General features: G+C 35.6%; 38 protein-coding genes (1 of these 38 running past the window's edge). 10 read left to right on the plus strand and 28 right to left on the minus strand.

Features of this window, described 5'->3' with window-relative positions; genetic code table 11:
* Nucleotides 1–119: 119 nt before the first annotated feature.
* The 7 genes from M2373_RS21295 to M2373_RS21325 all read right to left on the minus strand — a co-directional run bounded on the left by M2373_RS21295 (nt 120) and on the right by M2373_RS21325 (nt 11,291).
* Nucleotides 120–674 (minus strand): suppressor of fused domain protein, encoded by a 555-nt coding sequence (locus M2373_RS21295; protein ID WP_259113335.1) that lies wholly within the window; start codon nt 672–674, stop codon nt 120–122.
* A gap of 222 nt (nt 675–896) precedes the next feature.
* A complete protein-coding gene (locus M2373_RS21300) occupies nt 897–1,520 on the minus strand; it encodes a hypothetical protein (RefSeq protein WP_259113337.1) in 624 nt (207 codons plus the stop codon).
* A 9-nt stretch (nt 1,521–1,529) separates the two neighbouring features.
* Entirely contained in the window at nt 1,530–1,853 is a 324-nt protein-coding gene (locus M2373_RS21305; RefSeq protein ID WP_259113338.1) for a hypothetical protein, read from the minus strand.
* Nucleotides 1,854–1,860: 7 nt separating this feature from the next.
* Nucleotides 1,861–5,418, minus strand: coding sequence for an RHS repeat-associated core domain-containing protein (locus M2373_RS21310; protein ID WP_259113340.1), 3,558 nt, complete (start codon nt 5,416–5,418; stop codon nt 1,861–1,863).
* Nucleotides 5,419–5,424: 6 nt separating this feature from the next.
* A complete protein-coding gene (locus M2373_RS21315) occupies nt 5,425–8,697 on the minus strand; it encodes a hypothetical protein (RefSeq protein WP_259113341.1) in 3,273 nt (1,090 codons plus the stop codon).
* 13 nt (nt 8,698–8,710) lie between these two features.
* Nucleotides 8,711–10,264, minus strand: coding sequence for a T9SS type A sorting domain-containing protein (locus tag M2373_RS21320; RefSeq protein ID WP_259113343.1), 1,554 nt, complete (start codon nt 10,262–10,264; stop codon nt 8,711–8,713).
* Nucleotides 10,265–10,595: 331 nt separating this feature from the next.
* Entirely contained in the window at nt 10,596–11,291 is a 696-nt protein-coding gene (locus M2373_RS21325) for a transposase (RefSeq protein WP_310468833.1), read from the minus strand.
* 585 nt (nt 11,292–11,876) lie between these two features.
* On the opposite strand from M2373_RS21325, the gene M2373_RS21330 reads away from it, so the two are divergent.
* Together M2373_RS21330 and M2373_RS21335 are read left to right on the plus strand one after the other, a co-directional pair.
* Nucleotides 11,877–12,932, plus strand: coding sequence for a hypothetical protein (locus M2373_RS21330; RefSeq protein ID WP_259113346.1), 1,056 nt, complete (start codon nt 11,877–11,879; stop codon nt 12,930–12,932).
* On the plus strand, nt 12,929–13,402 hold the full coding sequence (locus tag M2373_RS21335; RefSeq protein ID WP_259113348.1) for a hypothetical protein: 474 nt from the start codon (nt 12,929–12,931) through the stop codon (nt 13,400–13,402). Before M2373_RS21330 ends, M2373_RS21335 begins: the two co-directional genes overlap by 4 nt.
* Before the next feature lie 226 nt (nt 13,403–13,628).
* Here the strand turns inward: M2373_RS21335 and M2373_RS21340 are convergent, their stop codons facing one another.
* The 6 genes from M2373_RS21340 to M2373_RS21365 all read right to left on the minus strand — a co-directional run bounded on the left by M2373_RS21340 (nt 13,629) and on the right by M2373_RS21365 (nt 26,476).
* On the minus strand, nt 13,629–16,970 hold the full coding sequence (locus M2373_RS21340) for a DEAD/DEAH box helicase (protein ID WP_259113349.1): 3,342 nt from the start codon (nt 16,968–16,970) through the stop codon (nt 13,629–13,631).
* A 226-nt stretch (nt 16,971–17,196) separates the two neighbouring features.
* Nucleotides 17,197–22,008, minus strand: a complete 4,812-nt coding sequence (locus M2373_RS21345; RefSeq protein WP_259113351.1) for a DNA repair ATPase — start codon at nt 22,006–22,008, stop codon at nt 17,197–17,199.
* Nucleotides 22,009–22,340: 332 nt separating this feature from the next.
* Nucleotides 22,341–24,350, minus strand: a complete 2,010-nt coding sequence (locus M2373_RS21350) for a flotillin family protein (protein WP_259113352.1) — start codon at nt 24,348–24,350, stop codon at nt 22,341–22,343.
* A 351-nt stretch (nt 24,351–24,701) separates the two neighbouring features.
* Nucleotides 24,702–25,355 (minus strand): hypothetical protein, encoded by a 654-nt coding sequence (locus tag M2373_RS21355; RefSeq protein ID WP_259113354.1) that lies wholly within the window; start codon nt 25,353–25,355, stop codon nt 24,702–24,704.
* A gap of 3 nt (nt 25,356–25,358) precedes the next feature.
* Nucleotides 25,359–26,060, minus strand: a complete 702-nt coding sequence (locus tag M2373_RS21360; RefSeq protein ID WP_259113355.1) for a PspA/IM30 family protein — start codon at nt 26,058–26,060, stop codon at nt 25,359–25,361.
* Nucleotides 26,061–26,080: 20 nt separating this feature from the next.
* A complete protein-coding gene (locus tag M2373_RS21365; protein ID WP_259113358.1) occupies nt 26,081–26,476 on the minus strand; it encodes a YbjN domain-containing protein in 396 nt (131 codons plus the stop codon).
* Nucleotides 26,477–26,600: 124 nt separating this feature from the next.
* Here M2373_RS21365 and M2373_RS21370 point away from each other — a divergent pair, with 124 nt between their 5' ends.
* Nucleotides 26,601–27,197 carry a helix-turn-helix domain-containing protein gene (locus tag M2373_RS21370; RefSeq protein ID WP_259113360.1) on the plus strand — a complete coding sequence of 199 codons (597 nt, stop codon included), beginning with the start codon at nt 26,601–26,603 and terminating at the stop codon, nt 27,195–27,197.
* 3 nt (nt 27,198–27,200) lie between these two features.
* On the opposite strand, the gene M2373_RS21375 is transcribed toward M2373_RS21370, so the two are convergent.
* The 11 genes from M2373_RS21375 to M2373_RS21425 all read right to left on the minus strand — a co-directional run bounded on the left by M2373_RS21375 (nt 27,201) and on the right by M2373_RS21425 (nt 47,425).
* Nucleotides 27,201–27,674, minus strand: coding sequence for a TLP20 family protein (locus M2373_RS21375; protein ID WP_259113361.1), 474 nt, complete (start codon nt 27,672–27,674; stop codon nt 27,201–27,203).
* 71 nt (nt 27,675–27,745) lie between these two features.
* Nucleotides 27,746–28,993: a phthiocerol/phthiodiolone dimycocerosyl transferase family protein gene (locus M2373_RS21380; protein WP_259113363.1), complete on the minus strand. Its 1,248-nt coding sequence runs from the start codon at nt 28,991–28,993 to the stop codon at nt 27,746–27,748.
* The gene (locus M2373_RS21385) at nt 28,990–30,255 is read right to left on the minus strand and encodes a condensation domain-containing protein (protein WP_259113364.1); all 1,266 of its coding nucleotides are present in this window, start codon (nt 30,253–30,255) and stop codon (nt 28,990–28,992) included. The genes M2373_RS21380 and M2373_RS21385 overlap by 4 nt, the downstream gene beginning before the upstream one ends.
* Before the next feature lie 4 nt (nt 30,256–30,259).
* Complete coding sequence (locus M2373_RS21390) at nt 30,260–32,656, minus strand: glycosyltransferase (RefSeq protein ID WP_259113366.1); 2,397 nt, start codon at nt 32,654–32,656, stop codon at nt 30,260–30,262.
* The gene (locus M2373_RS21395; RefSeq protein WP_259113367.1) at nt 32,649–33,440 is read right to left on the minus strand and encodes an alpha/beta fold hydrolase; all 792 of its coding nucleotides are present in this window, start codon (nt 33,438–33,440) and stop codon (nt 32,649–32,651) included. Before M2373_RS21395 ends, M2373_RS21390 begins: the two co-directional genes overlap by 8 nt.
* The gene (locus M2373_RS21400) at nt 33,431–33,730 is read right to left on the minus strand and encodes an acyl carrier protein (RefSeq protein ID WP_259113369.1); all 300 of its coding nucleotides are present in this window, start codon (nt 33,728–33,730) and stop codon (nt 33,431–33,433) included. The genes M2373_RS21395 and M2373_RS21400 overlap by 10 nt, the downstream gene beginning before the upstream one ends.
* Nucleotides 33,718–37,953: a type I polyketide synthase gene (locus tag M2373_RS21405; RefSeq protein WP_259113370.1), complete on the minus strand. Its 4,236-nt coding sequence runs from the start codon at nt 37,951–37,953 to the stop codon at nt 33,718–33,720. The genes M2373_RS21400 and M2373_RS21405 overlap by 13 nt, the downstream gene beginning before the upstream one ends.
* 21 nt (nt 37,954–37,974) lie before the next feature.
* Nucleotides 37,975–44,973: a type I polyketide synthase gene (locus M2373_RS21410; protein ID WP_259113372.1), complete on the minus strand. Its 6,999-nt coding sequence runs from the start codon at nt 44,971–44,973 to the stop codon at nt 37,975–37,977.
* A gap of 876 nt (nt 44,974–45,849) precedes the next feature.
* Complete coding sequence (locus M2373_RS21415; RefSeq protein ID WP_259113374.1) at nt 45,850–46,197, minus strand: 4Fe-4S dicluster domain-containing protein; 348 nt, start codon at nt 46,195–46,197, stop codon at nt 45,850–45,852.
* Between the two features lie 82 nt (nt 46,198–46,279).
* Nucleotides 46,280–46,777: a DUF2480 family protein gene (locus M2373_RS21420; RefSeq protein ID WP_259113375.1), complete on the minus strand. Its 498-nt coding sequence runs from the start codon at nt 46,775–46,777 to the stop codon at nt 46,280–46,282.
* A gap of 21 nt (nt 46,778–46,798) precedes the next feature.
* Nucleotides 46,799–47,425 (minus strand): superoxide dismutase, encoded by a 627-nt coding sequence (locus M2373_RS21425; protein WP_259113377.1) that lies wholly within the window; start codon nt 47,423–47,425, stop codon nt 46,799–46,801.
* A gap of 190 nt (nt 47,426–47,615) precedes the next feature.
* On the opposite strand from M2373_RS21425, the gene M2373_RS21430 reads away from it, so the two are divergent.
* The 4 genes from M2373_RS21430 (at nt 47,616) to M2373_RS21445 (ending at nt 51,954) form a co-directional block, all read left to right on the plus strand.
* Nucleotides 47,616–48,239, plus strand: a complete 624-nt coding sequence (locus M2373_RS21430; RefSeq protein WP_259113379.1) for a metalloregulator ArsR/SmtB family transcription factor — start codon at nt 47,616–47,618, stop codon at nt 48,237–48,239.
* Nucleotides 48,240–48,405: 166 nt separating this feature from the next.
* Nucleotides 48,406–49,356 carry an alpha/beta fold hydrolase gene (locus M2373_RS21435; protein WP_259113380.1) on the plus strand — a complete coding sequence of 317 codons (951 nt, stop codon included), beginning with the start codon at nt 48,406–48,408 and terminating at the stop codon, nt 49,354–49,356.
* 358 nt (nt 49,357–49,714) lie between these two features.
* Entirely contained in the window at nt 49,715–50,926 is a 1,212-nt protein-coding gene (locus tag M2373_RS21440; RefSeq protein WP_259113382.1) for a hypothetical protein, read from the plus strand.
* Nucleotides 50,927–50,994: 68 nt separating this feature from the next.
* Nucleotides 50,995–51,954 (plus strand): hypothetical protein, encoded by a 960-nt coding sequence (locus M2373_RS21445; RefSeq protein ID WP_259113384.1) that lies wholly within the window; start codon nt 50,995–50,997, stop codon nt 51,952–51,954.
* Between the two features lie 37 nt (nt 51,955–51,991).
* Here M2373_RS21445 and M2373_RS21450 read toward each other — a convergent pair whose 3' ends face one another.
* Nucleotides 51,992–52,420, minus strand: a complete 429-nt coding sequence (locus M2373_RS21450; RefSeq protein WP_259113385.1) for a hypothetical protein — start codon at nt 52,418–52,420, stop codon at nt 51,992–51,994.
* A gap of 109 nt (nt 52,421–52,529) precedes the next feature.
* On the opposite strand from M2373_RS21450, the gene M2373_RS21455 reads away from it, so the two are divergent.
* Both M2373_RS21455 and M2373_RS21460 read left to right on the plus strand, forming a co-directional pair.
* Nucleotides 52,530–52,817, plus strand: coding sequence for a hypothetical protein (locus tag M2373_RS21455; RefSeq protein ID WP_259113387.1), 288 nt, complete (start codon nt 52,530–52,532; stop codon nt 52,815–52,817).
* Between the two features lie 6 nt (nt 52,818–52,823).
* Nucleotides 52,824–53,831 (plus strand): hypothetical protein, encoded by a 1,008-nt coding sequence (locus M2373_RS21460; protein ID WP_259113388.1) that lies wholly within the window; start codon nt 52,824–52,826, stop codon nt 53,829–53,831.
* Between the two features lie 12 nt (nt 53,832–53,843).
* Here the strand turns inward: M2373_RS21460 and M2373_RS21465 are convergent, their stop codons facing one another.
* On the minus strand, nt 53,844–54,845 hold the full coding sequence (locus tag M2373_RS21465; protein WP_259113390.1) for a hypothetical protein: 1,002 nt from the start codon (nt 54,843–54,845) through the stop codon (nt 53,844–53,846).
* 222 nt (nt 54,846–55,067) lie between these two features.
* On the opposite strand from M2373_RS21465, the gene M2373_RS21470 reads away from it, so the two are divergent.
* Nucleotides 55,068–56,069: an SDR family oxidoreductase gene (locus M2373_RS21470; RefSeq protein WP_259113391.1), complete on the plus strand. Its 1,002-nt coding sequence runs from the start codon at nt 55,068–55,070 to the stop codon at nt 56,067–56,069.
* Between the two features lie 61 nt (nt 56,070–56,130).
* Here the strand turns inward: M2373_RS21470 and M2373_RS21475 are convergent, their stop codons facing one another.
* Complete coding sequence (locus tag M2373_RS21475) at nt 56,131–56,676, minus strand: cysteine hydrolase family protein (RefSeq protein ID WP_259113393.1); 546 nt, start codon at nt 56,674–56,676, stop codon at nt 56,131–56,133.
* A gap of 12 nt (nt 56,677–56,688) precedes the next feature.
* On the minus strand, nt 56,689–57,671 hold the 3' portion of the coding sequence (locus M2373_RS21480) for an MFS transporter (RefSeq protein WP_259113394.1). The gene runs 298 nt beyond the window's last position; the window shows 983 of its 1,281 coding nt (coding positions 299–1,281); the start codon falls outside the window, past its right edge — the gene reads right to left on this strand; it ends in the stop codon at nt 56,689–56,691.

Here is a 57,671-nt window from a genome sequence, read left to right on the forward strand (position 1 = left end):
AACCCCGGAAACAATGCATAAAAAATCCGGAAAATTAACATCTTCCGGATTAATATTGTAATTGATAACTTGTAAACCTATTTTAGGACTAGTCACTATAAACTCAAAGTAGTATTTGTTTACCAAGAATATTTATCTCTCTCTAGATCCCACAAATCATTTATTTCATTTTCTTCTAAAAAATTCTCAAAAGAACTCCATCCTTTTTCTCTTATTAGTTCTGCTTCTTCTTGATAAACAGGTATTATTAATGGAAAAATTACTGTTTTATCTTCTAATCGCAATTGTGATAAGTTATCATCAAAATAAAAAGGTAGAGTAAAATATAATGAATTCATTTTTGTTTCAGAAGTCATCGTGAAACTAAATGATATGACATCACCATGAAGTACTCTTTTTTTATTGTCAATCAAATATTCTGCAAAACTTGTTAGAAATGAAGCTATTTCATCTTTATCATATTTTGCCATAGAGACAAAAATAAATTCATAATAGTAATCAATAAAATAGCGATTCATTCCAAGTGTAGAATATGTTCTAATATCTTCAAAAGGAATATTATCATATATTGAAATTGTTATATTATACTTTTTATCAACAATATCTGCTCCTCTAGATATTATACCGATGTGTTTTTCTAAATGTTCTACTAAAAGAGATTCCATATTTTTCATTATAGAGATTTGATATTAAATACCATCCTGTCATATTTTAGTGTACGTCATATTCGACTTCGCTTACCTCACTACTTTTACTAACTCTATTCCATGCGAAACTCACTCTTATATTTTCTAGTTTTTTACCATAAACCACCGCAAAAATGGCGGTGGTTTCAAAGTCATAGACTTTGTGGAATCAAGGAAATGCAACTTTAAAAGTTTTTTTTGGTTCCTGTATCATTTACTCTTCTCAATTTTTGCCTCTTTTGGAAGATCAAAGAATGAATTTGAAAGTTCTTTAGTTTCTATTTTAGTAGCAATACTTGTCATTTCAAACTGTTTGTTTTCTATAACCATTTTTAATGGGAAAGCTTTGGCTTTGGAAATATAATCAAACCAATTTCCAAGTTTATGATTTTTAAAAAAATTAGGATTAACAAAAAGTTTAGAGTTGAAATAATATTTCTGAATTCCACTTGTACATGTTAAGATTATTTCATCACACTGCATATTTAATACTGTTGCAACATTTTTATTTATTTCAACTTTTAAAACATTGTCTCCTTGAATACTACAATCATTCCAATAAATTGTTTCTGAATTAGACATTTTATTATAGAGTTTATTTTCTTTATTTAAGTAAAGTTGCCACGGAACCAATTTTCCATTTGTTGTTGATTTATAATTTCCGTTTTGGGTAAAATAATTTTGAGTTGTTCCTAGCATTAGGCTTAATTGCTCATTACTTAGTTGATTATTCTTACTTTTATATGTATTAGAATAAGTTATTTCTCCTTTGAAATCTTTTGAATACAAGATTGTTGAAAAGAAAATAAGTGAAATTTTAAATATATTTTTCATTATATTGTTTTAAAAATGTTCATTAAATTGTGTTATCATTAATTTAGGCTTACTTGTTGAATACTTTACTTTCACGCTATCTCCAACATTAAATCTTTGGGACTCACTAAAACCATCCGATTCAATATATTCTTTTTTATCAACAATATATTTTACCCATAAATGATTTCCTTTTTGTACAGATTTTCTTGTTACAACCCCATTTATAATTTTGAAATCTTTATTTATAAATTCAACATTTTTTAATTCATTTTTACGTAAAGTCGTTGCTAAGTAATATATACCAAGCATTAGTAAAGCTAAAATGCTAAAAATTTTTATTTTATCTTTCATTAATTGATTAATTAATTCCAAAAAATGATTTTATTTTATCTGAAATCGAATTCTGAGCAGCTTTATTAACTACTTCTCCATTTTTAACAGCTGTTTTAACAAGTTTTGCAGCAGCAGTATTTTTTCTGGCAAATTTAACTCCGCTTTGTGCGATTCCCATTCTTTTTTGTGCTACTAGTGCTCTAGACCCATAGATATTAGTTCCATTGTTAGTAACCCTATTAAATGTATTTGTAGTTCGCGCTAAAACTGTTGCAGCTTTTGTTTCTGCTGTTGTTGCTTTTGTTAAAGCTTTACTAGCCGCACGATTTAAACCTTTAGCGGCGACTTTTCCGGCCTGGCCTGCTGCGACATCCATTATTCCATCTGCAGCCGCTTTTCCTAAACTCTTTTTGCCATTTAGTATATTTTGATTACCATCTTTAGCGGAATAATCAATAGATGCTTTAGTTACAACCGAGCCTGTTTCTATTGCCAGAGCAGCACCAGCACCAACACCAGAACCAATCAAACCTCCTTTAAGTGTTTCTACCCCAACATCGGCCCAATCTACTTCATTCAAAGATTTTCCTGATAAAAGCTGTCCTCCCAATTCTAAACCTCCACCAATTAAAGCACCTCCTATTGCTGTTAAACAATTCGGACATCTACCATCTGGATCATCAAATTTAATAGGATTATTATATCCATAAGCATAAGGATTCAAATTATTAGTATTAAAAATGCCTCCTCCATTAGAAAGAATTATACCTGCTGATATATTTGAAGCTTCACCGTCATCTTCATCAATTTCATTTGGATTAAATGTGAAATCATGATCATTTATTAATGGATCGGTTTGTATCCAGCGAGCGATATCTGGCATATATTCTCTCCAGCCATAACTGTACATTCCGGTTTCCTGAAGTTCTTTCCCGTTGTACTTGTATTGGTATGCATTGTTATTAGTTGCAGTATAATTATGTAACATTCCAAAAGGATAATAATTATTGATTTCCACAATTTCTCCTGGACTCCAAATTGTGGTACAGCCTTTTTTTCCTCCACATTGAAGATAAGAGTAGTCCCTCGGCTGGATAACTCCGTCTTTATTAGCATCTGAATAACTCAACCTTATATTTCCTAAATGATCCGTAAAATTATAAATGTACTTTCCAAGAAGTGCATCATAATATCCTTCCGAAGTAGGAATAATTCGCAGTTTTATCACAGGAACTTCATTTGGATCAGGAATATAAGTTCCAATGCCATTCCATGATTCTTGTGAAAACGTAGATTTATACTGAAACCCACCCAAATAATCTGTTTCTATATCTCCAAAGAGCTTCTTTACTTTCACTCCGTCTGCTCTGTAAGTAGTATTTGTTACTTTAGAGTTCTGGGTAATCTGTTTTGGTAAATTTAAATAATTATATTGAATAGAAGAGATACCTTTATCATTGTGAGTTGTCATATTACCATTATCATCGTAGGAGATATCATTTCCTCCCAAAGGATAACCTGACGGATTGAGCTGTTCATCAGTTACTTTTGTCAGTCTATTTCCAATATAATCATATTTAAGATTATCAACAACCATTGCGATGTTGGTTCCCTGTAAAGCACCTTCAGATCTTTTTAATCTCGAGATATTTCCATTCAAATCATAATCTAGTTTTTCAAAATATTCTCCTGCCGACTCATTTCCTTCTTTTTGATAAAAACCTGCTGAAAGTCTGTTTAAAACATCATACGAATATCCATATCTTTTTAAAGGATCATTTTCTTGAGTTAAAGTTCTCCAAGATACTTCTGCAATATTACCATTGTATTTTGGTTTTACTTTTAGATCTGGAAAATCTGAATTTGGAATTTCCAAACCTTGAACTGTATTGTAATTGATTTTATATCCAAACAAATCAGTTCCTAAGTTTGCAGGATTATTAATCTGAGTCATCCACCCTCTGATATTGTAGGCATAATCAATGGTTTGAAGTGGCGTTGCAACATTAATCCCACCAACTTTTTTAGATTCTAATTGAGAAAGCTCATTGTATTTATTCTGAGCTAAGATTTCTTCTGTATTGTTATCTACTTTATGTTTATGAACGAGTAATCTGTTTTGATGATCATAAGTAAACGTTTCAGTGATTATTCTTTCAGTATCCGTATTTAATCTTTTGTGACGGGTAATGCTTTGCTTAGGCATACCCGCAAAATCAAACTCAAATTTTGTTTCGGTAAACCCTCCCAAATGATTAATAGAATATGTTCCGACAGCTCTTCCTCGGGTATCATAATATGAATAATTCTTTGTCCAGCTATCATCTTCAATGTTTTTAACCAGACTCATTACAGGAAGTCCTTTAGTGCTTTTACCTGTAGCTGTAGGATTATCCGTTAAAGTAGATCCGAAAATATCGGTTGGAAAAGTTGGATTAAAACTGTAATTTGGGTAAGTATCATAATAGTTAACGCTCAGTATCGTGGGTATTTCACCTGCAAAGGCATTATCTGTATAATAAATGGTTGTTGCGCTTCTGTTAAAGCCTGTTGTATTTCTACTTTCGGTAATAATCAGATCTTTGATCTCGTTTTGTCTTGCAGCTCTTTCTCCACCGGTCAAAAATCCTGTATATGCGGGTCTTCCCAATTGATCATATTTAGTGATCAGCCATTTGTTTTGAGCTTTTAGGTTGGCATCCTGAGTAAGGATCAGCCTGTCTGCTTTGTCATACACCATATATTCCCAGCCTTTGCCCGGCAATTTCTTTTCTACCAATCTTCCTCTTCCGTCATATCGGTATTCGTAAGCAAGAGCCTGTTGATCACTCAAATTCCATGTCTGTTTTTTAGATAATAAAGGGGGAATAACCCATGCCAGCTGATTATACTCATTGTATACATAATAAGTATCAACATTTTCTGTGCCTTTGATTTTTCTGACTAATACAACCTGTCCCTGACCGTTTTTAAACTCAATAGTTTTATTTCCGTCTTCATCGGTTACGGTGTTTTTGTATAGTTGGTTGGCTCCGTAATTCCCTCCATAATTAATGGTAGATTTAGTTGCATTGTTTTCCCATGTTGTCGTAGTGGTATACTTAATAACCTCACCCGTAATATTGGCATCATAATCAAATTTTACGGGTTTATTAGCCCAATCCGTTCCCAGCTGAATTTGCTGCTGAACTCTGTCTAACGGGGAGTTTTCCAGTACTTTTTCTGCATAGATTTTTTCTGATCCATACGATGCAGAAGCATTTGCCAATGGAGTTGGAACAATAGCTCCGTTTAAGGTCTGAGATTGTGGAACAGGAAGATAATCTTTAACCTGTCTTCCAAAACCATCATATTCGATATGAGTTACCACATCTCTTCCTAACGGTGATGCTTTTACATTCACTACCTGTTTTGGTCGTCCTAAGCCGTCAAAATACTGAACGGTTTCTGAGGCTTTAGGATTTGGAAGTGTAGGGTCTGATAAATATTTTTTTGAATATACATAGTTCTCCGTGGGCGAGAGCTGAGCATGGGCTAAACTCGTGACAAGCAAAGCGCCAATCGGGATTAATATTTTTTTCATTGTGTGTTAGTTTTTGTAGTTGTATTTAAATTCTTTCAACAATTTTCCTGTTGCATCATTTTCTCTGATTTCCTTTAACCTGTTGGCAGTATCATAGATATATACCTCTCTGATTCCTGATGGTGGAGTAATGCTTCTTACCCCAATTAGTGGATCGTAAGTATAAGTACTCACCTGATAATTTGGTAAATTATTTTTAAAAATATTTAATACAGATAAAAATGAGGTCTCGTCATTATTTGAAGCTGCTAAAGCATCGGTATTGGATGCATTAACAATACTGTCAATGAATGACTGTTGAATATCAGATAGTTTTGCTCCCTCTATTTTTGCAATAGGTTGGGTATTGTTATAACCCCAAATGATTGTTGTAGAAACACCATCTTTGGTGGTGTACTGCTGTAAATTACCATTGGAATCGTATTTATCATAGGTTATTTCTGTAGATGCAGTTGTTCCATTTTGGAGGTCATATGATAATGCAGATAATGGCAATATTAAATTTCCAGATTGCGCTGTTGGCAATGATGTCGGATAAACTGTATCTGTTTTTGATAATATTTTCCCAGCATCATTAGAATTTTGTTTTTGTAAGACGATGGTTTCTAGCGGAATGCCTGTCATGTTTTTATCAATCATCAGCTGATTGCCTTTTTCATGAGCGTAGCTATAAGAGGTTTTATTTACTGTACCATCAGAAGACTCTACATCGAGAGATATAGGATTAAGATGTTTATGCTCTGAATTATAAAAGTAATTGGTTGTTTCAACTATATTTTGATTATTAAAATAGTTTGTTTTTTTTTGCATCTTCAGCTTCATCCAACTTGAAGTAATCTCATAACGGGTAAACTCAAATGTTGGAACGTGAATAAAACAATTAGGAATAAGAAAGCATGGTTCTTTAACTATTTTTGTAATTTTCATTTGGTAAGGACGTATTGTAACATCAGGGAACATACTTAAATAGTCACTGGATTTTTGATTAAAATAATTATCGGGAGAATATTCATTCTCTGTTTTTTTTATCAAATTATTATTTGAATCGAAAATTTCTTTTGTAAGTAAAAGCCCTCTCGCAAATTGATTATTTACAAAAGTCTGAAAAGGAGTTTCACTATTGTACGCATTTGTGGAAGGTGCATTATAATAGGTATCAACTGTTTTCCATTTTGTATTAAGATTATTTACATCTACTCTTTCGGTTATCACTTTATTATAAACAGTTGGCTTTCCATTAATTGTGGAAAGGTTAAAGTTTCCTGAGTTACTAATAATTAGCCTTCTACATGTTTCGCCCCAATAACCATGAGGAGATGAGGCAAAATAATAGTAATTGATAGGATCTCCCATATATACGCCAGTAGAAAGTCCATTTTCATCTTTATATGAAAATCTCTCCTCTATAACATTATTTACATTTTCTTGTTTAACAATTTTCTTTACTCTTATACCACCTACAGATTTGTTGATATTTGTATTAGGAACTACTGTTTTTTCAAAAAACTTAACAGTAAAAGAAGCATATTTATCTGCTGAAGGATTTTTATGTTTCCTTATTCTCAATTTATAAGAAGGCTTTTTATCCAATAAGAATTCATAATCTCCATTAAAAATAATGGTTTTTAATACTATATTTGAATTATCTAATATTTCAGCTATAAAATAAGGCTGGTTAATATCAGGAAGAGTATTAGAGCCATCATTGAGAGGATTGGCATTACTGGTGAAATTGACCTTAAAAGATACTCTGTTGGCACTTGTGTTTACATTGATAATACTTTCTGTATAGTTTGAGTCAATCATATGTTCCTGCTGTACTATATTGGTTTCAGTAGGAAAATAGCTTGAATCAAAATCATCCAATTCATATTCAATTCCCATTTTTCCTCCTGTAGGATATATAAGTTCTTTTAAACTGCCAGAAACGGCAAAATTAATATCTGGATTCTTATCATCACCCCAACCATAAATATCATCATCAAGAGCTACATATGGTATTCCTAAATTATTAGATTTGCCATTAGAATACCCCACGAAATCTGTAGCATCAGAAAGTCTGTTGGGAAGAAGATTACCTTCATAATAGGTCAATTTATACGAAGAGTTATCGAACGTATTTTTTACTTCATTTAGTTTTAACCTTTTTGTAAGTGCATCAGTATGATTTGTATAACCTCCAATATTTTTAGTATCATCTGTTGTGAAATAACTCTTATTAAGTTGTTGATTGGCTATCAATTTATTACTATTGTCATATACCGAAATATTCTCTAATGCAAGACCTCCAAGAATGTCCTGTCTATTATTACTGTATGTGAAAAGAGTATAACCATCAGGATAAATAATTTTATCCAGGTATTTCTCTCGTAAGACTTCCGTTAAAGAGGCATATTCATTGTAGTCAGTATTTGCCACAACTCCGTCAGTTGATGTTTGACATTGTAAAGGATAGCTAAATCCTTTATAATAACTACTTAGATACTTATATGAAGGAGTCGACAAATATTCAAACTTAATTTCTTTTCCATTAGGAAGGACAATTTTATCTATCTTAAAATCTGTACTAACAATATTTTCAATTGTTGGTAATGCGCCTCCAACTGTTCTCATTTCATTAGCTATAGAAAAATAGTATATATTCCCTGAATCATCCGTTAAAATAAATGGATAAGGCTTGCTGATTTTAACGCTTGTTTCTCCAATTTTTATGGGTGATCCTGTACTGTCAAGATAAAAATCTCCTGAGCTTCCAGGTATTGAGTACGAAAAAATATCCGGTTGAGTATCTCTTTTCTGTCCTAAATGATTATACGTATTTGATGGATCTGAGGCATCAAAACCCATAATTTGAGATGCAAAACTAAAATCTGAAGAAGTTCTATCATTTGGCTGAAAAGCCCCGTCTGCTTGGTTGATAGCAGGAATATAACCTTTATCTTCATTAGCTATTATCTGCTTAGACATAGAAATCCCCCCTATTGATAGCGACCAGCCAAGACCTACTTTTGAAGCAATTTCTTTCACTTTCACACCGGATGCATGGTATTTTAATGAAATCGGCAGGCTATAATTATCAATCTTAATATTATAAATAGGAATATCTATTCCTACTGTTCCCGTGTGGGTTGTAGTCGGGATATCAATATGCTTTGATAATTGACTGGCATCAGGAGATTTTATGGTCAGATTATATTTATTATTCTGCATTTCGGTTGCCTGTTGCGCAGAATACATTTGTGTAGCAATTATAAAAATTGCTGCAATTGTTTTTTTCATGAATATTTATGTTTTATTTCTTAATCAATTTGGCATTAGCCGTTTTATTCGTGTTAGTTTTTATAGTCACCAAATAAGCTCCCTGAATCAAACTCTGAGTATTGACTTTGGTTATCTTGTTTTTAGTTTTCAAATTTTGCAATTGTCGTCCGCTCATGTCGTAAAGGTTGATCTCTGCCTCAAACGCTCCCTCTCTCAAACCCTCAAACCCTATCTCCACATAAGCATAATCTGAAACCGGATTAGGATAGATCTTAATGTCTTGCTTTACAATTAGCTGATCTATTTGCCTGTCTCCAAGCTTAATGATTTTCCAATTCTCCTTTCCAAGCTCCTCAGCACTTGTTCCTGCTAAAATGATCGATCCGTCACGGTTTAATTTTATATCAGATAATCTTTCTTCTTTCTTACTGGATTCTCCTTTTACATGCTTTCTCCATTGTTCATTGCCATTTTCATCTAAATACAACATCCAGAATTTCTCGTCATCACTTTCAATTCTTTCTTCTGCCTGAGTATAGCCTCCCAATAGAATTTCTTTTGAAGTTTTATCATCAGAACCGTGTAGAATACTCATTCCCATTAAAACATCTCTGTTTTTAAAATTGTAGGATTTCTGCCAGATTTCATCGCCTCTTTCATTCAAAGAAATCAACCAAAGATCAGTTCCTTCTTTAATTCCAACAGTTTTATTTCCTGAACGTTCAGAACGACTTTCACCACCAATTAAAAATCCTGTCGAAGTTAAAGCTAATGTTCTCAAATGATCATCAGCTTTTCCACCGAAATTCTTTTCCCATTCAACTTTTCCGTCTTTGGAAAGTTTAATAATCCAATAATCTCCTTCGCCGAAGTTTTCAGTTTTCTTTGAACCTCTGGCACTGCTTCTGGAATAGATCCCTAACAAAGCACCACCATCTTTCGTAGGAATCATTTTTTCAACCTCATCTAATCCTTTTCCTCCTAAAATTAATTGGGATAATTCTTTTCCATTCTTGTCTAATTTGATAATTAAAATATCCTTAGAACCATAACCTTTAGCTGAATTCTGAACATTTCCGGCTACAAAAAATCCTAGATCAGTAGTTTGTATCACAGCTCGTGTTTCTTCATCAGAAGAACTTCCCAACGTTTTCTGCCAAAGCTCATCTCCAAATTCATTCAAACGAATCAACCAGATGTCACTTCCTCCTTTTGAATCCTCTTTTTTATCCAGACCTTTTCCGCTGTAAGAAGTTGCTGCTGCTAAAAATCCACCATCCTGTGTTGCTACGGTTGCAGATAGAAAATCATGATTTTGACCTGAAAAATATTTTTCCCATACCTCTTCGCCTTGTTGATTGAGTTTAACCAAATGGAGGTCGTAGCCCATGTTTTGCTTATTTTCTGTAGAAAGCTTTTTGGATTGGATCGAACTACCTGTGATAAGATACTGCTGATCAATTGTTGTAGTAACCTGACTTAGAAAATTCTGTGTTGAGGATTTAATATCCTTCTGCCAGACTACTTCCTGAGCGTAGCCCAAGATCGTGCATATTGTAAATGCACTCATGTAGAGTTTTTTCATATTTGTATTATTCTTTTGTATTTTTATAAATGAAATTTTTCAAAAAACAGTAAGCTCCAACTTTCTGTTGATGAAAGTAAGATGATTATTTTTAAATTTCTATTTTTTGAAAAATTGCTGAAGAGTCATCTTCAGATAGTACATTAGATTATGCACTTATTTGATAGTGTATTTTTTTTTCATCTTTCTGTGTTTTTGTGTTATTCTGTTTACAAACATAAGCAATTTTGTTTTTCCCTGCAAAAATATTTTTGAAATTTATTTTCATAATGTGCTGGTTTTTATTGCCTTTACGAGTATGATTCTAGGCAACGACAGAATCTATTGTATTTTATTTAATGATGTAATTTTTTGTATTTAGGTTGGAAAACATTTGCTTTTCTATTTTGAACCTTCTTTTATACAGTATATTATCAAAATACCTTTCGTGTTTTGTATCCCCATTTCGAGGATTCTCTTTAATATTCCCTATTATTTCTTTCTGCACCAGAATATTTCTGAATTTTTTACTGTCGAAACCAGAATCTGCATTGAGAAACAATCCTTTACAATCTATATCAGCATCATGAAGAACACCGAGAATATCATCCAAAGTTTCTTCAATATTATACAGATCATGATGTTCTCCGCCTATTGGTTTTCCCATTGAAAGCATCTGTCCTTGGTTGTCACAAAGGGAAATACAATTGGTTGTCCCGGATGATTTTCTTCCCTGATATCCTACCGATTCGCCTCCCGTTCTGCTACGGGTATGGCTTCCATCCATTTGCACACCGGAAAGGTCCAATTCCCTTTTATTATGACCAAGAAGAGAAATCCAAATTCGTCTGAAAGAACCATCCTTACACCATTTATTGAAGTAATAATAAATTAATTGCCAACTTATTGTTTCGTTTGAAAAGTATTCTTTCAGGCTTAACTCACGCCATTGACAGTCTGTTTTCAATCGTTTGATAATAAGTTTAAAGATTTTTTCTAAATCAAATCTCGTAGAAAAGCCTCGTTTTCCTTTGCTTATGAGTTCCAGATTTTAGTTCTTTTTTTGCAACTCTAAATTGCTAATTTTTTTTGCAACTCAGTTTAAACAGGTTCATCGTTAAAAAAGGACTATCTGTAAAAAAATAGCAGAAAACGAATATAAAGTTCTTTACAAGGGACAGATTTTAAAAACTGGGAATGATTATGAAGTTGGTGCTTTTCTAAGAAAGTATTTTGGAAGAGTATAAACCAAGTTGCTAGAGAAGCTGTAAAAGATATTTCGAAAATACTTTACTCACAGTTGGGAAAACTAAGAATATCAGCAAGAGAAATTTTAAAGAACTACATGTAAAAGCTGGTTTCAGTTTTTAAATTGGGTCTTCACATTCTAGTTAAAATTCTTGAAATGTGTAAAAAGTAGAGTTGGTAGAAATAATGTAAAATAATTGTTTTAAAAACAGAAAATATGTTTGTTATTTTATTTGGCCCTACATCAGACTGTGATTATGGGTCATATACAGATTATGGTCCTGATTCTCACGGGCAATGTGGAGGAAAATAATTTCTAAACAAATTAATATTCTCGGTTATGAATAGACCTCTATTCAAACCGAGTTTTTTATAAATTTATTTCATGAAAAAAACAACTCTTCTAATATGTTTGTTAATATCATTGATTGTTAAATGCCAATCAAATAATTTTGAGCTTCCTGAGAGCTTGAAGTCCTACTATCGATATATTAATTTAGCAGAGCAAAGCCTTATACAGGATAAAAATAAAGAAGCTTCTGAATATTATGAAAAAGCATTTAGAAGCTTTGATAAACCGTTTTCATCAGATATTTATAATAGTTTTCTAATAAACCAAAAATTAAATAACAATAAAAGTATAGACGATTATAAAAAACTAAAATGCCTAGGAGCTAATTTTGAAAATTTAAAATCATCAGATTCCTTTAATACATTTTTGAAGAAAAATAAAAAATTAATAGGCAAAAATCAATGCAGTAACACTATTGATTTAGCTTTAAAAGCCAAATTAGATAGCCTTTTTATAGAAGACCAAAAATACAGACCAGTATCAGAGTTTAATAAAAATAAAGTCAGAAAGAATGATAGTCTAAATGCCCAAATGTTAAATGACATAATTTCCAAAAATGGATTTATCGGAGAATATGAAATTGGAGCTGAAGACCCATCTAAAGCAAACTTATTTCTGAAATACTTAATTATAATTCTTCACCAACAGCAAGCCAAAGAGAATAGAGTTGTTGATTTTGAACCAATTTTATATCAAGCATTAAAAGAAGGAAAGATTAAAAATAAAAATTTTGTTCATATAATTGATGGTTTACATACGAAAAAAAGCAATTATGACTATTTTCCTCTTTTTGAGATTGGTCAAGAGTGTTGTTTTATTAGTAAAAGTATTTATAAAATAAATAGAAATGATGAGGAGAAAAGAAATATTGAAGAAATAGAAATTAATAGAAAACAGATAGGCTTAAGCTCGTTGAATGATGAAGTGTTGGTTAGATTATTTTCACTTGATAACCATGAATATAATTTAGAGTCCTCTTTTGTAAATCGTTTTGGTGACGGTAATTCTAATTTTATCTCATTTTTAAAAGCTCAAACTGTTAAAATTAATTTTAAAGATTTTTTACAGCTCTTAAGTAATAAAAAATGAAGATAATTATTATTACAAAAGACAATGACACTTCAAGTGATGAAATCATAGAGTATTTAATCTCTAAAAAAGCAGATTTTGAAAGGGTAAACAATAATGAATTTAAAAAGATATCTCTTCGTGTAAGTAATTCAGAAAATTTAAATTTTTCAGAGGAACTAGTCATTTATCATCGTAGAAGCTGTCAATTATTTTTGCCTACAGAATTGAAAGACACAAAAATCAGTTATTATTTTTTAAGTGAAAATGATATTATTAATAAATCTTATGAAAAAATTTGTAAAAAACATATAAAATATTTCGGAGGTTATTTGGAGGAAAACCAACATGATAAGTTGTTTGATTTAAATCTGGCTAAACAGTGCGGATTCAGAGTTCCTGAAACTCTTATTACAAACTGCAAGTCAGATTTGTTGGATTACAAGCTGGATAGGATTCAATTATTTAGTTTTTATTGTGATTGCCATTAGAAAGTTTCAAAAATAAAGTCGAGATGAGTTCATTGTATATAATTCTATTTTGTTTTGCCTTGTCAAAATAAGATAACAGTTATTACAATAAGTTGATTGGATGAAGCTGTGTTTTCAAGCTTCGCGAAGCAAATTTATTTGCCTTTGCTTTCTAAAAATAATGTACAAAGTTGAATTGAAACATTGCGTTTAGAAATAATAGAGGCATAGAAAATTTAAACATTTTCTATTCTAAAATTTCCAGCAAATCACTTTTTGTAAAGCCTTGCCAACTAGAAGTATCGGTTTTTATCAGATTTTCGACAAGCTTGCTTTTTTTCTTTTGAAGATTCATGATTTTTTCTTCAATGGTGTCAGAACATATTAAACGGACTGCAATTACGTTTTTGGTTTGCCCGATTCTGTAACTTCGGTCAATCGCTTGGTTTTCGGAGGCAGGATTCCACCACGGATCAACAAGAAAAACATAATCTGCTTCGGTAAGATTAAGTCCTGTACCACCAGCTTTTAAGCTTATAAGAAAGACACGGATATTTTCATCAGTCTGGAAATTATTCACTATTGTACCGCGGTCTTTGGTCTGTCCCGTAAGATATTCAAAAGGAATATTTTTCTTGATCAGTTCATCTTTAATAAGATCGAGCATCCCCACAAATTGCGAAAACACCAGAATCTTATGCTCTTTCGATTTATTTTCAATCTGTTCCGTGAGAATTTCTATTTTCACGGCATGTTCATTCGAATGACCTTCTTTTAATAGCACCGGAGAATTACAAATCTGTCGGAGTTTCGTTAAGCCGGCCAATACATGAATTTTGTTTTTAAGCATCTCATCGTCCGTAGTTCCTGAGATATAATCGCGCAATTCTTTCTCGTAAGTGTCGTAGATGGCGCGCTGTTCCGAATTCATTTCGCAGTAAATAACCATCTCCGTTTTTTCGGGAAGTTCTTTTGCCACCTGCTTTTTGGTTCTTCTGAGAATGAAAGGCTTTATTTTTTGCTGAAGCTCAACGGCACGTTTTGTATATTCAAATTTATCAATAGGAATGGCGTAAGTGTCTTTAAAAAACTGCTTGCTTCCCAATAATCCGGGGCAAGCAAAGGAAAGTTGTCCGTAAAGATCAAAAGTATTGTTCTCAACGGGCGTTCCGGTCAGAACGATTCTATTTCTCGATGGTAATAATCTCGCGGCTTTATATTTTTCAGAATTTGGATTTTTAATGGTCTGAGATTCATCAAGAAAAATATAATTAAAATTAAACTTTTTTAAGAACTGAATATCCGAAAGCAGCATTCCATAGCTTATCAACACGACTTCATATTGATGCATTTTATCGATGCTTTTCTTTCGATCAGCGCCGTAATGAAGCAATACTTTGATGGAAGGAGCAAATTTTTCAATTTCCTGCTGCCAGTTGAATAATAAGGAAGTCGGAACAATAATCAGATTAGTTGTGTGACCGTATTTTTCCCTTTGGTACAGGATAAAAGCAATAATTTGAACTGTTTTTCCCAATCCCATATCATCGGCAAGACATCCACCGAAATTAAATGTATCGAGAAACGCCAACCAATTCAATCCTTCCTTTTGATAATCCCGAAGTTGAGCTTTTAATTCTACAGGAACAGGAATTTCAGGAATATTTTTAACATCTGAAAACTGTTGGGCGTAATTGTTGAGTTCATGATGAATTTCATCGCTTAAAATTTCCTTTTCAAAAAGATTTGAGACTTCCGTAAAATTAATTTTTGGAATTTTTAATAATTCTTCATCAATATCTCCAACCTGAAAATATCGGGTGATTTTTTCGATCCATTCATCAGGTAAAATACCTTGAGATCCGTCGTCCAATTGTACGAATTTTGCCTTATTTCGGATGGCTCTGTGAAGTTGTTTTAAAGGTGCTTCTTTTTTTCCGAAACGTACGCTCAATTTTGCATTAAACCAATCTACACCGCTTGTTACCACGATGTTAATTTTTGCCCGGTGAGGATTCAGTTTCGTATTTTTTAATTCATTAAATCCAAGAATTGTAATGCCTTCATTTCGCCACATTTCAAAGGCTTCCAGAAACCAATTATTATCCAGGAATTTATCTTTGTGAAGATAGAAATACTGGTATCCTCCGAGTTGTTCTTTAAAATCATCATGTTGCTGCATCACAACGGCTGTCAATTGATTTTCAGCTTCAATATTTCGTTCTACTTTAAACTCATTTCCATTTTGGTCGGTGTCAAACAATTGTTTTCGGGAATAAACGGCAACTTCTATCGCTCCATATTTCATCACCGGAGTCAAAGAAATGTAATTTCCCTTTTGCTGAAGATAAATAATCCGCTCTGTATGAAAGCTTTTCTCCGCCGATTCTACCGGAGTTGCCTTTCGGATATAGCTGTAATTGATATGAACATATTGCTCCAATGAAGATAAAACGGTGTTTAAAAATTCATCATATTTCGATTTATGAACAATGAGAATTTCATTATTTGATTTAAAAAAACGGATCACACGAAGCAAATCGGGATTATCGATAAGATGAAGCGTGTTTTGATGATAAACAAACTGTTCGTTTCTTATCACCACATTTTTAAATGGAATTGAAGCATCATTAAACTGCAATTCTCCCGTAATTTCGTAAAAAGGATCTTTCTTGAAAACGGTGAGTTGTATTTCAGCTTTTAAAATATTGAGTTGTACAGAAACCAAAGATTTTGATGAAATTGTTTCTGAAATATTATGATCATGATAATAAACCGCCAGTTCCAAAGGATTCTGCGCGATCAGTTGTAAAGCCTGTATTTCTGCAGGACTTTTTTCTTCACTGAATTTGGTCTGAAAAGTAACAATCGCTGTATAAAATTTGATTCCCGAAGGTTGCTCTGTATTCCAGATCAGTTGCATGGGATCGACAGTTGTAATCGGGTTTTTTATTTTTCCGGTTTGGGTAACATCTGCTTCCATCAACGAAAAATTGAGTTGATTGTAAAAACGATGTCTTCCGATCACCAAGATTTTCTTTCTGTCTGTGTCTTTTGTTGCCAATTCTTCCAATATCGATGGTCGTTGCGGAAGAAGTTCTTGCCTGAAAAGCTGTTCATCAATTTTTACAAGCTCTTTGATTTTAGGCTGAATATCCAGTTTTCCGTCTTTGTATTCCAATTGGAAATAAGCATCAAGATGAGGTTCATTTTCCAGTCCGAAACCTTTTGCCGTAGAAATTAATGTTCGTTGTCTCAAATGATAATCAAAAAAGATCCGGAAATTTTTCTGCTCAATAATGGCATGAATAATTTCAGCCTGATGTTCACAAAGTTTTTGACTTTCGTTGTCACAGGAACAAGCCGTAATCAATGAAGAACCAACCTGACTCACGGAAACATTCGGATAATCAATTGTGGAAATAGACTTGGTGAAAACGCCTGCATTGCACTCCAAAGCAAGAGGGTAGATGTCCCGAAAATCTTTGTTCTCGATAAATCCTGCATTCTGAGTATGTTTTAAAAGATCGTATATCGAAAGGGTAGTGATATGGGTATCCGGTAAAATATATTCTTTGGGCAGCTTCATGAGTTCGGCAGGAAAATGATTAATTAATCTGCCAATTTACGTAAAAATGAGAAAGTGTATGGTTAAAAAAAATAATAAGGTTTCGACAAGCTCAACCTGACATCGCAACAAATAAAATGTGTGATAAATACAGTTAGTATTAGATTTGTCAGTCTGAGCCTGTCGAAGACTCCAATTAATAATTATTGAAATCAATAGAATAAAAAATCATATTCAATTGAAGAACTTATGAATTTTTCAAAACTTCCTTAATGCCTTCCAACCCTTCACTGAACTGCGAAAGAAGCGCAATTACCTGTGCCATTCTATCACTTTCACCAAGACCTTTGAGCATCTTGTTTTTCACAAAAGTCTTTTTGATTTCTTCCCAACGTACCTCTTCTTCGGAATTCATAATATTCATTAATTCTTTTAGCTTTAGCATGTTAGATTCTGCGCCGGTCGTCAACGTTTGAGATTCATTCTGATAATGATTCAAAACAATTTGAATAACTTCTTCACCTTTTAAAATAGGCTGAATCTGGGTAATCAGTTTATTCATATTTCGGTAAGAGCCCTGAAGTTTGAATGGCGGTTCGTTTCGGTATTCATCTGACATTGCGGCAGAAGCGATATACTGACTGTTTACTTTCAGTACAATATCACGAACCTTCATAGTATTTTCTAACACCTTTTTGAAATCTGCAATTTCGTTTGAACTGAAATTACCAAGCAAATCAATATTCGGATTGTCCGTTAAAACTGCATCATATAATCGGTACAGGTTTTCCATTCCGGGCTGGGTCAGTCGGGTCAGATAATCATTTGAAGTCAACGCATTTTCAATTAAACTTAAATCAAATAATTCTGTTTTATTTCCCGAAATTTCACCCAAATTATAGGTATCAGAACGGTTGGCCAACATATCCGGAATTTTGAATTTCTCGCCATTTTCGGTGTAAGGATTTCCTGCCATCACGAGACAAAAACGTTTAGACCTCAAATCATACGTTTTGCTTTCACCATTGTAAATTCCTTCAATTTTTCTCTGCCCGTCGGCAAGAGAAATGAATTTTTGCAAAAACTCAGGATTACAGTGTTGAATATCATCAAGATAAAGCATCACGTTGTCGCCCATTTCCAAAGCAAGATTCAGTTTTTCGAGTTCCTGTCTTGCGCCTGCGTTTTTTGCTTCACTCGGGTCGGTCGAAACAATATCATGCCCAATCGAAGGTCCGTTGATTTTCATGAAAACCAAGCCCATTCTGTCCGCCATATATTCCATCAAGGTCGTTTTACCATAACCTGGCGGCGAAATCAGAAGCAGCATTCCCATTCTGTCGGTTCTTTTGTCATTTCCTACAGTTCCCAATTGTTTGGCAAGATTGGCCCCGATAAGAGGGAAATAAACATCACTAATCAACTTATTTCTTACAAATGAGCTCAAAACCTGAGATTTGAAGGTGTCTATTTTTAAAGATTTCTTCTTATCAGTAATCCATGTGGATTTTAATTCTTGCAATTGTTTGTATTTCAAAACAGTGACGTCGTTGAAATAACCAAGGCGAGAAGCAAATTCATAATAATTAAGTGTGTATTCTGTGTCTTTTTCTAATGATTTTAATCCTTTTAAAACCGCTTCATAAGCAATCTGCTGAATATTTTTTTCGTTAAAATTCTGAGTGACCAAAAAAACAGCAACTTCCTGTCTGATGTTTTCTTCAATATTTAAATTTTTACTAAAAATAAATGCCTGAAGCGCACTTTCAGCAATAGAGTAACATGCGGAAGGGTATTGATATAACGCTTCCAACTGATCTATAAACTCTAAATCTTTCCCTTTTTGCTTAAGATCCTCAAGGAAAGCTTGATATAAATTTCCTGCCTTTTCAGAAATAATAAAATTTTCTCTGTTTTCTCTTTTCAGGTAAATAGCAGCGTTTTCATAATTGATTTCAGTGAAAAAATTACCAATTTCAGCAAAAGCTTTAATTTCCGAAGATAATTCTTGAGTTAAATATTTAAAACCTTTTTCTGTCGTAAAAGATTGTGAAATTAAAGCAGCAACTTCAAACTGTTTTGTATAATATTCTTTTCTCTCATTATTTAAAAAACTCCAGAAAAGATGGGCAACAGAGCGCTCTTGTGGAGTAAACTGCATCAATCCCAATTCATTATGCATCTGCTGAAGCTTAGTGATAATAATTAAAGCATCCTCATCGTGAATACCTTTTACCAGGCCTTCTCCAAAATGCTCAGTCAAAAATTGCTGAATAATAGTTCTATTTTGTTCTTCTGTAAGAATATTTTGATGGGTCGAAAAAATATTCCAAGCTAGATATTCAAAACGTTTTACCTTTTGATTTTCAGAGATATATTCCTGATTCCAAACGTCTTTATAATCGGAAAGAGTTTCAAAATTTAAAGGTTCGTAAAAACTTGTTCCTGTTAAATGATAATAATACTGTGCGTTTTTCAGAACCATCGTAAGGTCGAGTTTCTGTTGATTCACTGCAAATTTATAATCACCTAAAGCAATCACCTTGTCGCCGTCTACATAAATTTCCTTTTTATCTTTCAGCTTTCTTACAGATTCCTGTTGAGATGTTTTCAGTAAGGTCTGGATTTCTTCCGCTTTTGCAGAATCTTCCATTTCCATGAGCTGTCGGGCCATGTCTCTCACTTTTTCCACCATCAAATCGGTCGCGAAATAACCATTAATTTCATTTTCGCTGTCGAAAGTTTCGGCTTTTGTCTGAACAGATTTTAAAATTCTTCGTGCAGAATCGGATAAATTTTGAGTACGCTTATTTCTGGATTCAGTAAGTTGAACTCTTTTATTTTGAAAATGACCGTAAACTTCCTCTCTTTTTTCTTCTATTTTCTGAATAAATTCTTCAAAATCAACGAATTTTGTTTCCATATCTTCCAACTGAATAGAAAGTTTGGTAAGATATTCATCACATTTTTCCGGAGTCTGAGAAAGTTCTAAGAAATTGATAACCGATTGGTCAAACAACGTCATCTGAGCCTGAAAATCTGCAGACAATTCTTTCCCTGAAATTTCTCTTTTTCGTTTTGAAAGTTCAAGTCTTTCCTGATTCAATCTGGCAAAAATCAACGAAATATTTTCAATAATCTGTGTTGATTGAGACGTGTCTTCAATTTTAAGATTATTAACAATATCAACCAAAAGTTCCAACTGACCGGATAAATTGTTGATTTCTTCTTCAATCGTTTTAGAATCAATTGCTTTTTGAAGATTGACAATTTGGTCCGTAATATTTTCGGCTCTTTCCTGATAAGGCTGTAACGAATTTTCCTGAAGCAAAAAGCTTACACAAGCATTTGAAAGCTCTTCTGAACGTATTGCCAAAGATTTTTCTAAAGAATCTAATATGGTTAAATCTGCATATTTCAGTTCTCTCGCGCTTGTAATTTCGCCTCGTAAAGCACGAATTTGGGAGAGCATATCGATATATTCTGTCAGTTCAGAATAATGGATCCTCTTTGTATCATCAAGAATTTTCTTGCAAGATTCTTTGATTTTTTCAATGGCTTCTGCGGTATTCTTTTTCTGCTCAACAACCTTTTCATATTCATTGATAGCAGAATGGGCAATTTTCCTGATTTCTTTTAAAGGTTGATCGAGATGCTGTACTTCCTCTTCTCCCAAAAAGTAATACGCATCCATAATCGTTGTTGAAAGTTTTACAATATCATCGTAAAGTCCGCTGTATGAGTCTTTTTTGTTTAATAAAGTAATCAGTTCCTGACTTTCCGCCATTACTCTTACAATATCCTTGTTGCCGATTTTGTAGATTAAATTATCAGACTTTTCAGGATTTGCTTTCAGCTCTTTTGAATAAGGCGACTGCCAAATCTGGGCAAGATGATGTTTGGTCGTTTCTGTGCTTTCTCGGAGATAAATTAATCTTCCGTCATTTAAAATCGTAAAACCACTGCATCGAATCGGTGTTTCGATGGTTTGAGTGATGATATTATAAGAAATTAGCTGATAATTATTGGTTTTATCATCGTAGAAAATATACAGGAAATTTTCACCATTGGGCTCGGTTACAGTTTTTAGGTAATGAAGACGGTTCTGGTCTTGTGAAATTACCTTTAAACCTCCCGTTTGTAATGCGTAACCATTTGAAAATAAAACGCCTTGACTTTCTGGAAGTAAAACGCCAGCATGTTTCAAAGCATCAACTCTGGAAACCGTTTTTTCTTTATGATTGTAAATGAAATAGCGCTCCGTTTCCTGATATGGTCGGATTTTAAATAAAACCAAATTTCCCAAATCACAGAAGTGAATTTCTGCATCATCGAGATTTTGGTCTTTATGTGTAACGTCCTCAGAATAAATACCTTTTCCTGTATCGGTGTTGTCTTCGATTTTAATGGTAATATCTCCTCCGATGGATTCAACGAAAACTTTATCGGCCAAAGAAACGTGCGGATATTTTCCGTTTCGTTGCATATCTCTGGTTGCTTTCGTCCATGTAAAGCCATGTTGAGGAGGGTAGGAGACTTCGGAAGCACTTCTGGAATCTACATATACCAACTGATTTTCCTTAATCAGCCATTTAAATGCTTTGATATCCGAGGTACTTTCAGAAAGCTGGAAAACCATATACAAATAGTTTTCTGTGAAATAAAAACGGGCAAAAAAGGTATTTCTGTAATATTTATAAAGATTTTTGAACTCATCAACGAAAATTTCATCATTGATTAAGGAGTAATCCTGTGGTTCAAAACGGTTATTATTAATTTTATGAATGGAAAATACATCGGTGATATTCACTTCACTCTGCATTCCCAAATGAGCATTGGAGCCGAAAATCAGAAGGTCATTGAACGAAAAAATATCTTTTGCTACACAATTGTGGTCGGTAGAAATTCTTTCATTGGCAATCAGAGAAAAATCGATACCGCCGAAAATACTTTTACGGCTGTCATTAAGCTTGTAAAGTTTTTCGACAAGGATATTTTTCTGCTCATTCAGACGGTTCTGAATAATTTCGTATATACCGGAATTAAGTTTTTCTGACATAATTTTGGTTTAAATAGTTTATAAACCTGTTTTTTTAGGTTGGTAATCGCAAAGGCGCAAAGTTTTTTAATAATATTTCAATCATTAAGACACAAGGATTTTATCTTCGATAAAATTAATATCGTCTTACTTCGAAAATCTTTGATTTTCTTGTGGCTTAAAAACGTTTTTAAGGTTTAAAAATCTTTGAGCCTTTGCGTTTTTTCAACAAAAATTTAGTTTAAGCAAGTTCATATTTTGTTAAAAAAACTCCCAAAGTTTTCACGAAAAGTCGCTAAAACAATGAGAGTTTTACTGATGTTTATGTTGAGTTCAATGGTTCAGAAAACTGATTATTTCAACGGTTTGTTTTCAACTCCTAAATGTTTTGCCATATCGAGTGCTTTACCCAGAATTCCTTTTTCGTTCTGGTCTGCAACACCGTTTAATTTAAATATCAATGAAGCGATGCTCATGTTTTTGATATCTTCGGATGAAATGTTGTATTTATTCACCATTCCCATCACTTTGCTGATGATATTTTCGTCACCGCTCAGTAAATTTTCCTTTAGCAACTGTGCATTTTCACTGTGGCTGATGAATTTATCCAGTCCTTTTCCTGCAGAAACCTGACGAACTACATTGTCGAAGAACGTGTTGTCTCCACCAACGATATCGATATTTGCAGATTTGAATGCTTCCGCTAAAACTAACGATTGTGCTTCTGCAATATCTTTCTGAATAGAAATTTGAGCCAGTTCCACTTCTTTTTCTTTCGCCAATGTCAAACGGAATTCTTCGTGATCTTTTCCTGCTTCGTTCAATTTCTTCATTGCTTCAGCTTTTTCGGTGATACCTGCTGCTTCAGCCAATGCCTTTTCTTTAATCACTTCCGCCTGAGCAATTCCTTCTTTTCTGATGGCCTCTGCTTTTTTCTCGATAACGATCGCTTCTACAATACCTTGTCTTTCTGCAACATCAGCTTTTGCCTGCATTACCTGAGCTTCAGATAAGCCAACTGTTGCTTCTTCTTTAGCTTTGGCATCGGCGATGATTTTACGAGCTTCTGCTTCTTTCTCTGCAGCATCTCTCTTAGCTTGAGCTTCAATTACGTATTTCTGAGCATCTTTTTCTGCTGCCAGTTTACGCGATTCTGCAGCTTTTGTTTCTTCGATTAATTTTTTCTCGGCTTCCTGAGTCGCCATTGTGATTTCTACCTGCTTGTTTCTTTCTGCGGTTTTGAATGCTTCTAAATCCTTGATTCCCTGCTGTTCTTCCACAACGGTTTTTTCCATTGTCAATCTTTCGCGGATCGCATCCTGAATGGTTTTCTTTTCTAATTCAATGGCTTTTTCTTTTTCAATTTGTGCCAATGAGACGATTCTTTCTCTTTCTGTTGCTTCCAATGCTTTGTCTTTCAAAACTCTTTCAGTTTCAACAAGATCTGCACGCTCTTTATTTTTTGCAGCAATAACGACCTGACGAAGTTTATTTTCTTCTGCAATCTGTAATTTTTCTTCTGTGGCGATTCTTACCGTTTCATATTTTAAACGCTCTTCTTCTTCAACTTTTAGAATTTCAGCATTTTCACGGGCTTTGATATTGGCAACTTCTCTTTTTTGGGATTCTTCTTTTTCGGCTAATTGTTTTTCCAGTTCAAGAATCGCTTCACGGGCTTCAACATTCTGTTTAGTGATGGTTTTTTCCTCATCTCTGCGAACCTGATTTGCTTTAATATTTTGATTAGCCGTTAATTCTGTGATTTTTTTAATACCCTCTGAATCTAAGATATTGTCTTTGTCTAATTTATCGATGGAAGTCTGTTCAAGGTAATCGATCGCACAGTCGTCCAGAACGTAGCCGTTTAAGTCAGTTCCGATGATATCTAAAATTTCCTGACGAAACTCGCTTCTTGCTTCATATAATTCTGTGAAATCGAATTTTTTACCGACTGTTTTTAAGGCTTCTGAAAATTTAGCTTCAAAAAGTTCTCTTAAAGTATTGGTATCTGAAGCTCTTTGGCATCCGATGGTTTGTCCAACATTAATAATATCATCCACCGATTTATTGACTCTGATGAAAAAAGCCACCTGAATGTCGGCTCTCATATTGTCTTTACAGATCAATCCTGCTTTTCCTTCTCTTGATATTTCCAATTTTTTTACAGAAATATCCATAGATTCCATACGATGGATGATCGGGATTACAATTCCTGCATTGAAAAATACTTTCGTTCCTCCGTAACCTGTCCTGAGAATCACAATTCCCTGAACCGTCTTTTTGTACATTGACAACACCCAAAAGATGAGTCCGACAGTAGCGATTACGATTACAATAATTCCAACAATTAAAGGTATATTCATAAGTTTAATAGTTTATATGTTAAAAATGTGTTTTTTTAAGAGCTTGTTTAAATTAAAATTTTATAATTCTGTTAATTTTTTTAATGCAAAGTTTTACTTCAACTTTACCCATTATTTTTAGAAAGCAAAAGCAAATAAAATTGGCTTTGCGAAGCTTGAAAATACAGCTTCATCAAATTAACTTGTTGATTCTTCTTTGCTCACTTAAATAAGTAAGTCTTTAAATAAAATCTCTGCGTCAAAAAATGAATAATGTTTTTAATAATTAATCAAGTCTAAACAGTCTCTAAGTGAAAAATGATAAAATATGGTCGAGGATAATGATAAAGAGAGTGAACATGGTTTTTAGTTTTAAAAATTAAAACCAGTATCTACGACGTAAAATTTTCTGTTCGGTTCTTCATCTACAATCATCACTCGCATTCCGTGTTCCAGTTTTTTTCCATCCTTGCTTTTTACCATCAGTGTCATGGGATCGCTCCCGATGAAAACTTCCATCATCCCGATTTTATTTCCTTCGATGCTTGATTTCAATCTGCCTTCTCTCCCCAAAAAATCGTGAGATCTTTCTCCTTTATGATTAATTTCTTTAAAGAAAGGATTTAATGGTTTTAAAATAATTTTAGTTAAAATTAAACTGCCAATCAGCAACGGAACTACCATCAATGCTTCTGCCCAATTCGGCAACGGAAGAAAAACATTGAGATAAATAGAACCCAGCCACGTCAGCAAAAGAACAAGCGTAAGGAAATACGTCATCGGAACAATATCCAGATTCAGAAATTTCAGAAAATGTGCCCAAGCTGAAGGATCGTTTGAGATATGAACATGTCCGTCCGGAGCGTCTATGTCCAAATCCGCATCTACATCAGAATCTATTCCGACATCGATATCCAATCCTGTAAGCATTGTAAATACCCAGTAAATTACCGATAGCGCTAAAAGCACACTCAAAACCGTATTTACCGGAGAAAAAGCAATATTTAAAAATTCCTGAAAGGTCATTTTTTACCCTTTTTTTAATGATTCTTTTAATTTCTGTAAAGCATCTCCTGCTTCTGTATCTTCATTTTTCAATAAAGCATCAATTTCTTCATCGACAGATTTTCCTGTTTTTGAAATCTCGAGATAAGCCTCTGCCTCGGCTTCCTGCTGAATAACTCTTTCTTTCAGCTTTTCCAGCATACTTACCGTTCCGTCTGTGTCAATCTGTGTCATTTTCTGATTGATGTCTCTCGTTGCTTCACTCACCTGAACTCTGGCTTTTAAAGTTTTCAGTTCGGTTTCCCATTTAGAAATGCTGGATTTCAGATAATCGATATTTCCCTGCATTTTGTCGCATTCTCCGTGAATTTTTTCGGATTCGGCTTTTAGAACATTTACATTTTCCTCTGCCGCAGCTTGTTTTTTTAAAGCTTCTTTAGCTAGTCTGTCCGCTTCTGCGGTATCAACTTCTCCTTTTTCTGCTTTCTGAACCAAAAGGACTGCCTTTTTGTAGTATTCTTTTGCTGTTAATTCTTCAGTTTCTGCTTCATTTTTCTTGCGAATCGACAATGCTTTTAATTGAGCCAATGCTTCGATTTTTTCGGCAAGCTGTTCTTTCATTTCTCTGATTCCCTGTTCTGTCAGTTTGATAGGGTCTTCAAAATCTTCGATTGCAGAGTGAAGTTCTGCCTTTCCTATATGTAATAATCGTTTGAAAATGTTCATTTTAAATGTTTTTTGTGAAATTATTTACTCATTTCAATCATTTCATGGGTAAATTCTCCTACAAGAATCCCTAAAGAATTGATAGAAGCCATTAATTCGTTCTGCGCCATATTATCCGTGGGAAGCGTGTCTCTGAAAATTACACGTTTTCCTGTATTGTCAAGGGCAAAAGCACCGTGTACAATGTCTCTGTTTTTCTGGAGAAGGGTTTTGTAAATTTTCTCGCTCGGATTTTTAACTTCAAAAAGAAATTGTTCCATAATAAGGATAGAATCCGAAACGATAAGAATCATGTTTTTTATTCCGTGGGTTTCTTTTTCTATAATGAGAATTCTGCGGGCCTCATCATCCAGTGTGATATTAAACCCACTATCCAACAGCCATTCTTTAACAGTTCTAAATATTTGGTTTTTCATAAGCAATCACGTAGTGTTTTCTAATTTTAGTTTCACAAATATAGAATAAATATTTGCAAAATGCAAATATTTTTAGCAATTAATCTGATGGAATTAGCTTATATTTGCAAAAAAGATTAGACTAATGAGCTTTTTCGGGACTAATATAAAGAAGATACGTCAGGTGAGAGGATTGAGCCAAAAGGCCTTTGCAGACTTATTTGAGCTAAATAGAGGAGTGATAAGTTCTTATGAGGAAGGACGTGCAGAACCAAAAATTGAGACATTATTAAAAGTTGCAGATTATTTTAATTTGGATTTACATGATTTATTAACCGAAACGTTGCAGGTTAATCAATTAGCGAGTGGATCTGATATCGATCATTTAATATTTTCGACAGATCATCATGTTTCAACTGTTTCTAGCATGGATCCGAACGCTGTGGTATTGCAAAAAATATTAGCTAATATAGATTTGGTTTATGAATTTACGAAAAGCAATAGTCTTTTATCTAAATATAATTATGGTGATATTTTATTTTTAAATAAAGCCGACATCAAAAATGATCCGTTTTCTACACTTCTCGCAAACATAGACGGAAACTTGAAATATTATTCTGAAATAAACGAAGAAGAGAAAAATAATTCAGAGTTATATAAAATTGTAGGTTATATTTCATCTGAACAAAAAAATATCCTTTCTGATATTTTAGAAAGGATAGATATATTAGAGCGAAAATAATTTTTAATTATTTGTTTCTGCTGAAATTTGCGGTTGCCTGTACAAATGCCTTTTCAGTTTCATGATCGGAAGGTAAGTGAATAAAACCGAAAGCAAGCCAGCCAAAACTCCGACCAATACGGCCATTGCAGCTGCATCGAGTTTGTAAAATTCAGATAAAATATATTGGGCGAACAATAAGCTTATTAAAACCAATGAGCCTGTAATTAAACCATGTAAAATGCTTAGTTTGGTCATTAATTTTTTTAAATTAAGCTGATCATCCACTGTAAATTCAATTGCATTCTGACTGGCGGCATCGGTTACTCTTTTAATGATGTCAATGGTAAGAACAACCGGTAAAAATATCGCCATGGGCAGTGTTAATCTCGCAAGACATTGTGTTCCTTCGAAGAAATGGGTATATCCCAATTCATTAAAACTCGCATAGGCAATAATGAAATTAAAAAATACATTTGGAAGGACATAAATGATCATCCGCTTTCTTAAAAAGCGATTCAGCGTAGTTTTTTTGATTGGTTTCGGTTGAGCCTTTTTTATTTTAAATTTCATGAAGTCAACAGCTCAATAGCTTTATCTTTTATTTTTTTCGCTTCTTCTTTTGGAAGAAAATTTTCATTAGACATAAACGTAAAATCCATTTGCTGGTTGTAAGTTGTCGTCACCAACGTATTTGAATTTAACCAAGGAAATGCAACTGTCGGACTGAAAATGGTTTCCAGCGTGAAATTTTTATACTCACTCGGAATATCAATTTTACCCATATTTGACAGCGTAATATCATGTCCGCCTTTGCTTGATTTCAACAAGGAAATCATACGGTCAACAATAGGATGCATATTTTCACCCATCCACAACAGTTCTCTGGCTTCGGTTTTTTCTATTTTTTCAAGGAGATCTTTTTTAATGTGTTTTGCATTTTCAAATAAATCCTGAGTTCCTTTTTTTAATGATAATTCAACCGTCGGTGCAAATGCAAATATATGATCCTGTTTAATTTCCGGAATAAAATGACGAACATCTACCGGACTGATCACTTTTCCTTTCGCATTTTTACCCTGAAATTCTTTGAAAGCCTGCATAAAAGCTGAACACAATAAAGCGTGAACAGAAATTCCGTTGGCTTTACATTTTTCAACTATTTTTTTGGAAACAGCAGCATCCAATTTTCGGTGAAGGGCATAATTTTTTCCTTGATTTCTGTTTTTGCTTTTAGATTGCATTAGAAAAAACAGTTTCGCCATCATTACATAAAAACGGGCTTTTCGTTTCTTCTTTTTTAAATTAAAATCTGCTGGTAGAAAATCATTAACGGAACCAAATCCTTCGTATGAATTAAATTCAATGTTAGGATCATCCAGTAACGCTAAAAGTTCACGTATCAAAGTAATGCCTGTTGTTCCGTCACACAAACAATGAGGCATTACCCAAAGAATTTCTGAAGCCGTTGGACTCTTCACCCAAACGAGCTGAGCCATTGGGTTTTTCTTATCCTCAAAAATCCTGTACCATTCATTTTCAGATTCCAAAAGCCAATCCTGATCGGTTTTTCTTTCAACAATGCGAAGCGGAATCGGTGAAATCTCTTTTTCTTCAACAAAAAAAGGATATGTTGCACTCTTATGATCAATAGAAACCCTCAACAAAGGATGTTTCTGCTGAATTTTATCTAAAGCAATTTTAATATTCTCTTCTGAAATTTCACCGTTGATTCTTGCGGTGTATACAACATTTAAAGGTGTTTCAGAATCAACATACATGATTCTTTCCACCATCATTAATTTTCTTTTGATCATGATACGGCTAAAGATTCTAGTTGTTTTACTGTTTTAATCACCTCATCTCGAATGGCGAGTGCTTCATTCTGTGGCAAATACCCTTCACTTCCCATGAAAGCAAAATCCATCTCGCCACGGAAAGTAGAAGTTACCATCGTTGTCGTATTTCCCAAAGGCCCGATCACAGACGGACTGAAAATATTTTCCAGGGTAAATTCTTTGTATTCATGGGCAATCGGAATACGTCCTAAATTTGAAAACATACAGTCGTTGGAAGATTTTCCGTTCTTCAATAATTTAGTGAAATTCGTCAGCGCATCGTGGGCAGATTCCATCACCATCATCGTGATGTATGGATTGAGCTTTGATGTTTTTTTCTCTACGGATTCCTGCATCAGTTTTAAATTTTCTTCAAAACCGAATTTCTTGTTTAAAGAAACCACAATCATCAATCCAAAAGCGAAAATATGATCAGCTTTAATCTGATTGGCAAAACGTCTGATATCAACAGGACACGAAACTTTATTAAATGCTTTTTCTTTCCTGATTTTCTGAAATGCCTTTAAAACCGTTGCGCACAGAAAAGTATTGACTGTCACTTTCTGAGATTTACAGTAAGAAATCAATTCCTGGCTCGTCTCTTTATCGAATCTCCAGTTGAGTAAATAATCGCTTTGTCGGTCAGTTGTTTTTTTATTGACTGGAATGACTTTGATGGCTGTTGCCGCCAGTCTTCCGATCATTTTTGCTTTAAATTTTTGTCCGCTACTGTTCAGAATTTCGCTTGGAACAACATCATGAATTCCCAAAATTGGATGTTCAACACCAATATCGTAATTCGGATTGTCCAGTAATTTTAAAAATTCGTCCAGAACAGCCATTGCAGAGCCACCATCACATAAACAATGGTGGAACACAAACATCATATCTGAGGTTTCTTCACCTTTGATCCAGACAAATCGCATAAGCGGTTGTTCTTTGTAATTGAATAGTTTATACCACTCTTTTTTTGATTCTTCCAGCCAGTCATTTTCTTCTTTTTTAGCTAAAATTCGAATTGGAATTTTTACTTTTTCTGAAACCTCAAACCACGGAATATTTTTTTCATCATGTTGAATGACAGCTTTTAACCAAGGGTGTTTTTCCTGAATTTTTTCTAAAGCATATTGAATGTCTTTCAGATTAAATGTTCCCTTTAATCTAAAAGGAATTACCGTGTTGAAAGGTTCTGTTCCGTCGCCAAGCAACATTCGTTCGCCAAATAATAATCTTCGTTTCATAGGCTTACACAGGAACTAAAGTGGATTGTTCAACAAAATTTTCCAGCAATTCTACCGCGCGATCGTTTCCTCCAGCATTAATTAAACTAGATTGAACTTCCTTCGCTGCATTTCTGTACGCAGGATTTTCCAATAATTCAAAAACTGTTTGGCGAAGTTCATCAACACGCAGTCTTTTATATCGTATACTAATTCCACAACCTGCTTTTACAATCAGTTTTGCAATATGAAAATGATCGTAAGCAATTGGTGTGATTAGCATTGGTAATCCGTTGGTAAACGTATCATTCACGGTATTGAAACCGCCATGACAAATCACGGCATCCATGTGAGGCATCAAAGCAGATTGAGGTACAAAACTGCTCACAATAAAGTTAGATGGCCATTCCTCGAAAATTTCCGGTGGAGTAGCAGCGATTACCGTTACAGGCTGATCTGCAAATGCGGCAATGACTTTTTCGAAAAATGCTTTTCGGATGTCTACCAATAATGTTCCTAACGAAACAAATATTTTCGGAGTTGTCGAAGCATTTAATTTATCCCAGTCAAAAGGAGCTGGATTTGGACGCCCTTTTACAGGGCCTACAAATTTCATATGGGTTGGAACTTCTTCAAAATCCGCAAATTTTTGTGAGGTGAATATTAAATTTAAATGATGAGAATGAATGAAAATTCCTTCATCATCAATTCCGACTTCCTTTTGAAGAGTTTTAATTAAATTCTGCTGCCATTCAAAGATTTTCGGGGCACTGTTTTCTGTGTCACCCATTACATCGGGTGGAACAGGCGTTGTTGTCACACACGGAATATTATTTTTATGAGCAAAAAGCGCTCCTCCGAAAGTGATACAATCGTTCACAATAACATCAGGTTGCCATTCTTTGGCCAATGTTTCCAAACCGGGCATCATCATTTTAGCGAAAGGAACATAGGTTTCTTCCAAAGCCAGTTTCATCACTTCAGGACCTGAACAGGCAGGGCCATCATCCTGTCTTTTTAAAATTCTGGCGATTTCATCCTGATACGGAATCAAATCTTGTTCAGGATAAAAATAACTTCCGCCTTCCGGAATATGTTTGTTGTCTAAAGGCGTAATTCCGAACCATTTTACTTCGTGACCACGGGCAATTAAACTCGCTCCAACGCTCAAGGTAGGACTGATATGCCCAAAAAATGGGGGAACAACAAATAAAAATTTAGACTTCGGTTTTTCCATAGTTGAGTTTGAAATGGCATTTTCCAGTAAATTGGCTGCTGTTGCGCTTCCTCCAGCTTCGATGAAAGATTCGCGAACGGTTTCGGCTGCTTTTTTATATTCAGGATTGGTTAAAATATTTTGTACGGCTTCGTTTAAATGATGCGCTTTAAAACGGTTAAAATTAAGTCGTTCGCCTGCTCCTGTACGCACAACACGACCCGCAACATGCGACTGGTCATACGCAATCGGAATCACCACCAACGGCAAACCGTTTGATAAGGTTTCGGAAACTGTATTGTGACCGCCGTGAGAAACAACGCCGTCCAAATGAGGCAGCAAATCCAATTGAGGAACTTGCTGATAGACCATAAAGTTCTCCGGCCATTCTTCAAAAAGCTGAGGGTCTGAAACTACAACAACCGTTAAGTTTTCATCTTTAAAAGCATCAACCACCTTTTGGAAAAATGCTTTTTTATGCTCGTGGTCGAAAGTTGTTCCGATGCTTACTAAAATCTTTTTTCTTGGAGTGCTGTTGAATTTCTCCCAGTCAAATTCAGAAGAAACACGACGTTCCGTAAGAACCGGACCTGTAAATTGGAAATTCGATTCCAAATCCATTTCGCCAAAGAAATATTGTGATGTTAAAACTAACGTCAATAAATCCGAACAATCTAATGCGCGGTTTTCTTCAACACCCAATTCCTGCTGTAAAGCGATGATTTGTTTTTCTTCCCACTCATGAACTTTCGGAAGCTCGCTCATTATTTTAATAGCAGCTGGAGCGGTAACTGTCGTAGCATAAGGCAAACCTAATTTTTTCGCAGCAATGGAAGCCGCAAACAACTGATGGTCGCCAATCACCAAATCAGGTTGATAAACTTTTAACAAAGGAATAATCCCGTTATAGCAATGTCTGTTTAAAGGAATCAGCACATCTTCGTACAGAAATTTGATGCTGTCGATTCCGTAAACGACTTTTTTAGAAATAATATCGAGATAGTTTTCGCTTTCTCTTTTTTCTTCGTCCGTCTGGTCGTATTGAATCAATAATAATTCTCCGCCTTCCGGAAGTTTATGTTGTAATTGTTGGTCGAGACTTATCCATGCAACCTGATGTCCTCTTTCCAGAAGAGTGGCACCGATGCTTAAGGTAGGATTCACATGACCTGTCAGTGGTGGGACTATAAATACAAATTTAGCCATGGTTTTGTGATAAGGTTTTTAATGATTTTGATAAAAAATGGGCGATGGTTTCTGCAATCAAAACAGGTTCCTGAATCGGGATGTTGTGATCTCCCTGAATTAATTTTAATTCTGATCTTCCGATTTGATCATTCAGCCATTCTCCCGTTGGTCTGCAGTTGGAATCTTCACCGTACATCAACATTGTCGAAGGTTTTAATTCAGAAAAATTAACTTCACTAAGGAAATGTTTTTCCTTAATCATATCCGCTTTGATGCTGGTCTGATTAAACAGAAATTCATACATACGATGATTTTTTTCCATTTGTCTTTTACCCATCTGTACTTTGGTGGTGTCGCTAAAATTGGCTACATAATGCTCCAGAAACTCTTTGCTGTATTCATCAATAATATTTCTGGCTTTTTCGTCCTGAGGGTCTGGAGCTTCAATAACAACCAGCTGCTCAATGCGATTCGGTGCTTTTAAAGCGGTTTTTAAAGAAATTAATCCTCCAAAACTATAACCGACAAGATGCGCTTTTTCAATATGTAAAGCATCCATCAACGCCAAGACATCGGAAGACATATTTTCCAGATCGTAACCGTCTGTAAAACGTTCGCTCATGCCGTGACTTTTCAAATCAAACATCACAACATGGAAGTGTTTCGCCAGAATCGGAGCAATATTAAAATAATAAATAGACAGGTTGCTGAACATCCCGTGGATCATTACCACAGTGTGTTCAGCCCCTTTGTTGAGTTCCTGAATATGAACCTTTTTATCGTTAACAGAGATTATTGGCATTCGTAGATGTAATTGATAATCATACTTAAATCTAGGTTAATCAACTCGTCCAAATCCATTGAAGACAGCCATCCTGTAAAGTCGATCTGGTCTCCAAAATGCTCTTTGATTTTTTCTGAAAATGAAACGATTTCGATGCTGTCCATTTCCAGATCTTTCGTAAAAGAACTTTCAGGCGTAATGTCCATTTCCTCTACAAATTCTTCACCGATAACTTCTGTGATGAAACCTTTTAAAAGAGTGAATAATTCTTCGTGATTTAATTTTACTGTCGTGTTTATAGTGTCCATCCTATGATATAATTTTTATGTTTAATTATTTTGATTTCTGTTTGATTGATCCATAAAGAATCTTCTGTAATTTTCTCGACTTCGAAGTTTTTCGGGTTTCCTTTCAGTCCTGTTCCGACGAATTTTCCGTAAGCTTCTTTGGCTACCCAGAATTTGGTGGTCCATTCTGACTGATCTCTGTCTTTTAATAAGGCTAATTCGTTATCAGTAAAGACCAAATCGTAGAATCCCGAGCTTCGTTCTTCTATGATTTCCATATCGATTCCGACCGGTTTTCCGCTTTTTGCAATTCCGACCGCATCTTTTCCTTTATGTGCCAAAGAAATGTGAATGTCTTGCGTGGAATCTCCTATTAAGAATGGTTTTCCAACCTCATCTTTCCCCACTTCAAAAGTGATAGGGAAGCAAGGGTGATTTTTTTCCTTTTTAAGAAGATTTCTCACCGCATCTTTCACGGCAACACGGCTTACCATATAGCTTTTCCTCTTGTTTGGAAGCAATGTTTGATGATGCTGTTTTTCGGTTTGATTGAAATATCTTTTCAGAATAAAATCCCAAGAAGCAACCCTTGAATATGCTTGATGAAAGAAAAATACTTCAGGAGCGATTTCCTCCGAAAGACGGTTGTGCAAAGGCGACATCGAAACATTCCAAAGTGCGGCATCGATTTCCAGACGGCGGTTTTGCCATCCTGAAATTTTGCACCAGACTTTTCCGTTTCTAGTTAAAAGAATGTCTCCGATGGCAAATTCGTCATTCATTTCAGTCAGACTGCAGGTACATTCGAAAATACCGTCCTGATCGTGTAAATCTCCGAAAAATTCAATGTCTTTGATTTTTACAGGGAAAGCAATTCTGTCTTTTGTTAAAGTTAATTGCAACCAAAGCCCGAATAACTGTCCTGCATTATCCAACAACGAACCTTTTCCGCCATTTCCTTTTATTTTTCCGATAATTCCTTTCGTTCCGACCTTTGAAACTTCAGTAATTCCCTGATATTTTTCACCGTGGAACATATGCATTTCATAGATTTCTTCGGGAGTTCTTTCAATGGGTAATATTTCGCCGATGGAAAGATTGAAGGTAGGATTAGGTCTTGCGGTTGAGGTTAATACAACTTCAGCATTTGCAAAATTTTCAATATCCAAATACGCATGATTGGCAGATTTCCATTCTCCTTTTACGGTTTTTTCGAAAGGTTGGGCAACGTTCATCCATTGAAAAACGCTTACATTCATTATTTTATGAACTTGCGATCCTTGTATTTCGGCTTGTGCAATTTCTGCTAACTGTTCGAAAATCATCGTCATCGGAATCACGGGTTCCATATCGGCCACTTCATGCCAGCCTTTTGGCTGTCTCAATAAGCTATGGTCGATGAGGTAAGGGTGAGTTTCCAACGTCACGTATAATATTTTCTCAAAATTCTTGCTTATCGGAGCCTGAACTTTCGGCAACACAACATTCGGGATTGAAACTTTCGGACGATCCTGAAATAAGGTTAAAACTTCCTCCTGCATTTTAATCATATCTGAAATATTATCCTGAAATGCCTGAACCAATGGATGTCCTGTTTTTGCAACGGTCGCAGTAGCTTTTTGCTTCGGAGTATCGATCGATTTTGCTAAATTTTTAATCGCTGCAAAATCACGGATAATCGGTGAACCTAATTCCAGTTTAATACCTTTTCCGGATGATTTTTTGGATTGATTTTGAATATCTAAAAAGTCCAGTGCAACTGTTTTTCCTTCCACGAATAATGCCGCAACCACTCTTTGAAATTGAGCCAATGCAGAACGTGTCGCCACGCTTGAAGCAATCGTACTGAAAGCTTTTCCTTTCAACGTATCATCAATAAATCCAATTAATCCGCCAGTTCCGACCTGAATGAAAAATCTTGCGCCTTCTTCGTATAATGTATCCGTCAGTTCACGGAAACGAACGGGTTCCACAAGATGTTCCGCACTCAGTTTTCGTATTGATTCCTGATCAGCCGGATACGGTTCCAAAGTCGTTGCCGACCATAATGGAATTTTCGTCTGCTGAAACTGTGCTTTTTCCATTCCTGCCAAAATCACATCTAATTTATCAGCGATAAAAGGCGAGTGAAATCCTGATTGGAAGGGCAGTATCTGATGAAAGATCTGTTTTGATTTTAAGATTGGAACCAATTCATCCAACGCTGAATTACTTCCGCAAAGAATCACCTGATTCGGGCAGTTGTCGTTGGAAATATATACGTTCGGAATTTCTTCGATGATGGGCTTAATAGTTTCAATTCCTGCTCCGATGGCGATAAATTTAGAATCTTTTAATTCAAAAGTTTCGGGATTTAAAACATCAATAAGAGCTTTCACAGAATTTACTTCCGCTAATTCAGAAGAGTAGCCCGCGAGCCATTCTCCCAAACTGTGACCAGCATTCATATCAGGAATAATTCCTAATTTTTTTAATGAATTATCGAGAATACTGCAGTTGTTGAAGATATTTAAAGCGTCATTTAACAATCCTTCGCCTTCCGTTTCAATCGGTGCGTTGATGTTGAAATAACGGCTAACACTTTCGACTTCGCCTTTTGCTAATCCATCTAATCCAGGGAAAACAAAAGCTACTTTTTCTCCGTTTTGCAATAGAGGAGTATTGGTGTACCAAATATCCTGTTTGTTGCGCCACGGATTATTTTTAGCAACAATTTTAGTCGCTTTTTCAATTCTCGCAGGAGTTGGTTCGAAAATCGCGACTCGGAAATTTCCTTCTCCTATCGTTGTTTCATTATTTTGTAAAGCGGTTAATAATTCTTCATGCGTGGGTCTGGCCAAGATTAAAACTTTATCTTTTTTAGGCATATCATAGCCTTCCAATACCACATGTGCATTGATTCCTCCGAATCCGAAAGCATTCACCGCCGCTACTTTTGGTAAGCCTGTTTTCGACCAGTTTTTTGCTTCCTGAACAGGTTCGAATCTTGTTTTCTGCATTTCCGAAGTTGGATTTTCGCAATATAAAGTCGGTGGCAATGTATCGTGATGCAAAGCCAGACAGGTTTTAATTAAACCGGCAATTCCCGCAGCAGGCATTGCGTGACCGATATTCGATTTTACAGAACCGATTCCGGCAATTTTAGCGCCTTCTTCTTTTCCGAAAAATTGAGCTAAGGTTTGCAATTCCGTCTTGTCACCAAGTGGCGTTCCTGTTCCGTGAGCTTCCAGATAACCGATTTGATTTTCATCTAAATCTGCATTCGCCCAAGCCTGTTGCAAAGCTTTCAACTGACCTTTTACCGCGGGACTCATCACACTGGTTCCGTTGCCATCGCTGCTTACGCCAACTCCTTTAATGACTGCGTAAATTTTATCCTGATCACGAACTGCATCTTCCAATCTTTTTAAGACTACAAATCCGCAACCTTCACCAATCAATAACCCATCTGCGTCACTGCTGAAAGGTTTGATTTGCTGTTGGCGGGACATGGCACCCAACTGAGCAAAAATACTCCAGAACGCAGCATTTTGCCCGGTGTGAACGCCTCCTGCAATCATAATATCAGAACGACCTCTTTGTAGTTCCTGAACGGCATGATCAACGGCTAATAAAGCACTTGCACAAGCAGCATCAACGGTAAAAGCAGCACCGCCCAAATTGAACCGGTTAGCCACTAAAGAAGCCACTAAATTGGGGATTAATCCCATTGCCGTATCGGCAGCAAAACGTCCTTTCTTTTCCTGAAAAGCGTGTTTTACTTTTTCAATATCGGCAGAAGAAACTTCGGGTAACAATTCCTTTAACAAAGAAGAAATTTGTTCCCCGGTTCTTACAATTTCGATAGCACGGGTTGCGCCTGGCCCGGTATAATTCCCTTTCCCGATGATAATTCCTGTTTTTTCCAGCGAAATATTTTTCTTAAAAATTCCGGCATCGTCCAAGGCTTTTTGGACTAAATCAAGCGTTAATAAATGATCGGGTTCAGTTCCTTCAACCGCTAATGGCAAAATTCCGAAAGCGGTTGGGTTAAATTCATAATCAGAGATAAATCCACCACGCTGACAATAAAAACGGTCAACCGGATTCGTGCTGTCACTGAAATGAACAGGATCGATTCGGTCGGCTGGAGCCAGCTGGGTAGAATCTACTTTATTGACAATATTCTGCCAAAAAGTATCGGCATCCTGAGCCCCCGGAAAGACGCAAGAAAGACCAATTACTGCAACATCTGTTTTTTTCATACATTCAATTTAAAACAGAGATTACCAGTTAGTTCCAGACATGATTAATACCTGACTTTCAGTTCCATATTTTATTTCATTCAGGAAAATTTCCTTGCCTTGTTCCAATGGAATTAAAGAAATTCCTCTTCTTTCGTATTCTGTTTCCAGGGTTGCTGAAACCATTCCGGCTCCTTTCCAAGGTCCCCAGTTGATGGAAATTACTTTTCCTTTTAATTTTTTATTCAAAGCATTCGCATAATCGTCTAAAACTGAGTTTGCGGCTGCGTAGTCGGTTTGACCTTTATTTCCGTACACCGAAGCGATACTTGAGAACAATACCACAAACTGACAATCGGTACGAAGTTGCTCTGCCAACACACGAAGTGGTTTTACTTTAGTATCGAAAACACGTCCGAAAGAACTTGTTGTTTTTTGTTTGAATAATTTATCTTCCAACAATCCGGCACCATGAATTACTCCGTCTAGACGGTTGTATTTTTCGTAAATACCGTTGATTAATTCAGACAATCCATTTTCGTCGCAAAGGTCTAATGACTGATAAACAATTGTATTTCCGAGTTGCTCCATATCACGGATGGTGCGTAGAATCTGATTGTTTTTGAAAACTTTTATCGTTTCTTTTTCGATTTCAGAGGGCGAAGTGAATGTTCCGGATTTGATAAGAGACGCTCTTATTTCTTCCTTGGTTTTCATGACTTCTAATTCTCTATTTGTTGCCTGATTTCTAGGGTCTTCGGATCTTCCCACCAAAATATACGTACAAGGATAAGCCTGTGACATATGTTTTGCGAGTTCGGACGTAATTCCCTGTGCGCCTCCAAGAACCAAAACAACAGAATCTTTATCGAGTTGAATTTGTGCTTCGCTCAGACCAGTTGACAACGGCGATGGAATAATATCCACTTTATGCCTCTGATCATTTTTGTAAATCACTTCAGAAGGTTTATCGGTTGATAAAATTTCTTTTAAAGCAATTTCTGCGATCTGCTCGATTTGTTGAGGAGAAGTTAAGCTGATCAGTCTGCAATTCGTCTGTTCAAATTCACGAGCCAGACTTTTGAAAAGTCCCGGATGTCCTTTATAATGACGTAAAAGAGTAGTGTCCGTCAATTCCTGAACATGAGCCGGAGTATCGGAGATCAAATAGATCCATTTTGCTTTATCAAGATCCATTTTTTTGATTAAATCAACGTGATCGATGATGTTGTGTTTTACAGAAGATGAGAACAGATCAAGGATAATTAATCCGTCAAAATCCGACAGATCTTTTTCGGTATCTACCAGTTCTGCAATCGCGCCATGTTTTTCAAGCTCGTTCTTGATGGCTGATGTCTGATTGCTTTCATTTTGAGTAATGGCAAAACGTTTTCCCTGTAATATTTCATTATTTTCAATTAATGAAACGTTAGTGGGAGTCAAGTCGAAACGAAGACGGGACAATTGATTTTGCTCAGGTTCTGGCGTGCTGTTTCCGCTCATTTCGTTGATCCATGAAGCCAATCCGTTTAGTGTTTTAATCGCAGCTAACTTTTCCATTAAATCATCTGCCTGTTCCATATCGCCACCGAAACCGATTTTTGTTTTAAGATCACCGATAATCTCCATACGTTTAATAGAATCGATGCTTAAATCTGCTTCTAAATCAAGGTCTAATCCTAACATTTCTTTTGGATACCCCGTTTTATCGCTTACGATATTTAAAATAGCCGTCTGAAGTTCTTCAAGAGAAAATCCGGCTTGAGCTTGAGAAGTTGAAGCCTGAGTTTCGATAACTCCAACTTTTTCTGTTGTATTTGAAACTCCTGAATATTCTGTTAACCAGGAAACTAAACCACTTAATGTTTTAATTCCGGCTAATTGTTCCATGATGGTATCTTCATTGGCATTATTTGAGGAGAAAGAACCTAATTCAGCTTTCAGCGTACCAATGATTTCAACTCTTTTAATGGAATCAATACTTAAATCTGCTTCCAAGTCCATTTCCATCCCTAACATTTCATGAGGATAGCCTGTTTTATCACTTACAACCTGCAGCAATAATGTTTTGATATCCTTTGTCGGAGCTTGTTTTACCGGTATAATAACTGTTTTTTCAGCACCGTCATTATTGGGCATTGACACAACCGGCGACTGAATATTCTGAGTTGGAATGTTTTGAATCGGAGTTTGATAAACAGGAGCTTGGTGAACTTGAGGATTCTGTCCTAGGAAGGAAAGCATCACGTCACGTTGCGCCTGAACCATCATTTTCATGCTGTTTAAGTATTCCTGAAGCATACGTTCTGCATTCGTCTGGTTTTCAGCGACAGGAGTTTGGGTATTATTGGTAAAGTTGTTCATTTGAAGTGGATTTATGATTGGTAATGCACCATTAACAGGAAGTGAACCTGTCGTTGGATGAGCTGCCTGTCCGTTTACACGCCAGATGGCAGGACTTTTCTTATACAATTCGGGTTGATCGATTTGAATTAATTTCACGTTTCGACCGTCGAAAAGTTTAGCAATATTAAAACTTCTTCCTGTTCCCAAATATTGAGCAAGTGTTGAAAGAAGATGTGTTAATTTATTAGTGTTAGTATCTTCAACAAATAAAGTTAATTGGTCTTTTTCCAGGCAAGATCTTGTTAATCCGGTCAAGACTTTTCCGGGACCAACTTCGATGAATATTCTTGCGCCATCGTTGTACATTGCCTGAAGTTCTTCCACGAATCTTACAGGCTGTACCAAATGGTCGGTTAATCTTTCTTTAATGTCAGAAACGTTTGCTGGATAGATTTCTGCTGTCGTGTTCGACCAAACCGGAATCTGCATTTCGTTGAACGGAACGTTTTCTAAAACAGTTTGATATAAACCTTTAGATTTCGCCAATAACGGACTGTGGAATGCGCAGGCAACTTCCAGTTTTTTTGCTGAAATTCTTTCCTGTTTCAACACTTCCATTAATTTGTTGATGGCTTCCGTACTTCCTGCCACCACACATTGAGTAGGAGCATTGTAATTTACGGGATAGCAACCTTCAACCTGTGCTAAAATCGGCTGTAAATTTTCTCTTGTTGAGCTCACCGCAATCATAGAACCCGGATCGCCGCCTTCAACAGAATTTAAAATAGACTGTGCTCTTTTGATACTTAAATCAACCAGTTTTTCTTCCTCGAAAACGCCTGCGAAACATAATGCCGGTAATTCTCCATAGCTGTGTCCCGCCAACATATCGGGAACGATTCCAATGGATTGTAAAAATTTAGCCAAAGCCAGATCAACGATTCCTAAAAGTGGCTGTGCTAAACGGGTATCTTTTATTGTTTCTTTTTGTTGTTTTAAATCAACTTCATTAAACGTTTTTGAAGGGAAAATAACTTTCTCCAATTCAGGATAAGAATCGATTAACTTTCGCATTTCTGGGAAGGCTACGAATAAATCACGAGCCATATTGATGCGCTGACTGCCCTGTCCAGGGAATAAAAATGCGACTTTTCCTTCTTTTTTATTAACGGTAAACGTGTCTTTGCTTTCAATTCCTGACAATGCCAGTTCGATATTCATCATTAAATGTTCGGCTGTATCGGCAACGATGCTCAACTGAACCTGTTTTTCTGAACTTGTTGCTAAACTGTAAGCAATATCTTTTAAGGCAATACTGTCATTAACTTCAAGTAAAGATTTAATCTGATTTAATTGAATTTTTGCCTCATCGTATGTATCTCCACGGAATACAAATAATTCCGAAGGCCAGGATTGCAACACCGCAGAATCGTCTTGTTTAGGATGGTTGGCAATTACCGTATGGAAATTCGTTCCTCCAAAACCAAACGCACTGATTCCCGCATAACGGTTTTCCTCGCTCCACAATCCACTTTCTGCGTAGAAAGCAAACGGACTGGTTTGAGCATTATAATAAGCATTCGGTTGCTGTAAATGAAGGGTAGGAGGTTTTACACCGTGATAAACTGCCAATGAAGCTTTAATTAAACCAGCCAATCCAGCAGCACATTTGGTATGTCCGATCTGCGTTTTAACTGAACCTAAATGCGTCTGTCCCGGCAAAGCTCCCGAACGACTGAATAAATTGGTCAATGCACTTAATTCGGTTTTGTCACCAACAACAGTTCCGGTTCCGTGCGCTTCAACCAATCCAACGGATGAAGGACTGATTCCTGCTTGAGTGTAGGCTCTTTCCAGTGCACGAACCTGTCCAATTTTTCTCGGAGCGGTCAATCCAAGGGCTTTTCCGTCACTCGAACCGCCTACGCCTTTTATTACTGAATATATTCTGTCGCCATCTTTTACAGCGTCTTCATATCTTTTTAACACTAAAATAGCAACGCCTTCACCCAAAGCAATTCCATCTGCCTCACTGTCGAAAGTCGCACATCTTCCTTTTCTGGAAAGGGCATGCGTGCTGGAAAACATCAGATAATCATTGATGCCGTTGTGTAAATCTGCACCACCTGCCAAAACCATATCTGATTTACCTAAAACCAGTTCCTGACAAGCCAGTTCAAGCGCTGCCAAAGATGAAGCGCAAGCAGCATCTACAGTATAATTTCTTCCGCCTAAATCTAAACGATTGGTAATTCTTCCCGCAATCACATTAGCTAAAATTCCGGGGAAGGAGTCTTCAGTGGTGTGAGGAAAAGCTTCCTTAACCTCTTCATGAAGTTCACCGAAAACCTGTTTGTAGAATCCTCTGAAACTGTAGCTGTTGGCCAAATCATTACCTCCTTCAGCACCGATGATAACAGAAATATTTTCTCTGTTCGTATGTTTTTCATCATAACCTGCATTTTCCATCGCGCGTTTTGCTACTAGTAAAGTCAACAATTGAGTTGGTTCAATCGCAGCCAAAGATTGTGGCGGAATTCCGAATTCTAAAGGATCAAAATCAATTTTTGGGATAAACCCGCCCCATTTCGAATGAGAAACATCGGCTTCGTTAGAATCGGGGTGATAATACAATTCTTTATTCCATCTTTCGTCCGGAACTTCGGTTACGCTGTCTTTTCCAAGAATAATATTTCTCCAGTATTCTTCCAGATTTTTAGCATCAGGGAAAATACATTCCATGCCGACAATGGCAATGTCTAAAGGCTTTTCTACGGATATTGGAGCTTCTGATAACTCAGCTTCCTGAATATATTTTTGATTATTAATACTAACGTTCTGATGCAATTCATCAAGTGTAATTACTTTATCATGCATCGTAGCCACCTGACCAATCATGTACATTCCCAAATCCAGTTGATCTTCTTTAGCAATATTCACTAACTGATCACCTTGACGTTCAACGCCTTTAGCAGCAATTCTTAATCGACCGACATTTAATTTTTCGAGTTTTTCCCAAACTTCTTTTTTATCGGTTCCGGCAGCAATTAATTTTGCTTTTTCTTCATTAAAATATTTCGCAAATGAAGTATCTAAACAACGGGTTTCGTGTCCCGGAGCAGTTTCCAATAAAACGGTTTCTTTAGCCTGTAAAGCCTGTACCTGGAATTCCTCCTGAATGGCTCCACAAGAAACGGCTTCCTGTGTGTAAAGGTAAGCTGTACCGATTAATACACCAACTTTTACACCTCTAGCTGCCAATGGAGCCGCCATAATGGAAACAAAAGCGGTTGAAAAATCATTATGAATTCCACCAGCAAAAAATACGCTGATTTTTTCAGGATGGTCTTCTTTTAAAATTCTTTCGATCTGTTTTTCCCAAAGAACCGTGCTTGAAAGTGGACCAACGTGACCACCACATTCACGGCCTTCAAATATAAAGTTGGTAGCTCCTTCCTTCAAGAAAATATCTAAAAGGGCAGGAGAAGGAACATGTAAAAATGTTTTGATTCCGGCTTTTTCAAAAACTTTGGCCTGAGCCGGTCTGCCTCCCGCGATTAAAACAACAGGTGGCTTTGCTTCTAAAATATAGGAAGTCTGTTCGTCTCTTAATTCCTGTGGCGCAAATCCTAAAATTCCGACACCCCAGGTTTTTGCTCCTGCTAAATTTTTAGTATCAAATACCAAAGATTTGGCAGCACTGCCTTTTAATAAAGATAAAGCAACGAACGGCAACGCTCCTGCTTCTGCAACGGCGTTGGCAAATGCCGGAACATCACTCACACGAGTCATCGGACCTTGTGCGATTGGATATTTTAAGCCTAAATCTTTCGCTAAAATATTTTCCTGATCAATAATCTGAATCGCTTTTGCCTGTCTTAAATGACCATACATTGCTTCTTTAAATCCAAAAACTAATTTTTTCAGATTTTTGAAATCTTCATATAAATCGATGGCTAAAGAAATGTCCTGTCCCATAGGGATATAGCTCTTGCTGATGTCAAGATCTGTAAAGTATTCCGTAAGTTTTTCGGCAGTTATATTTTCCGGTAAAATAGGAGAGTTGGGTCTCACCAATACTCTGTGATTGGCGATAATTTTTGTTTCGGTTCCATTTAATTTAGAACACAGCTCTTTTACCTCTTTTGAAACTGAACTTTCCGGGAACATAGCAAGTTGACTATCGAGTATAACGCCTGTGGCTCCCAATGCTTTCGCAGCAGCAGCAGTGTGTGGCCCTATCCCTCCCTGAACCCATACAGGAATGGTTTTAATCTCTTTAATGACGCGCTGAAACAATACAAAAGTTGATTCATAACCAACAAGTCCTCCGGCTTCGTTACCCTTGATGATAATTCCTTGCGCTCCTTCCTGTTCGGCTTTTTTTGCCTCTTCCAAACTGCTTACCTGATAAAAAATGGCAAGGTTTTTGCTGAGGTTCATGGAAATTCCAAAAGGGAGAATGACAACTTCGGCCTTTTCGGGAATTGGAAGTGATATTAATTGTTTATTGGGAATATAAATCCCATAAGACGGTATGTCTAAATTATCAATCTGATTCAGTGCTTCTTGAGCAGTTTTTTGATCATGTCCTAAGCTCAAAACGGGAAATGCGCCCGCCTGATGCAATTTGAGAAGTAGATTAACATCCGGTCTTTCAAAGGGTGTTAGTCCAATAATGGTCAAGTTTTTCATTGTGTTAATGGTTTGAATGATAGTGGAGAATTCCAATAACAAACCGCTAAACCTCTCCGGAAGAAAAGCTGTTATTTGTTAAAGTAAAAAATTAGTTGTTTTTTATTATTGGCAACAATAATGCTGATTCGATAGTGAATGATACACTATAGTGAGGTTACTCATCCTCTGCCTAATATAGGTGTTATTAGGAATAAGGCTGATGTTCGGCTTTTCAAAATTTGTTAGTCTAATAATGGTCAAGTTTTTCATTGCGTTGAAGGGTATTAGGATAGCAATAGATTAAAAATAAACTCAAAAACTTTTCAGCTTTCAACGTCTATTTATTTTCAGAATAAAAGTAGATAACTTTAGTGTATTTTTAATAATATGCTGTAATTAATAATAATTTTTTAACAAAAGAATATTAATTGTTCAAATACTATTAAAACTTAAAGTTTATAATTTTATTCTTAGGAATAAGCCGGTACAATCTGCGTTATCTTAAGTATAAATCATTATAATTAAGATAATGTTAAGCAAATATAGGAATAAAAAATAAAATACTTCAATAATAGGAGAATTGTTTTTTTAATATTACAAAAAGATAACATATCAATTAGTTATACTTAAAAATAGTTAATATACTCAAACGAAATCATAATTTTAGATGGATAGCGTTCGTTAATTTGTTAAATTTTAAGAAAATTTTAATTATATTGTATTTCTCTTAATTGTGATTTAAAGACTGTTGTTTTATGTCCTTGTTATTGAATTAATTACTAATTTATTTTGCGAATAATGTAATGAGAAGTTGTGTTTTGTATTAAAAATAAAAAAATCCTTTCAAATGGATGGAAGGATCTGTAAATTTAGCTTTTTAAGCCTAAGAAATATTTAATGATGTAGAAATTTCTGACGTTCAAACAATATATCATCGCTTTCACGATGGTCTGGATCGTCGATACAACAGTCTACAGGACAAACTGCTTTACATTGAGGTTCGTCATGAAAACCTTTGCACTCCGTACATTTTCCGGGAACGATATAGTAAACCTCATCTGATAGTGCATCATTGACTTCATCAGAATTGATAATCTTTCCATCGGGCAAAGTAATCTTTCCGGAGACTGTAGTTTTATCTTTCCAACTCCATTCGTACGCACCTTCGTAAATTGCTTTATTGGGGCATTCCGGTTCACATGCTCCGCAATTGATGCAGTCATCTGTTATTTTAATGGCCATTTTATTTTAATTTCGGGATTTAAAGAAAAGGGATTTCTTTCACAGATTTGATTCAGAAATCCCTCCGGCAGTAGTGGCTAAACTATTTTTTATAAATTACTTTCGGCATACCAATTTCTCCGTACATTAAACTTTTAACCCAGGGTTTCAATAGAAATGATGCTAAAAGATAAAGGGCAGGTGTGATTTCAGATCTGGCTTTAACAACGACTTTCTGATCCTTATACTGCTTCCAGTCTGCATTTTGAAGATTTTGTTTCCAAAGGTCAAGTCTCATTGTTTCCGGACCTGAAAAATCAATATGAGCTGCATGCGGATGTAGTTTTTCTGCCAGCAGCATGTAGGCCCAGGAAGGAATAATTGCATCAGCAGAGCAGGTTACAGCAACTGTTTTTTCTTTGTATTCAGTAAAATCCAGTGCTGAAACAGATTCCCTGAACGGTTTCTCTTTAACAATCATTCCCAGAAACAGAAGGTCTTTGATGTCGAAGGTTGCAATTTCTGTCAAAGGTTTATAGTCTAAAAGATCAATAGCAATAATTCCTGATGTTTTGGCTTTATTAATGAAAAGATTCTCCATGATTGAAACTGTAAGTGTTTGTTATTTAATTTTAGAAAGAGCTTCTTCATATTTTTTTTCTACGGACGACCAGTCAAGAACAGACCAGAACGCATCAAGATAATCTGCTCTTTTATTTTGATAATTCAAATAATAAGCATGTTCCCAAACATCTATTCCAAGAATCGGAAAACCTCTGTTAGTCAATTGGGTATCCATCATTGGGTTGTCCTGATTAGCCGTAGAACTTATCATTAAGGATCCATTGAATTTCACAGAAAGCCAAACCCAGCCGGATCCAAACTGACCAAGTCCGTTTTTTTTCATTTCTGTTTTTAATTGATCAAGGCTTCCAAATGCTGTAATCACTTTTTCAGAAAGTTTTCCTTCAGGTTTTAATTGGGGAGCTGGAGAAAGAATTTCCCAGAATAAGGAATGGTTGTAATGCCCGCCGCTGTTATTTCTTATCGCCGGACCATATTCACTTATTTTCTGAAGCATTGTTTCAAGATCGGGTATCGGCTCATTTATTTTCTCCAGGGCTGTGTTAAGATGATCAACATACGCCTGATGATGACGTTGATGATGGATCTCCATTGTTTCTTTATCTAAAAAAGGTTCAAGGGCATCATATGTATAAGAAAGCTGAGGTAATTTAAATGGACTCATTGTTTTATTTTTATAAGTATGAAGCAAAGGTAAAAATAAATTTCAATAAAACAACTTTTTAGTTGTTTTATGTTTTATACAAGTATTTAATTTAAACGTTTGATATTTATATATTTAAATGTAATGGTGGCACATTATAGAAAATGACTATATTTGTTGTTGGAAAATAAAACAACTAAATTATTGTCAAATGAAGAAGTCTGCTGCTGAGCGCATTCTGATGTTTTTGAAGATGAGAGGAGAAGCAACATCACTATTAATCTCTGAAGAACTTGCCATCACCAAAGAAGGCGCGAGAAAACATTTGCTGAATCTTGCCCAGGAAGATTTAATAAGGTCTGTCATCAAAAGCGAGGGAGTAGGAAGGCCGTCGACCTATTATGTTTTGACTGAGAAAGGGCTGGCGCAGTTTCCTGATACGCATGCAGATATTACGGTTCAGCTTTTGAGGTCGGTGAAAAATCTTTTAGGAGAAAATGCATTAGATCTGCTCATCAATGATCGGGAAAAAAATACCTACCAGCGATATGAAAAAGCACTTTCTGAGGCAAAAAATCTGGAACAGCGTCTAGAAATTCTGTCTAAAATCCGAAGTGAAGAAGGCTATATGGCAGAATGGAAGAAAGAAGGCAAAGAATATCTCCTTATTGAAAATCATTGTCCGATTTGTGCTGCAGCTGCAGAATGCCAGGGGTTTTGTCGTGCTGAGTTGTCTAATTTTCAAGCGCTGATTGGCTCAGAATATAAAGTAGACAGAATACAGCATATCCTCTCCGGAGGTAGCAGATGTGTTTACAAAGTGAGTCGAATCTAATCTAATTTTTTAAACCTATTTTTAATCCTCGTCGTTTTTCATATTATTTTTTAAGCTACCTCTTGTCCGGCTGACCTTTAAAAATGTCTGGTTAAGGTACTTTCCGAATGCCCTGCTTTCTTTCGCACCGTATGTTTGCATCATAATCATACAAAAATAAACTACAATGAAAGCAATCAGAACAACTTCAATGGCAGGTGTTTTATGTTTAACACTTCTTACATCAACACTTGCAATGTCCTGCAGAGAGGAAAGTGAAATAACGTCTATCCAGGGTACACAGACTGATAATCACCAAAATGCCAAAACCAGATTTATAAATGTAAAAGGCAATGCATTTGCCTACAGAGTTTTGGGTAAAGACGGAGGTATTCCTTTGGTTTTACTGCCGGGGCTGGGTGGCTCGATGGATGATTGGGATCCAGCTGTTACAGATGGTCTGGCAAAAAAATATAAGGTCATCCTGTTTGATAATAAAGGAGTGGCTGCTTCAAAAGGTGTTACCCCGAATACGGTACAGGCTATGGCGGATGATGCTATAGATTTTATAGAAGCTCTGAATCTGAATAAAATAAATATCATGGGATTTTCTATGGGAGGGTTTGTTGCTCAGAGAGTGGTATTAACGAAGCCTGCCTTAATTAATAAAATTATTTTAACAGGAACCGGGCCACAAGGCGCTATCGGATTGTCTAATCTCCCGAATATTATTGCCGGAACTGCCGGATTGAGCCCTGAAGCCTCTTTTCTTAAATTCGGATTTACGGAATCGGCGGCGAGTATTGCAGCCGGAAAAGCTTCCTATGCAAGAATTCAGCTTCGTACAACAGACCGAGATCTTCCTTTAAGCGATGCAACATCTGCTTCTCAGTTTACAGCAGTTTTGAGCTGGTCACAAGCCAATCCCAATGCTCTGACCGAAATAAAAAATATTAAAAATCCCGTCCTTATCGTTCATGGTCAGAATGATCTTCCGGTATCTGTTCAGAATGCTCAGAACATGCTGCAAAATTTAGATCATGCAGAATTATTGGTTTTTCCGGATTCGGGTCATGCCTCATTTTTCCAGAATCATGATGCATTCGTTTCAAGAGCTTCCGAGTTTTTAAATAAATAATTTCGGTTGGGAGGATAGTTAATTTGGCTGGATGTTCGAGGCTGGAAGATGGAAGTTTATTTCCGATGTTTAATATAAATTTAAAATGGATTTGACAGAAAAAAAATAATTAATTTTTATGATTTATTATCTTCCATCTTCTAGCTTTCATCTTTCATCTTCCAGTTTTATTGTATTGTTTATCAGTTAGGTATAAGTACGTAATTTTTATTTTGGTACTTTTTACGCAGAAAATATCCCTTGTATTGTGATTACATTTGTAATGTTCATTCATAGAAGCTTCATCCCCGATTTGAACAGTGGCGAATTCCGAAAAGCCAATATTGAAAAGAGTAGGAGACCAAAAAACTAATAACACATGTCACAATTACAAGAAACAACGCTTACTGAAGCACAGGCAGTACAGGATGCAATGCAAACCTTAACACAACAATGGTATAATGCCCTGGTTACAGGATTATCGTTAAGCCCGAACAACTTTCAGCTTTATCAGGGAACTCAGCCTGTAGGAACAACATCAGAATGGCTTTGGAAAATTTTAGATGCGATCCCTCCGAAGTCTATCAATAATAGCTACGACCCAACTCAGTCAAATAATTTTTCACAGAATTATCAGGCTGTTATTGCGAATTTAAAACCAATCACTGATAATAGTTTCCAAGCGTGTATGGGAGATTATTATTCAAACTGGTTGAATTATATCCAGTCAGATAAATGTCCGTCTAATATCTTTGACAGTCCGGATGCCATGACGGCAGCATTTAAGAAATGGGCATTCATCTATGCTCCGTCACAAATGGATTGCAGTGCTTCTCTTATTCAATCATTCTATAATGATGTAGTGACAATCGCTAATAATATGTTTGCTTCTGCGCAGAAAGCAGGAAAAGGATACGCTTACAATACAACGATTGCAGATCTTAACAGCGCGATTCAGTCTGCTCCTGCAAAAAGTTTTGGTATGAGCAGTGATACAGAATCTCGTGATGTATCTCATACGTGGGCAGAAGGCAGTACTTCTGTATTATTTGATATCTTCTCTTTCGGAGGCGGTGCCAGCTATGACAGTCTTAGCGAGCAGGCTACCTCAGCAGGAGTAAGTATTGACGCTAAGTTTCAGCATGTATTGACATTGCCGGGAGCACCTTTGGCAAAAACGTCTACAGATCCGATCTTAGGGCAATATACACCTTGGTATAACAGTGCGGCATTTTCAAGAGCATTCGGAACACAGGATAATACGGTATGGAAAAACGGAGTTCCATCCTGGGCAACGACTTTCGGACCTAACGGAAATATGCAGCGTGCAGCTACAGCATTGGTAATCGTAGATGGCATTGATATTACGATGACTTCCAATACAAGCTATTCTTCAAGTGATCAGGAGGTGATCCGTGCGAGAGCAAGTGCAGGTTTCTGGCCATTTTTCAGTGCCAACGGTTCCGGAGGTTCAGAAACATCTGTGAGTTTCTCAGATTCTGGAGCAATGACGGTACATATTACGTCTCCTGCAGGAAATCCTCAATTATTAGGGGTGCTGGTTTCAAATATGAAAGATATTTTAGGATAACATATCGTACCCGGAGAGACCTTCTTTCCGGGTATTTTTTTAATCATTAAAATTTTAAATAGTATTTTATGGATCCTATACAGTTTTCTATTCCTATTCGACCTTATTCTGTTCTCAAATCGGCAGATAATTCTCAAGAGCAGTTATCATTTGACTTTCAGTTACTGGAAGGAGTGCATACGGTCAATACTTCATATATTCCGGTTGTAAGCCTGCTTAAAAACGGTAATGATACAAACTTACAGCTTCAGTTAGCTTTTACTTATGATTACAATGCTGAAGAGAAAATGATCACCATTTCCAGTCCTGAAGAAGGATCTGAAGATTCCATGCATCTGGTTTCGGCCTCTCAGGATCACACTTCACATCATTTATTATTTGCTTCTGAGATTCCGGAAAAAATATTTAAGTTTAATATTAACTCAGACCTACCCTTGCTTTCAGAGCAGGAGGACACCTTCAAAATGTTAGTACAGACAGCCTATGAGGAGCTGTTCAATACACTTAAAAATGTGGAAGGACTTTCCATCCGTGTTAAAACTCCGCCTCCGGTTTTAAGTTCTGAACTGGAAAATGAATTATTATTGGTGTATAAAGATCAGGAATTGGCAGGATTGTTTGATCCCAACGTAAATTATGGAAAAAATTATACTGTAAAAAGTATAAGATCAGTCTGGGGAGGGAAGGTTACTTTTGCTGTGAATGCAGATTTTGCCAATGTCATAGGAAGTACATATGACCCGAAAATTGATGGCAGTTCTTGGATTAAATTGTGGGAAAGCAGTTTTGGAGCAGCTACAGTGTGCAGTTCTTATAACTTTGCAGGAAATTATCCGGGTAAATTTACCTGTAATGACAGTCTGGTGGGCGGTCATATCATTAAAGGTAAAGCCGCTTCGGCAGTTCCCAAAGGATCAAATGATGTGTACATCATCCCGATTTGTAAAGCGCATAATAACAATAACAGCATCTATATGGAAGCTATAAAGTATCAGGGCGCGGTCTGGCTTAAAAATTTTATGAATTAAAACATAAAAACTTTCAGAAGTACTGAAAGTTTTTTTATTAGCAGTCATTCATTTCGTAATTGACCTGATCATATTTTTCTTCGTAAGACTGTATGGTTTTAGTGTTGGTCGGAACTTTTTTAAGATTTACATTTAGTTTTTTATTTCCGTCCGGCGATATCCAGTAACCGCTGAGGTTTTCACCATTTCTTTTTACACTGATAATTCCCGTAATTCCGCCTTCCACCATTACCAGTTTATTTTCTTCATCATCAGAGATCTCAAGGTACAGCCAGTTGCTTACATTATCATATTTATACATACCACTGTAATGAGTGGTCGGACATCCTGAAATTTCTTCTATAAGGTATAATGTTACGGGATATTTATCAATTTTTCCTTTGTAGAGGTGCTTTTTTACTTCCTGAGCTGACATATTTCCAAAGAAAAAGATCATTATTAAAAACGGTAGAATTTTAATTTTCATATTTATTTTTTAGCTTTAAAATTATAAAGAAAATCATTTAAACGAACGGGAATGATAAAAAGAAATAGAAAATATTGTCTTTTATTGTAGATTTGAAGAAAGTTTTACCATGAAAAATAATCCTTTTATTACAGTCATTCTCCTTTTTGCTGTACAGATAATGGCTTATGTGTATATCGATTATATGAATTTTCAGAGCTTTAATAAAGGAGATCTCGGATTTATTTTATTCTGCTTTACAATACCGGTGATTTGCCTGTTCATGCTGTTATTTCTTAAAAATTCCCGTTACAGAAAATCATTTAGAAATTTTTCAATTTTTCTAATGATTGCGGCTATTATTGTATTTGCTGCTTTGTCTTATTTATCGGCACTGGGAAAAGCGTATCAACACTAATATCATATGAAAAAGATCAACTTAAATCACTTTAATCTTTTGCTTTCAGGAATTTTTGTTCTTTTGATCATACTTTATTTTGCAGCAAGGATTAAAAATCAGGAATATGCTAAAATAAATTGGACTGCTGAAATTCGCAGCGCATCAGAAACAACTTTTGATAAAGCTAATATGGTTAAAGTGATCGATGCTGTTTTCTATAATACAACCAATAATTCGACCACTCAGACTGGATTTGAAATACCGGATATGATTGATGCCGAAAACCAGGATTTTGTTACTTTTAATCATACAACAAACCTGCTCCCGGACTCATTATCGTTAACCTATTTTTCTGTAGATGAAAAGAAATTTTATAAGCTTATCTCCAAACTTCCTTATGAAGTATTGAAAAAATACAGCGGAAATAAAATGAGTGAATCTGTTGTTTTAATAGAGATTCATCCACACTGGAAAATTGTATTGAAGACCAGTCACTCTGATGAAAATAATAATAAACCGGTGTATCTTGCTACTTTTACGGCCAAGGAAACAAATGGAAATTTAAATAAGCTGATTTATAAAAAATCTTTGGAAAACGAATATAATAACTTTAAGTATATCAGAAATATTAATGATTTTGCAGAGGTGCTGAAAAATAAATATTACTGGACAGTGAGTGTACAGATGGAGGATAAGAATGATGAACTGAAGAAAATATCTGCCAATGCTTATGATGAAAAACTAATAGAAATTTCCCGGGAATCTGATAAGCCTAGAAGTTATCACATCCCCAAAAGAATTTCAATAGACTGGGGAAGTAAACAGGAATATGGCATAGAATATTCTTTTGATGCTGATGAAATTCTGAATGCCTTCCGAAAATTGAGTCAGTCCGGAGGTTTTATTGAGCCTATGGAAATTATTTTTAAACTAAAGAAAAATGAACCGGCCCAATGTGAGATTTCCAAGGATGGAATTGTTATTCCTTTAAAAGATCTGTATCCTGATCTGCCCGTAAAATATTCCAATTAGGGCACTCGAGATTTATTTTATAAAAATAATCTTATCCAGATCCAGTTCGTAAGAAGACTGATCTTCGTAGGTGATCTGTAAGGTGTTGGTTTTGGTAAACTGTATTTCTTTATTGCAGAAACCCGTACAACTTTCAACAATGACCGGAAAATAAAGTTTTTTCTTTTTATCATAAGCTAAAATATCTCCTCTGAAATAAGAAATGACAGCAAAATTATTATTTTCAATCTTGGTAGGTGTTCCAGCGGCTATTTTAAATAAATCTTCCTTGTAATACGTAGAAGTTATACGATCCAATGCTCCCATATTTTCCGCTCCGAAATGAGAATCCTGTTGATTGTCTTTTTGCCATTTTTCAGCATAATTTTTATAATGGTCTGGGTGTTCTTCCTTTTTGGAAGGTTGACAGATTAATCTTGAATTTTTAACAAATTTCTGAAGAGCATTGTAAATAGGAATATTATGTTGGAGTTTTTTGTTGTTTACAAAATTGCCTTTGATACAATTATCTATTTCTGAAGGATATCCGGAATACAGAAGCTCGTAGTTCTCATCGATATTTTTCATATTGATCATCCAGAACTGCACGGTTTGCTCAGGTACCGCCGTGCCCATGAATGAAGTATTTGCAGAAATAAAAAAATACTCTTTTCCGCCTACTGTTTCGGTTTTCATATTTGAACTGTCAATATCAAGATACGACCAGGAATTTTCACTGAGCTTAATTTCTTTTATTTTGGAAAATCGGCTGTTTTCATATACATATTCTTCAGCACTTAGAATATTTAAAGTATCAGAATAAAAGTATTTTCCACGGTGTTCTTTGCTTTTGACCCAGACTCTGAAGAATCCATTTTCGTTTTTATGTAAAAATATGCTGTTTTTAGATAAGCTGTCGGGGATTTGAACATTTTCGGTAGCTATTTTTGTTTTAGTCTTTTCAAAATTATTTTTTTCCTTTTTGCAGGAAATCAAAAGACAGAGCAGTAAAAAAAGAAAAGGATTAATTTTCATAAATAAGTGTTGGATATAGGGTAAAAATAAGAAATTTAGTTAATGAATTTGATTAAATTTTTATATTGAGCTCAACATCATTTTAGGAAATTATATGGAATAGCCCCAAACAGTTTTTGTTTTAAGTTTTTTAATGTTTTCTGGATTTAGAGATAATTATTTTATCTTTTATGGCATGATAATAGGTTGATTTTATGTATTCAACCAAAAATAGATCACAAAATGAAATCAAATGATACTTTACAGAAAAGTCTTAAAGGAAAAACAGTTGTCATTACCGGAGGAAGCAGTGGGGTAGGTAGGGCTGTTGCTGAAGCTTTTGCTTTAGAAGGATGTAATATTGTCGTTGCTGCCAGAGGGAAAGAAGCATTAGACGATACGGTGCAGTTATGCAGAGACCTGGATGTGGCGGCTATGGCTGTTCCTACTGATGTATCTATTGCTTCAGATGTTCAGAATCTGGCGAATAAAGCACTGCAGTTTAACGGGAGAATTGATATCTGGGTCAATAATGCAGGGGTAATGGCAAGTGGAAAGTTTGAAGAAATCCCGATGGAGCTTAACGAACAGGTGATCAAAACGAATCTGTTTGGCTATATGCATGGTGCTTACAGTGTATTACCTATTTTCAAAAAGCAGAATGAAGGTATATTAATTAATAATGTTTCGATTGGTGGTTTTATGCCGGCTCCTTATAGTGCTGTGTATTCATCTACAAAATTTGGAATCCGGGGAATGATGGAATGTCTGCATGGTGAAATTTCCGATTTCCCGGAAGTTCATATCTGTAATCTTTATCCTCAGATTCAAAGGTCAACGGGAAATATGCATTCAGCAAAATATTCGGGATTGGATTTTAAAATTCCTCCTTTTGCAGCAGATCCCAGAGATACGGCGGCGAAAATCGTTGAACTGGCCAAAAAGCCACAGAAAGATCTGTTCCCTGATTTCACATCATTATTTATTAAAAATATATATGGATTATTTCCCAAACCAATCATCAATACTGCCTCTGCAGCGATGAGGCTGGTTATGAAAGTTAAAAATGCCCCTTCCGATTCCGGAAATGTTTTACAGCCTTCTTCGGAACCTCACCGGATTTATGGAGAAACAATACTTCCCGTTCCATCCAGAAAAACAAAAATGGCAATGTTGGCAGGGCTTGGATTGGGACTTGCATATGTATTGCTGAAAATGACATCTTCAAATAAAAATGAGTCGTAAAAAAGTTTCGGGCAAATCGAAGATTTGCCCGAAACTTTTTTTTATCCCTATGGAAGACCGTTTACATTTCCCATTCATTCAGCGAAATAACTTCTGCCTGCTTTGGAAAGATTTTTTTCATTAAAATATCATGAACTTCATCGTCTGTATCTATACAGCAATCAGAAATTACCGTTAGTGCGAAATCTTTATCGGCAGCCTCTCTTAATGTAGATAATACAATTCCGCTTGTCGCAATTCCTGTCAGGATAAGATGCTGAATGTTCTGTGCACGGAGAACAACTTCAAGATCACTTCCTGTAAAAGCACTTACTCTTCGTTTTGTAACGATAATATCCTCTTTTTCAGGATGTAGATCAGGATGTATGGTTGGCCAGTCTGCTAAATCAATACCTTTTAAATGCTCTTTGAAAGCTGAAAATGTCTTATTGTTTTCAGAAATTTCAGGTACTCCGTTTCTAAAACCAAGAACCACAAAAATTACGGGGATTTGCTTTTTACGGGCGGTTTTAATTGCTTTTGCAACGTTGTTGATTAATTCTGCAGAATCGGGGATCATGCTTAAAATTGATAACTGCATATCCATGACTAACAATGCTTTTTTCATTTTTAATTGTATTTAAATTTTATTGATAAATTGTTCTTCTGATTCTTCTAATAATTGTTCGTTAACAGGGTTTGGACTGTTCTTTTTTAATAATAAATTTCTAAAAACAAGGGCGATTAAAACTCCTGCGATTCCTTCAAATAGTAATGTTTTTGGAGCTCCGATTTTTTCGGATATAAATCCTATGAAAAGACTTCCCAATGGTAGCATTCCAAAAATGGCGGTCAGTAAAATACTGATGGCTCTGGAACGCATTTCCGGAATAACCTCCGACTGTACAATAATATTGCAGGTTGTAAATTGAGTGACAGCACCAAATCCTGTGACTGTAGCAAAAAACATTGACAGATAAAAATTAGTGGTGTATGAGAAACAAATCAGACCAATGCTTAAAATAATGGTACTTATAATAAGAATATTTCTCATAGAAGTTCCTTTTTTTAATGAGGCTAAAAGTATAGTTCCCATAACAGCTCCGGCACCTATAAAACTGGAAATATAACCAAAAGTGGTTGCATCTCCGTTGAAGATTTCCTTTGCATAAACAGGGATAAGGGTATCATAAGGTAAAATCAGCAGCCCTGTAATGCTTAACATGATGATGACCAGGCTGATCGACGGTTGTTTTCTGATGTATTGGAAACCTTCAGCGAGTTCTGTAAAAGTTCCTTTTTTATTTGATTTTTTGGGGATAATTTTCACTTTCATCATGGAGATAGAAACCATGACTGCTGCAAAACTTGCCGCATTGATCAGAAAGCAGGTTCCGGCGCCAAACTTCTGCAGAATAATCCCGGAAAGAGCAGGACCTAATAGTTTTGCGAGACTTGCCATAGAAGCACTCATAGAAAGTGCACTCTGTAAATCTTCATCTTCAGTAACAACCTCGTTGATCATTGATTGCCGGGCCGGAACATCATAAGCATTAATAATTCCGAGAAAGACACTTAAAATCAGGAAGCTCCAGATATTCTGATGTCCCGTCATCACCAGAA

It is taken from the genome of Chryseobacterium sp. JUb7, assembly GCF_024806495.1.
GTDB lineage: Bacteria > Bacteroidota > Bacteroidia > Flavobacteriales > Weeksellaceae > Chryseobacterium.

Excerpts from the sequence above, each read along its gene's own strand:
- M2373_RS21405 (WP_259113370.1), bottom strand. The coding sequence starts at position 37,953 with ATGAAAAAAACAGATGTTGCAGTAATTGGTCTTTCTTGCGTCTTTCCG.
- M2373_RS21415 (WP_259113374.1), bottom strand. The coding sequence starts at position 46,197 with ATGGCCATTAAAATAACAGATGACTGCATCAATTGCGGAGCATGTGAA.
- M2373_RS21310 (WP_259113340.1), bottom strand. The coding sequence starts at position 5,418 with ATGAAAAAAATATTAATCCCGATTGGCGCTTTGCTTGTCACGAGTTTA.
- M2373_RS21460 (WP_259113388.1), top strand. The coding sequence starts at position 52,824 with ATGAAAAAGATCAACTTAAATCACTTTAATCTTTTGCTTTCAGGAATT.
- M2373_RS21350 (WP_259113352.1), bottom strand. The coding sequence starts at position 24,350 with ATGAATATACCTTTAATTGTTGGAATTATTGTAATCGTAATCGCTACT.
- M2373_RS21410 (WP_259113372.1), bottom strand. The coding sequence starts at position 44,973 with ATGAAAAACTTGACCATTATTGGACTAACACCCTTTGAAAGACCGGAT.
- M2373_RS21345 (WP_259113351.1), bottom strand. The coding sequence starts at position 22,008 with ATGTCAGAAAAACTTAATTCCGGTATATACGAAATTATTCAGAACCGT.
- M2373_RS21390 (WP_259113366.1), bottom strand. The coding sequence starts at position 32,656 with ATGGCTAAATTTGTATTTATAGTCCCACCACTGACAGGTCATGTGAAT.
- M2373_RS21445 (WP_259113384.1), top strand. The coding sequence starts at position 50,995 with ATGGATCCTATACAGTTTTCTATTCCTATTCGACCTTATTCTGTTCTC.
- M2373_RS21420 (WP_259113375.1), bottom strand. The coding sequence starts at position 46,777 with ATGGAGAATCTTTTCATTAATAAAGCCAAAACATCAGGAATTATTGCT.
- M2373_RS21300 (WP_259113337.1), bottom strand. The coding sequence starts at position 1,520 with ATGAAAAATATATTTAAAATTTCACTTATTTTCTTTTCAACAATCTTG.
- M2373_RS21355 (WP_259113354.1), bottom strand. The coding sequence starts at position 25,355 with ATGACCTTTCAGGAATTTTTAAATATTGCTTTTTCTCCGGTAAATACG.
- M2373_RS21370 (WP_259113360.1), top strand. The coding sequence starts at position 26,601 with ATGAGCTTTTTCGGGACTAATATAAAGAAGATACGTCAGGTGAGAGGA.
- M2373_RS21330 (WP_259113346.1), top strand. The coding sequence starts at position 11,877 with ATGAAAAAAACAACTCTTCTAATATGTTTGTTAATATCATTGATTGTT.
- M2373_RS21475 (WP_259113393.1), bottom strand. The coding sequence starts at position 56,676 with ATGAAAAAAGCATTGTTAGTCATGGATATGCAGTTATCAATTTTAAGC.
- M2373_RS21320 (WP_259113343.1), bottom strand. The coding sequence starts at position 10,264 with ATGAAAAAACTCTACATGAGTGCATTTACAATATGCACGATCTTGGGC.
- M2373_RS21340 (WP_259113349.1), bottom strand. The coding sequence starts at position 16,970 with ATGAAGCTGCCCAAAGAATATATTTTACCGGATACCCATATCACTACC.
- M2373_RS21465 (WP_259113390.1), bottom strand. The coding sequence starts at position 54,845 with ATGAAAATTAATCCTTTTCTTTTTTTACTGCTCTGTCTTTTGATTTCC.
- M2373_RS21335 (WP_259113348.1), top strand. The coding sequence starts at position 12,929 with ATGAAGATAATTATTATTACAAAAGACAATGACACTTCAAGTGATGAA.
- M2373_RS21360 (WP_259113355.1), bottom strand. The coding sequence starts at position 26,060 with ATGAACATTTTCAAACGATTATTACATATAGGAAAGGCAGAACTTCAC.
- M2373_RS21385 (WP_259113364.1), bottom strand. The coding sequence starts at position 30,255 with ATGAAACGAAGATTATTATTTGGCGAACGAATGTTGCTTGGCGACGGA.
- M2373_RS21400 (WP_259113369.1), bottom strand. The coding sequence starts at position 33,730 with ATGGACACTATAAACACGACAGTAAAATTAAATCACGAAGAATTATTC.
- M2373_RS21395 (WP_259113367.1), bottom strand. The coding sequence starts at position 33,440 with ATGCCAATAATCTCTGTTAACGATAAAAAGGTTCATATTCAGGAACTC.
- M2373_RS21365 (WP_259113358.1), bottom strand. The coding sequence starts at position 26,476 with ATGAAAAACCAAATATTTAGAACTGTTAAAGAATGGCTGTTGGATAGT.
- M2373_RS21425 (WP_259113377.1), bottom strand. The coding sequence starts at position 47,425 with ATGAGTCCATTTAAATTACCTCAGCTTTCTTATACATATGATGCCCTT.
- M2373_RS21455 (WP_259113387.1), top strand. The coding sequence starts at position 52,530 with ATGAAAAATAATCCTTTTATTACAGTCATTCTCCTTTTTGCTGTACAG.
- M2373_RS21315 (WP_259113341.1), bottom strand. The coding sequence starts at position 8,697 with ATGAAAAAAACAATTGCAGCAATTTTTATAATTGCTACACAAATGTAT.
- M2373_RS21430 (WP_259113379.1), top strand. The coding sequence starts at position 47,616 with ATGAAGAAGTCTGCTGCTGAGCGCATTCTGATGTTTTTGAAGATGAGA.
- M2373_RS21375 (WP_259113361.1), bottom strand. The coding sequence starts at position 27,674 with ATGATCATTTATGTCCTTCCAAATGTATTTTTTAATTTCATTATTGCC.
- M2373_RS21450 (WP_259113385.1), bottom strand. The coding sequence starts at position 52,420 with ATGAAAATTAAAATTCTACCGTTTTTAATAATGATCTTTTTCTTTGGA.
- M2373_RS21380 (WP_259113363.1), bottom strand. The coding sequence starts at position 28,993 with ATGATCAAAAGAAAATTAATGATGGTGGAAAGAATCATGTATGTTGAT.
- M2373_RS21440 (WP_259113382.1), top strand. The coding sequence starts at position 49,715 with ATGTCACAATTACAAGAAACAACGCTTACTGAAGCACAGGCAGTACAG.
- M2373_RS21470 (WP_259113391.1), top strand. The coding sequence starts at position 55,068 with ATGAAATCAAATGATACTTTACAGAAAAGTCTTAAAGGAAAAACAGTT.
- M2373_RS21435 (WP_259113380.1), top strand. The coding sequence starts at position 48,406 with ATGAAAGCAATCAGAACAACTTCAATGGCAGGTGTTTTATGTTTAACA.
- M2373_RS21295 (WP_259113335.1), bottom strand. The coding sequence starts at position 674 with ATGAAAAATATGGAATCTCTTTTAGTAGAACATTTAGAAAAACACATC.
- M2373_RS21305 (WP_259113338.1), bottom strand. The coding sequence starts at position 1,853 with ATGAAAGATAAAATAAAAATTTTTAGCATTTTAGCTTTACTAATGCTT.